This is a genomic window from Sporosarcina sp. FSL K6-1508, assembly GCF_038007465.1.
Taxonomy (GTDB): Bacteria; Bacillota; Bacilli; order Bacillales_A; family Planococcaceae; genus Sporosarcina; species Sporosarcina psychrophila_B.
Genome location: NZ_JBBOXF010000001.1, coordinates 1615001 through 1671556, shown reverse-complemented (window position 1 = coordinate 1671556; position 56556 = coordinate 1615001). Strand labels below are relative to the sequence as shown.

Genomic DNA, 56556 nt, shown 5'->3' with positions numbered 1-56556 from the left:
CTGTCGCAATGTTTTTCCGCAGTCGGCAATACGTGCGTCGACATGAGGATGGAAGCTCCGTTTGCTGTTCTTTCCGTCATCTGCTCCAAAAGAGATTTGATGCCGATAGGATCTAGTCCGACAAATGGTTCATCGATAATATACAAAGAGGGATTCACTAGAAAAGCACACATAATCATTACTTTCTGACGCATTCCTTTCGAAAAGTGAGCAGGGAACCAGTTTAATCGCTTTTCCATCCGGAATTCCCGTAACAACTCATCCGAACGCGCTTCAAATATTTCTTTGTCAAGGCCATACGCCATCGCTGTGAGCTCTAGATGTTCCTTGAGGGTCAATTCTTCATAGAGAATAGGTGTTTCAGGGATGTAGGTGAACGCTTGTCTATATTTTTCGGGATCTTCACTGAATGTTCCCCCGTTGACACGTATTTCTCCGCTATGGGGATTCATCAGTCCGATAATATGTTTAATCGTCGTACTTTTCCCCGCTCCATTCAATCCAATCAGACCCACCAATTCTCCAGGTCCGATGTTAAACGATAAGTCATGCAGGACGGGCTTGCGTGTATAGCCGCCTGAGACATCTTTCAATTCGAGAATTTCCATATCCATCCTCCATTCTTCTATTCATCATTTTAGCAAAAAACGCATCAAAAAGCTTTCTACTTCTTACGACCTTTATAAGTTGAAGTAAGAATTTCCTTACAAATACGCTTGGGTGTTCATTATTTATGAGTAATGTGTTTTTGAGATGTATATGCTGAGATTATAATGTGATTACTAGTTGATACTGTATAAATTGAAATATAGAATTCCATTGAACCCCTACGGCGCTAGGGGATGCCTTCCGCCATAAGTAAGGGTACTGAAAAAGTACGATTTCCTTCAATCTTGTTGATTTCCATTCCGAGCGGACGCTTTCCGCGGGCACGGCTTCAGCCTCCTCGTCACTGCGTTCCTGCGGGGTCTTCAGCTCGCGCTGTTCCCGCTGGAGTCGCCGCTCTCCACTACAATCAACTAGTTCTTACTAAAAAAAAGAACTATTTCAGCGGCTTCCCATAAGCCAAGCAGCTTCGCCGCCAGTCTTATGGGTTCGGCTACCCGGTGTCAGCAACTGGCATCGAATAGGCGCCTTCGCCCAATTTAACACCGGATTCAATAGTTCAACATATATAAATAGATTCAAGAAAGAAACACGCCAGGTTGCAGATTTCATCTCAGCTAACGATATAATCTGTCTCAAACAGACCATCCAGCGAAGACGCGACTTCGTGGTAGCCGGAGCGATAAGAGCAAGGAGGGATGCAGTTCAATCCCTCCCAAGTGATCTTCTTTCCGGCTTATCGCGGGAGGCATCCACAAAGCGCCGAAGCGATATTAGTAGGATTTCTAATTCATTCCTCATGTATTGGACAATTCGTTGATCACATTCAATCGATTTATGGTACTCCAGGTTGCAGGTCCCATCCCCGAAAACGAAATGCGCTATCTCAATCCAGCGAAGGCGCGACTTCGTGGTAGCCGGAGCGATAAGACTAAGGAGGGATGCAGTTCAATCCCTCCCAAGTGCTCTTCTTTCCGGCTTATCGCGGGAGGCATCCACAAAGCGTCGTAGCGGTATTAGCAGGATTTCTAATTCATTCCTCATGTATGGGAACAATTATAAACTTGACTCATATATATTTTAAAATATGCTACACTTGTCCCATTCATGAAAAGGAGTGTTGAAATGACTGCATGTATTTTTTGTAAAATCATTGAAGGGTCTATCCCAAGCGCAACAATCTATGAAGATGAGCACGTGCTCGCTTTCATGGATATTATGCCTGTAACGAAGGGGCATGTCCTTCTCATCCCAAAAAAACATCATGAAAACGTCTATGAGTTAACTGAAGAAGAATCATCACGCCTGTTTTCAGTCGTGCCTAAAATTGCCAATGCATTGAAAGATGAATTCAAACCTGCCGGAATGAATTTACTGCAAAATAATGGTGCTTCTGCAGGGCAAGCTGTGTTCCATTTCCACTTGCATTTCATCCCGCGTTATGATGAAACAGATGGATTCCAGCCGACATTTATAACACAGGAATGGGAATCAAGTGCAGAACGTATTCAAGAAATTGCAGCAGGCATCCGTGTGAAGCTGAAAAATTAAGCTTGCCAACTATCTGAATTCAGTGTAAGATTCGTAATAAGTTTTTCGCTGCCGATCATGAGGATACGTCAGGAGAAACTTAAAATACCAGACGAGCTGAGGAGAGATGAGAATTGAATACGAAAAATCTTGTGTTAATGTCTTTATTAATTGCTGTAGGTGCTGCGTTGTACTTAGTTATTCCCGGATATAACGGTGGAATGAAACCTGATTTCATGTTGACGATGATGTTTATCGGCATATTGCTGTTTCCCCAAGTACGTAATGTATTTTTACTTGCTGGGACAACAGGCATTATATCAGGGATTTTTTCTAGCTTCCCGGGCGGTTTTATTCCGAATGTTATTGATAAATTCATTACTGCATTTGTAATCTATGCTGTTATTATCACATTTAAAAAAGTTGCAGGCAATTTGATTGCCTCTACTGTTATCGCAGGGATTGGAACTGTATTGTCGGGAAGTATCTTCCTTTCAATCGCTATTTTCCTTCTCGGAGCAGATCTACCGTTCACGGGTTTATTCTTGACAGTTGTACTTCCAGCTGTTGCGATGAATGGAATAGCATTTTTCATTATTTATCCGATTGTAACGGGTTTGATCAGACGATCCTCATTTAAAACTGTATTATCCAACTGAAATTATAATCAAAGCTTTCCGTCTACATAAGGAAAGCTTTTTTAATGCCCCGTTTTCAGCGTCTAAACAGGCCGCTTGCGCTTTTCTTTATTGCTCAGATACCTTTAACATGTTTTAATTAAACCAGAGCAAGGAATACTATTGACAACAGGAAGGAGTGCCTTACGCAATGAAAGCATCTACATTTTTCATCGGACTCGCGGCAGGTTCAGTTGCTGCTGCTGTTACGGTATTGTATTCAACTCCCCAATCGGGAAGCCAACTTCGTACATCCGTCAAAAGCGCCTCACGCGACATGAAAGTAATGTTTAAAGACGTGAAAGTGAAAGTTGATGATTTGAAAGAATCCATCTCCCATCTATCAAAAGAAGCAAAAGAAACTGTGCCGACAGCAATCGATGGAATTAAAGGTTCCGTAGAAAAATGGCAACAATCAACGGAATCGAATAAAGAACGGATGGAAAAAGAAATTAGCGCCATCCAAACCGCCCTTGAGGAACTCGAACAGGCTATCGCAGCACAGCAAAAATAAATTTAAGATCCCAACCGATTCACATCAAAGGAACGCAGTCAGATTTCCACAGATAGCCTATATTTTATAGGTTTTCGCACGTGGAAACGACTGTGTTCCTTTTTTCATCTCCCTATTATTCTACAATACCACCTCCAAGTTGAAAGTCTTTTTGCAATTCTTACTTTTTTCTTCTTTGCTTTCCTGCTATAATAAAAGAAGCGGGAAAATAGAGAAAGAAGGTGTGTCCAATGTCAGAACAAAAGTATTCTCCAAAAGAAGCAATGATTTTCAGCCAAAGGGTTGCACAGTTGTCTAAGGCACTTTGGAAGGCTGTAGAAAAAGATTGGCAACAGTGGATAAAACCTTATGACTTAAATATTAATGAGCATCATATTTTATGGATTTCTTACCATCTTCAAGGTGCCACCATTTCTGACATTGCTAAATTTGGTGTCATGCATGTTTCAACCGCTTTCAACTTTTCGAAGAAGCTGGAAGAACGTGAATTTATACAGTTTTATAAAAAAGATGATGACCGACGGAATACATATGTTGCCGTTACTGAAAAAGGAGAAAAACTGTTACTTGAGATGAATGAGAATTACCATAACTCCAAGCATGGCATCCTGGAAGGCTCTCTGCCTATCAAAGATCTTTACGGGAAATTCCCTGAATTCCTTGAAGTTATGTCTGTTGTTCGAAACATTTACGGTGAAGATTTCATGGAGATATTTGAACGCGGTTTTACCAACATCAAAGAATCCTATGACGACCCCTTTGATGAAATGATTCCTGTCAGCCCGAAGAACGATATCGACAAACTTAAAATTCCTGTCTATGCTGCAGAGGAAAAATAATTTCATTTTATTAGGACTTCTGCTATGATTACCTTGGCAAGCTAAAGAGGAGGAATAGACTTGATCCTTGTTATTACAATTCTGTTCTCATTATTCTATTTGTTCCAGATCAATAAAATGACATATGCGCTTTGCGAATCAAGGGAAATTCCTGAAGAGAAGCAGCCAAAAATATACAGGACCGTAAACGTTCTCGTCACAATATTAATTTTGTCATTTTACGTCGAAATTCTGTTAAAAGTATAAGAGCAGCGCGAGTATGCTTCACTCACCAGAGCGGGATGGATCTTAATCCCTCTAAAAGCAAAACAGTAACGGTCAGGCGAACTTTCCGGTTTACTTATGTACCAGTTAGGAAAAAACTTATACTTTTCTATTAAAAAAAGTCCATTAACCCTTTTTCGGGAAAATGGACTTTTTTCATCATTGATACCCTAGGCGCCAAACGCCAGGAGCTTTTCTCTAATTAATACAAGTAGGCTGCACCAACAATGATTAATAGAATAAACAATACAACAATCAACGCAAATCCTGATGAACCTTGGTTATATCCGCTCATAGGAGCACCTCCTCTCTCTATATGTATCCTATGCGCTATGCTTGAGCCCTTTATAGGCAGATTGTCCAAAGGGAACCTTTTTGTTTTAAAAGCGTTTTTATGATATAGTGGTGTCTACTGTTGTACATAAAAGTTAGAGGAGAATCTAAAATGAAAAAAACTGTTTTAGCACTAACAATGGCCGCATCCGTCCTTGCACTCTCAGCGTGCAGTGATAAAAACGCAGCTGACGATGAAATTATTGCAACTTCTAAAAATGGAGATATTACAAAAGCAGATCTATATGATGAAATGAAAGATGCGATCGGCATCCGCGTTGTTGAAAACCTAATTCTTCAGCAAGCGATTGAAAGTGAATATAAAGTTACTGATAAAGAAGTAAAAGAAGCAATTGCAGCACAAAAAGAGCAGTATGGCGAAAGCTTTGACATGTACCTTATGCAACAGGGAATGACAGAAAAGTTTTTCGATAAAAACGTTAAATCACAATTAATCCAACAAAAAATGATTGAGTCATTAAAAGTAACTGATGAGGATATCAATGCTGGTATCGCAAACATGAAAAAAGAAATCAATGCACGTCACATCTTAGTCAAAGATAAGAAAACAGCTAATGAAGTCCTGGCGAAGCTGAAAGAGGGCGGCGATTTCGCGAAACTTGCGAAAGAATATTCCACTGAAGAAATGGCACAAGAATCCGGCGGCGATTTAGGCTGGTTCGGACCTGGCAAAATGGTGCCCGAATTTGAAGAAGCTGCTTTCGCACTGAAAAAAGGTGAAATCAGCGAACCTGTTAAAACAAGCTTCGGTTACCACGTCATCGAACTAATGGATACGCGTGAAGCGAAACTTGAACAGACAGACGAAGAGCTAAAAGCGACAGTCACAGATAACCTCAAGAAAGTTCAATTTGAAGAAAAACTTGTCAAGCTGTTGAAAGCATCTGATATTGACATTAAAGAAGACGAATTCAAAGATGCACTTGAAGGTTATATTCCAACTGAAAAAGACGCAAAAACGGACAAGAAGTAAAATACAGATAACAAGTGCAAGACACTTGGAGCCTAGACGCAAGTAAAAGAAGCTGTCCCCTGTATAAGAGGGACAGCTTCTTTTTGTCTTTACTTTTTCACTGGTGGAGATCACTCAAACGAAGGTTTATAAAACGACCGGTTGTCGAGCGGGAAGATTCTTTCCGTGAATTCACCAGGATTTGTCTTGCCGAGTGCCCGGTCCAGCATATTCATCTTCGCATCAATATTATCGATATAATGAAGAATTTCCGCTTCTTTTAACATTGGTCGTTTTGGGCTTCCCCATTCTTCTTTACCATGGTGGGAAAGAACCATGTGTTGCAACAGCATAACTTCTTCACCAGTGATTTCAAGTTCATCAGCCGCTTTTGAAATTTCAGTGACCATGATTGTAATATGACCAAGGAGGTTCCCTTCGATTGTATATTGGGTGGCAATTGGACCCGAAAGTTCAATTACTTTCCCAACATCATGCAGGATAATTCCCGCATACAATAAATCCTTATTAAGTGATGGATATAGATTTGCCAACGCTTTGCCTAGTTTAAGCATAGAAACGACATGATCAATAAGACCAGATACATAGTCATGATGATTTCTAGTCGCAGCTGGGTATGTCATAAAGGCGTCCTGATGCTTTTTCAATAAATGACGAGTAATCCGTTGTATCTGCGGATTTTCCATTTCAAAGAAATACTGCATCAACTCTTCATACAGCACTTCCTTACTTGTTGCTGATGACGGGACAAGATCGGCAATTGATACGCCTTCATCCTCTTTAACGGGACGTATGCTTTTGATGCGCAGCTGATTTTTTCCGCGGTATTCGTGTACCTCGCCGCCAATTTTCACAATCGATGCTGCCGCATATGTTTTTGCGTGCTCATCTGTTGTATCCCATAGTTTCGCCTCGATATCACTGCTTTTATCTTGCAAAATAAGAGTCATGAACGGTTTTCCCTGTGTCGTAACTCCTTTAGTTGATTGTTTAATCAGTAAAAAAAGGTCTAGCGGCTCTCCAGCATTGTAATCTGCAAGTTTCTTCATCTGACCATCGCTCCCTGTCCGCTTCCGATATCGGAAACGTTTAGTGTTGTTGCATCCTGCCATTTATCTTTCATTCCTTCATGGCATGTAAAATAAATAAACTGGTGCTTGCTTTGTAACTTATCCAGTAGTTCAATCATACGCGAAAGTCGCTCCCCGTCAAAGTGGACGAACGGATCGTCCATTATCAGCGGAAAAGGTGCGGTGCTAAGAATGTTTCCGGCAAGTGCCAATCGAAGGGAAATGTAAGCTTGCTCTTTTGTTGCCTGGCTCAACTCCACTATCGGAAAACGCATGCCATCTCTCGATAAGACCATAAAATGGCCCGTCTCCGCTACGAAAAGCGATTCATAATTCCCGCCAGTCAGTTCAAAGAAAAATTTCTCTGCCACCTCAAGCACTTCCGGTAATTTCTTTTCCTTTAACTCCATCATCGTCCGTCTGATCGCTTCTGCAATCGCTTTTCGTTCGGACCACTTTTTCGCGAGTTCCGCCAGTTCGCCCCGTTTCATTTCGAAAAGCTGTAATTTACGTCCGTAATTTTCATCTATCAAAAGTTTTTCCGTTTTATTGACGAGTGTAGCTTTTTCATTGATATATGCAGTTAGCTCATCGTCCATCAATGAAAGTGTCATACTGTTATCAGCTGCTTTTGTCCGCAGTTCGTCATCTGTAACATCGGCAGGCAATTCCAGAGGACCATACGTTGCCAATTGAGTATTGATATCTTCACGTTGTCCTTTTAAAAGAATCGCTTCTTGGTGAGCGTCGTAAGCGCTGTAAAATGCTTCTTCCGTTTCTGCGCCCGCTTCCGCAAATAACGCCTGCACTTTTTCTTGCAGTGAACGTACAAGCCCTGACGTTTCTTTCAATGCCGTTTCTTTCTGCTCTATGCTGAATGTCAACGACTTGGTTGTTTCCAACTGTTCTTTTAGATGAATGAATTCCCTTCTCAGCATCTCATAAACCACTTCTTGCGATACTGATTTTTGTAATACTGTTTCCGCTTGTGCCACTCGTTCAGCTATGTTTGTGAAGGTTGTTTGTCGCTGTAAGGCGGCATCTTGTAAACTTCTTGAAACCTCTTGAACTTCCCGAATCATGCGGAATAGTTCAGCGATAATACCGGTTGATGGCATTTCATAAAAACCGTACTGTTGTAAAAAACGGCCCAATTCTGACTCAATCTGTTGTCTATTGCTATGGGCATTTTCAAGCTCGGATACCACTCCTTGGTATTTTCGCTCACGCTTCATGAATTCTTCAAGAAGCTCTTCTTTTTTTCTATTATACAGTCCAATTTGTTCTGTAAGTTCTTCCATCTGTCGCTCGTTTCCATCATTTGCGGAGATGAATTTTTCCATCTTCACAAGCTTAGATGCATCTGTCGAGGGGTTTTCTTTGCCGATATAAAAGAAAATACTGGTAACTCCAACGATAATCCCAGCAACGACCACGAACCATTCGCTTTGCATAAAACCGAAAACAACGAAAGCAAATGCAAGCAGCGATAGAATGAGAGGAATCTTGAGTGATTTCTGTTCCCTTGATCCGCCTACCAATGAAACATATGCCTTTGCTTCGGCAAGTTGTTGCCGCATCGTAGGCCACTGTCGCACACGTTCTATGTCATCTATAGAAGGCGCGGAGCGTTCGAGTGCTCCAATTTCAGTTTCCGTCTCAGTCAATTCAGTTTCCAGTTGAACAAGCTGACGATTCATATATCCAATTTGCTGATGACTATCTGTAAGATTTTCAATAATTTTATGCATCAGTTCTTCTTTATGAATTGAAACATCCGCTTGAAAAAGCTTTTCTTCAGCTTCTTCCCCTTTGACGCCAAGTCTGTCGAGCAGTCGTCTTTTTAAACTTGTTAATTGGTGCATGTTATCTTCCGCTGTAGAAATAGTCGTTTGCCATCTATGCCACTCTGTTTCCTTCGCCAATAGGAGTTCAATTTCAGTTAACCGTTCTGTTTCCTGCCATTCGGGTATCCGGCTCATCAGTTCTGTTAACTCTTCGCCGATTCTTTCTCTAGCTGCTAATGCTTCCGTCAACTTTCCCGCAATCGCTTCATAACGCCGAATACCATCTGCCGGAAAGGTCACTGCATTTAAGCTCAACAACCCTGATTCAAGTACATGTCTTTTTTGGTAAAGGGGTAGAAGCTGTCGCATGAGAGAAAGCTTTTGGGACTCCTGCGTGAGTTCTTTTTTTTGTTCTTGTAATTCTGTAAGCCGATCATCGATTGCCTGTATCCGTTCAATAGAAGGCGTATATTCTGCAACTTTTTCTTGTTCATCCTTAAGTTCCAATTCCAATTCACGGAGCTCCGCAATTTTGACATTCATCTCCGGAACTCTTCCTGACTTCTTGAATAAGTCTCCCAACTCTTTTTCCATTTGGTTGCCGAGCTGTAAAAGAGAATCAACGCCAGTCGTTCCTGAAGCGAGGAGTGTCCGGCTCAATTCGTCTTCATCCATTTTCTCGAACCCTTGCAATTGTAGAAGGGAAAACGAAAAGATCGATTCGAATGAAGCCCGGTCGTACTGGTGGAGCAGTGTGTTTAATTCCTCTTCGCCACCCTTTGTTCCATCCTCGAAATAGACAGTGACATCACCAGCAGATTTTCCGCTGACCCGTTCAACGATACATTTCCCGTATGTCTCATCCAAAAGATGCACTTGCCCGCCGTATTTCCCCCCGAATTTCGGCTCGTAACGTAATAGCACATTGTTTTTTGGGGGAAATCCAAATAAGACATGAAGGATGAACTGCTGAATTGTCGTTTTCCCCGCTTCATTCAATCCATACAAGACAGTGATGCCCGGGCCAAAATCCACTATGACATTTTCATGTTTCCCGAATCCATAAATATTCAGTTTTTCGATTTTCATGCCTACACCTCATTCCATTCTAGACATTTCTACCGCCAGCAATGCTGTCGCCCCGTCTTTAACTCCATTGATTTCATCTTCGGTCAAAATATCGAGATATTTGACACCCCGTGCATGTTGATAGACATCCCTTAATACATCTTTCCAGTCATCTATCGTCCAGTCCTCCATCATTGCTGTAACAGATTGCACAAGTGCTCCTGATGCTGCCGACAGATTCAACTGACTGGCAAATGATAGCTTCTGTACCCAGACGAACGGTTCGCTTTCTCCAACAAAGTCTCTCAGTACTTCTAGCCATTCTTCCACTGGCGATTGGCTGAACAGATTTGCAGCTTCACTGTCGACATCAATCATTGAAAGCTCTACAATTCCAGCACCGTACTCGAATTTGAATGATTCAAGCGCTTCCATACACGCTGTCAGCCATTCATTGGCATGGCTTATTCCCGCACAAGATAATTCCAGACGGTCAAAAACAATTGCTGAAGCGGGGACAAAATGAAGTGACGTTTCTGTTTTTGACAACTCGACTTCATAAAACCCCTTTGTCCCCCGCTCATTACGATGACGTCCTTGCAAATTGCCCGGATAAACAATTGGAGGCTCCTCGTGTAATCGTTGTCGGAGGTGAATATGCCCAAGTGCCCAATAATCATAACGCTTTGCAAGCAACTCACCTTTTGTAAATGGTGCATAAACCGCATGCGTTTCATCCCCAGCCAGACTGCCGTGCAACATGCCGATATGGAAAGCCACAGGGTCTTCAGCAACTGGATAACGAGCAATCATTTTGTCACGGACATGCCGCTCCTTATAGCTAAATCCATATATAACTATGTCTTGCTCGTTCACACTGAGCTTCACCGCTTCAACATTCTCATTGAAGATATGAACATTTGGCGGTAAATCAAAACGTGTCCATCTTCCAGCAAGATGATCATGGTTTCCGTGTGAAATAAAAACCGGAATGCCTTCCACATTTAATTTCTGCATTCCTTCACGGAACTTCATCTGCGTACGCAAACTCCGATCTTCCCCATCGTAAATATCACCCGCTATTAAGACGAAATCAGGTTTCGTTTTGACTGCGTGTTCGATCAATTTATTAAACGCGGCAAAGGTACTATCCCGCAAACTGTTCAGCTGATCTGCCGGCAACCCTGTCATACCTTTGAATGGGCTGTCTAAATGCAAATCAGCAGTGTGAATAAATCGGATTGTTGACAAGTGAGCCCCTCCTTCATACGACGAATACTTGTTCTTATTTTACCACAAAGAAAAAGACTCTGCTAATCTATTCAACGGGTTCGGTTGATGGGGAGATAAATACTTAAAAAAATACAAATAGTAAATTAGCGAGTTAAATGGCAAGTAAAAACGCTCAGTTTTCTGAGCGTTTTTGGTTTGCTTTTTTATTATTCTAATTGAACGAAAACCTCCGTTTGTTGAATAATTCTTTTCATTTACCATTACTTTTCTTGTCAGTCTTGGTGGCAAACACAGTCATCAAAACCATGAAAATAGGCAATAAACTCCATAAAAAGAATCCCCAATTGTGTGTCATTAAAGATAATACTAAGAAGAAAGCAAGTGCTGAACTTGAAATATAAACAGTACGTTTTTGATATTTATTCACCTTGTACCCCCTCGTCAAACAATTAAAGTATTTTGCTTTCATTTCAACACATTTTTTCCCGCAATCTGACCCGTTTGTTTTATATAGTTGCCTTTAAGTCATCCTCATCACCTTAAAGTGATCTATTCAATAATCGCACCCGTTTATTGGGTCAAACTAATTCCTTCTCCATTGTCCAGTAGGTATCATACCAGCCAACATGTACATATCCGAATTGTTCGTATAAACGACAAGCTGGATTTCTTGGGTCTACACTTAAACATAACTTCTGATATCCATAGTTTCTTGCTTCCGTTTCGAGCTCACGCATTAAAGCATTCCCAATTCCTTTACTCCGAAATTCTTTATGAATGGCAATTCCGATTTCTGGCGTTTCATCATCACCATATCCTTTGCGTTCTTTATCAAACAAACGCAACCAAATGGCACCAATCGCTTGTTCATCTTTTTCCGCAATCAATCCAATATCACCGCTCTGCTCTCCCCATCTATCCACATATTTTGAGACGGATGGTTCGTCTAGTATTGTTCGTGGGAAAGGTTTTTGTCCTTCTGGTACAAACGCAGACTCATACACCATATCCCGCAAGAAGGAGATATCGTGTCTTTCAAGACTTCTTATTTCGAAGTTCATAGGATTTATCACCTGCCTCTTGTAGTTTGTCCTCAATTGAGATGTGCTACATTCCCTCCTACCAAGATAATTATAAATAAAAGTGCGGACACCATTAAACCAACCTGACCCAGTTAGTTCAATAAAACTTGCTCTATAAAATGGCCCTTATATGGAGTAAGGACCATTATCTTGCTACGCAAACGCGCCTATTTGTGGTAATAATCTCTCAAGCTTTTCTTTCTTGTAGCACCAAAAGTACAATGCCTGCTATTCCTAATAAAACAGCTATTATTAATGGCAAAGTTCCCACTTTTATTAGAGCAGTTCCAAAAATTCCATACTCTGTATTCCAACCTTGACCATTAACACCACCAAGAGTTAAAGAATAAATTGTTGTTGCTATTAAGGCTGAACCATAGATAATTGCGCTCGACAGTAATAAAATCAAACCTATATTTGTATTTTTTATTTCAATCATTCTCCTAACTCCGCTGTAGGCTCCTAAATGGCTCTTATATGTACTACCGGCGCAAATTCTTAATCCAAAATCGCGCCCGATAATGGAATAATTACTTTCAACAGCATTGTGTTATTTTGGTATACCGATTTCTTGCAATGGATAAAATCGAAACTTCACTTCTCCAATAACCGAATCAGTCGATATAAATCCTAACTCTCTGCTATCCTTACTTTTCAATCGATTATCTCCTAAAAAAAACAAATCACCATTTGGAACCTTTTCATTTCCAGTAAGTTCCTTTAGAGTAAAATCACCAGTGATTTTACTGACTTTGTTTTTGTAATTTCTTTTCACATAAGGTTCCTCATATGTCTTGCCGTTAATGTATAACACATCATTTTTCATCTCCACACTATCTCCAGGTAGACCAATTACTCTTTTAATATATTGTTCATCCTTATCTGGCACTTTGAAAACAATTACATCAAATCTCTCTATTTTACTTATTTTACTTACTACAACCTTGTCACTATTTTCGAATGTAGATTCCATAGATTCCCCGTAAACGACCACTGATGTAAATAGAAATTGACGACATATAAAGACAATAAAAACTGCCACAGCAATTGACTTTATCCAAGAATAAACTTCTTTTTCAGTACTTTTTTGCAAGAGGATTTCTCCAATTTAATTTTTGTTATGTTTTAAGATTCTGGCCGATTGCAGCACAACGTTGTAACACAAACGTGGGATAGTGGAATAGTAAATTATAATTCCGAACTACACCACGGACAGTATTCAATACTTATACTTGAAGAGCCACCATCGTGAATTATCAAACCGTAGCCGTTATTTTTATCATTGAAAACTATTAATTTATCAGGACATTCAAATGGATCGCTATGCATATCGCACTTGAAATTCGCGTGGTAGTCCATATCATCACAACAGTGTTTTTTCATATGTTACTCCTTTTAAATGGCCTTATTAAATAATAGACGCAAATCCTTTTTTTAGAAACTAGCCCAATTCTGGCACAGTATTTTTTCTACATCTGTGCTGGATTGCTTTATTGCTCGGTTAAAGTTGCAATGTCTTTTTCAATCTCAAAAATTAAAAAATCCTCGTCTTCTTCAACAACTTCTTTATCGTATCGAAACTCTTTGTCAATTATCATTTCAAAGTAGTTCGTTTCGTTATTCAATTCAAAAACTGGACATTGATCAAATCTGACATCACCAATGAAAATTGCTCTTATTTTTTTCATACTCTTTCCCCTTTCAGTCTATCTTTATTTATCTAGCTATTAAATTTATATGGCTAAGTACTTTCTTTGTAATTGGGCTCGTTAACAGTACAACTTACTTTTAATAATTGAATACACAAACCTACACATAAACCTTGTTCTTTATATCTAATCAGCATTTCAGTTAAATCAATGACTATTCCGTTATCCCGTAGTATTTTATCGAACTGAGAAAATGTTAAGTTTGGATGAACTTTTGCATCTTTTTCAGGAAAAGTCATTTTAAGCGTTTTATTAATTTCATCTAATTTATTGTTACGTTCTTTAGCATTAGATGTAAAAGTCAATATCGTTTCAACAAAATCAATATCGGTATTAGATAATCCCTTATTTCTTAACCAATCACCAGCAGTTTCAATCCTCATACTATTCCCCTCCTATGCCGCAAAATGGCCCGTTTATGAAAATTGAGCGCTGATCTTTCTTCAAGAAATGCACCCAATAGTGGAACTATCCGTTATTTTATAATAATCATTGGATGAGCCATGGATTCACCATTAACCTTAATTTCTATCGTGTCATGATATTGATCCATTGTTAAAGAATATATATATTGTCTTACATCGTTATCCTTCGAATCCACTTCATCCAACTTGACAAGCGCTATCCTATCTACCGATTCCAAGCTGGCTTCAACATCTTTTTGAGATTGAAAAACAATGTAATATATTTTGCCGCTTCTGTTAATCACTTGAAGTTGCTCGTCATGATTTATTGCTTCTGTTACTTTTTCCGGAACGTTATCTACCTCGTCAAAGCTTAACTTTTGCTGTGTACATGCTGATAAGGATAAGGTTGTCAGAACTAAAAACATTGTTAAAACTAACCTTTTCACCTATTTCACTCCCTCGTCTAATTCCCATTAATTAAACAATTTGGGCCAATCACTGAATGGGCACAGATCCTTCATACCAGAATCGCGCCCTTTTCTGGAACACCCTTATCCATTCACTTTGCGTTGACCTCGGATTGTTTTTTATTTATAAGATTAAAAATAAATTCAAATATGAAGGCGCCTAATAGACCACCCCAAAAAATAAAGGCTGGAGAAAATAAACTATTTTCGGTTACTAAATAATAAAAATAGTTTGCCGCTGATATTAGCATATAAATATAAAAACCGAAGAAAGCACCCTTTTTCCAATTGAATGATTCCTTCTCATTCATTGTCTTGAAAAACTTCATCACATCACTTCCCTAACTTCGCATAATGGCCCGATTACGATATAGGCGCAATCGCTTACAAAGCAATCGCGTCCGTTTGTATTAAAATTTATGCTTCTCTTTGCTCTTCCTTAAATCCTTTAACATTAAGATAAACAGCATAAGCTGCACCAATGATTAATAAAATCTGAGCGTACCCAAAAACCAAGTCTAGCCACGTTATCATTAAAATTAAAGAGAATATTGTAATGAGCGTTATAGCTAGAATGTTTTTATTGTATTTATTCATCTTACCCCCCCTAATATTCCATTCCCTAAACGTATTGTAATTTAGCCAATAATCTGTTAAGTTGCATGATTCTGGAATATCGCTATACCGTAATCGCGCCCTATTAGTGAAGAACTAATTTTCTGTCATTCATTTTTTATTAAATAAATGATATTCTCCCGTCTTACAACTTGAAAAGTCAAATCATCATCGGTAGTGAGTACAGAAGCCTGAGTGAACTGGTATCATTTCCGTTTCTAAAATAAATCCCATAACCATTATTTCCTGGATAGCCGTATAAATAACAAACTACTTTTCCGTCTTTCATAAAAACCAATTGATTCATACTTTCACTTAATGTTTCACTAATCCTATTCCACTTATATCCCACAGTTTTGTAAATTGTTTCTTTTGACGTGTACGGGTTGAAAGAATACACCAAATCCCACTTAAATGGAGTGACATCGGATAAACTCCCTGACTCGACAGTACTTCCGATATTCAGTACCTCTTGTTTCATTAGTTCTTCATTAACATCCCATATATCCTTTTTAAATACTCTAATTAGAATAACAGTCAAAGTAATTGCGATAATGGCGATTATAATAGCTTTTCTTCTTGACACTCAGGTATCCCCTTCTCACCTTAAAAGTAGTTGAATTTTACATAAATTTAAACGAATCCCATTTGAGAAGGTTGCAAAACTAATTCATTAAAATGGCCCCATTCTGGTATAACGTTGCACTTCAAAAGTGCCCTATAGCTGAACATGATGTATTAAATTACTTTCATTTGTCATTCTTTTTATTAAATTCATCTTCCCCCCAATTAATAATTTTGCCTTCTTAACTGCCTAGCCCACCCATTAGCACAATGGTCTTCTACCGTTATATGGCCCTTATATGGAATAAGGACTATTATCTATCTTGCTACAAAAACGCGCCCTTTAGTTGAGTAGCGTTAATGAGATAAAACTACTGGTTAGTTAAAAAAATGAAATATTTGATTTTGTGCGAATCTATTTTCACATATAATTGTAGAAATCCTACTAATTCTTTTCTACTCGGTAATAACCTCTACAAAATACTGATTTTTTCGGCTTAATGGCAATTAACAATGAATTTATGATATCAGAGGAAGAAATTAATAAATTTATCCAACTTATAAACAGTAAAATTGATTTAATATTTCCCGATACAAAAAATGAGACAATAACAGGTATTACGGATAATGCAATGAGGGGTAGACTCATAAAAAGCCAAAACCTAGTTTTGGATAAGATTGCATTTGTGTTTATCCAAAAAAATGCTCCATGAAATGTTAAGCTAATATCCCCTTTATTACGTATCACAAGAATATGAATAGATTCGTGAATGATGAAGACAAAGATACCAATTAAAATGAGTAGAAATGTATTAATAGGACTAGCCCATGCATTAAAAAAAACAGATGTTAAAAAGATTAATATCAGGAGTAAATAAACAAAATTCATATAGTTTTTTCGGAACCAATCATTCTTTATGAAAGGAATCCACTTTTTCAAATCCATACTTATTTGCGGTAAGTGTCGAAACCATATTATCATAAACATCCCTCCGTCTTTTTGCCAACTCAGCTTCTTTATATTTGATTAAGTAATAAGAGTAAAAGCTGTAATTAAACAGAATACAATTTTCTAACTTTACATACCCATCTCTTTACGGAAAGTGGTTTACAATCTGGCCCGTTTGTTGAATTAAGATTAATCTCAATTCTTTTACAATCTACATTTAGATTAACATAAAAAATCCATTTTCCTACCAGAAATAAGTTCACGAACTACTTTTAGTATGTCAATTCGTAACGCTTTTAGCGGAAGCGTTAACAACACTGCAAAAGTTTATGTAGTGTCATGAATTAGTCTGTGAATTGATGTGCCAATTAGTTTTTTAAATCCATTAAAGCATTGATATAACAAGAAAAAAGGAGACGCTAATTCATATATGAATCTCGTCTCCAATTACATTGTTATTTAATGTTTTCTCCCCAGCAACCGAACCCGTTAGAATTAATTCAGAGTCTTTTTACATCTTTACTTATTCTTTTCCAAGCTGGATCGCTTTTTTAATATCTTTCAACGAACGGGACGGTCCGTACATGAGAACCCCTCCGCGGTAAACACGGGCACCGAAGAAGCCAAGAATGAAAATCGTCACTAGCATAATCGCAATTGACAACAGTGGCTCCCATAGTGGTAAGTCGAGCATCCCGACTCGCAAGAACATGACGAGCGGTGCGAAGAACGGGAAGAATGAAGCATACTTGAGATATGCCATCTCCGGATTACCGAGTCCAGTTGCAGCAATTAAGAAACCAGCTACGATCAGCAGTGTCATCGGCATGATGATCTGCTGTACATCTTCCGTCCGGCTGACAAGTGAGCCTAAAAGAGCTGCCAGCGTCGCAAAAAGGAAGTACCCCAACAGGAAGAAAATGAGCGCATAGATCAGCGTTCCTACATTCATATTTGAAAAACCGAAGACGGAAAAGAAGCCATCCGCCATTTCAGAACCTGTCGTCTTCAAGGCAATATATCCCGCCAAGCCTAGCAGTGCCATTTGCAACAGACCAAGCGATCCAATGCCAAGTACTTTTGCAAACATATGCTTAACAGGCGACACACTTGAAATAAGAATTTCCATCACGCGAGATGACTTTTCCGCCGCGACTTCTGTTGCAATCATGCTTGAATAGACGATCACTGCAAAGTAGATGAGGAACATGAGTACATAGACAAGACCGCGTGCCTGACTCAATTCTTCTTCAGACTTCGCTGATAGAGATACAGATTGCTGTTCAAATTGAATGGGTGCGAATAATGTCTGTACTTGTTCGCCAGACAATGATAATTCATCTGCTTTCATTTCTGTCTGAATTGACTGAAGCGCCTCTTGCAACATCGTCGGAAGAGTGATTTCCATAGTACTCATTGAGACATAGTTCGCTTGAATTGTATTTGTATCATCAAGTGCAAGCGTTAAGAATGAATCGATTTCTCCTTCTTTCACTTGATTTGTAAGTTCCTTTTCCGATTTACTGGAAGGTTCTACTTTAACATCCGATTCATTCGCCTCGAGTTGCATTTTCAACCGCTCTGCAAGAATACCGCTTTCATCGAGTATCTGCAGCACTTCCTCCGAATCACTATCTCCGCCCGTCGCATTTTTCACGGTATCAATGATTTTCTCCATGTTCGCAAAAAGAAAAACTGCCAAAATCATGATAGATGTCGTTATGATGAACGATTTTGTTTTCCCTTTTGTCATAAATGCCTGTTTAAAAATGATCATGAATTCACGCATGCTGTTTTCCCACCTTTTCGATGAAAATATCTTGCAACGAAGGCTCTTCAATCCCAAAATGGCGAATCGGTCCTGATTTCAACGCCGCTGTCAGTAAATCATTCGCAACTTGTTCAGAATCGACTTGGTAAAGCGCACCTTCAATCGATTTTTGTACAGATGTAACACCTGCAATTGTTTCTAAATGCGCTAAATCATTATCCGAATTTATGCGTACATTCTGCTTGCCAAATGAACGTTTTACATCGCGTAGTGTGCCACTTACAATTTGCTTTCCTTTATCGATGATACTTAGTTGCTCGCATAATTCTTCTACATGATCCATGCGGTGGCTCGAGAACACGATGGTTGCGCCATCATTACGAAATTGAAGAATTGCCTCTTTCAACATCTCAACGTTTACCGGATCCAATCCTGAAAATGGTTCATCTAGAATTAACAGTTGTGGATTATGCATGAGTGATGCAATTACTTGGATTTTCTGCTGATTTCCTTTTGATAATTCTTCAACCTTTTTATTGGCATAATGGGTGATTTCCATTCGTTCCAGCCATTTGTTCATCGCCACTTTTGCATCAAGTTTTTTCATACCGCGCAATTGTGCCAGAAAAACCAGCTGCTCTTCTACTTTCATTTTAGGATACAGACCACGTTCTTCCGGTAAATAGCCAATTTCAGGACTCGTCGCATAGGAAATCTGTTTCCCATTCCAAGTTATACGTCCTTCATTCGCATTTAGAAGACCAAGAATCATTCGGAATGTCGTTGTCTTGCCTGCACCATTCGCTCCAAGAAATCCGTACATGGTGCCTTTATCGACTGACAGCGTCAAATCATCTACCGCCGTGAAGTCTCCAAACCGTTTCGTTACATTTTCAAGTAGCAATGACATTGTATTTCCCCTTTCTTCTTTCCCGTTGTTAACTATACGTATCTCGTACACTGAAGTTTCAAACTAATTCTTTTTATCTGCTATGGCGGATGCAACTCCGTAAGAAACCATGGCAATTATATATAATGCAGTGAAAAGAAAGAAGGAAAGTCCCGGTCCTTCAACAATGATGACAATGGCCCATGCAATAATAATAGCGAACACTGTAACTGCCCAGGATAACGACTTTGCTTGCTCCTGAACCCTCTTATAGCGCTCGTCATATCGTCGTTCCTTTTTCCCTTTTTTCCATACGAAGTACCACACGGTTAATGCTACTGCAAGTCCTGCGGGCAAACCTAGCATGAAAGCCAGTAAATCAAAATCCTCATGCATCTTCATTCCTCCTCCGGTGTAAAGATATCCTCAATGCGACAATTGAACAACTTCGCAAGTTTGAACGCTAAAGTAAGTGATGGGTTATATCTACCTTTTTCAAGTGAGATGATGGTTTGCCTCGAAACTTCTAGCTTCTCCGACAGATCATCTTGAGTTAATCCCATCTCAGTTCGCATTTCTTTGATCAAGTTATTCAGTTCAATACTCCCCCTTTCATATTAAAAGCGCAGGGCGCCCGGAGTCTAAACACCGATAATAGTAAAGGTAGCTTTACGTAAAGGTTACTTTACAACATTCAAGATGTCAAGCAACCTTTACAAATTTCCTTTTCAAGCCGCTCGTAGTATAATGAATGAAATAGAGTGGAAAGGGTGAATTATGTGAGAACATATAAATTGACAGCCTTCGAACCAACAGGGCATTTAATTACAGAAGAAACATTTGCAGCTGAAACAGACGACGCAGCAAAAGAAAAAGGCCAAGCAATGCTTATGGAAAAAAGCCTTCTCGAAAAGACACATCGTGTCGTATCCCCTGCTGGGAAATTAATATTGTTCCATTCATGAGGTAAAGCACATACAGGCGATTCGGACCGCTTGAATGTGCTTTTTCTATCGGAGCAATCATTACTTGCTTCCATCGATTTCATGCGATAATCAATACGAATAGTTATGTTGAATTAAAGAATCTCATTGAATCTGCTGGGGCGCTCAATAATGGGTAAGTTGTAATTCGGGGTGTGGGTTGTAGAACGCTTGGCGCTTTGGGGTTCATTAGAGAGAGAAATGTAATTTTGAGATGTATATGCTGAGATTATAAGGTGATTACTATTTGATACTATATAAATTGACATAAAGGATTCCATTGAACCGCTACGGCGCTAGGGGATGCCTCCCGCCATAAGCCAAGCAGCTTCGCCGCCAGTCTTATGGCTTCGGCTACCCCTGTTAAGGCGCCTTCACTTAGTTTATACACCGGATTCAGTATTTCAACATATATAATTAGATTCAAGAAAGACGCACGCCAGGTTGCAGATTTCATCACAGCTAATGAAATGCGCTTTCTCACATAAGACTATCCAGCGAAGGCGCGTCTTCGTGGTAGCCGGAGCGATAAGACTGAAAGCGATCTCCTTTCTGGCTTATCGCGGGAGGCATCCACAAAGCGGCGAAGCGGTATTAGCAGGATTTCTAATTCACTCCAAATATGGAGACATTCGTTGAACACATTCGATCGATTTATGGCACTCCAGGTTGTAGGCCTCATCCCTGATAACGAAATGAGCTTTCTTAAATAGACCATCCAGCGAAGGCGCGTCTTCGTGGTAGCCGGAGCGATAAGACTGAAAGCGATCTCCTTTCTGGCTTATCGCGGGAGGCATCCACAAAGCGGCGAAGCGGTATTGGTAGTACTTCTAATTCCCACCAAGTATTGGAACTTTTTCAGCGGCCTCCCAAAAGCACTTTTAAAGCGCATACGCTGTATTTATTAGTTCAACAAATATAGTTATCGTACATCCTAAACTAAATGAGGTGTCTAAAATGAAAATCGCATTAATTGCACATGATGAAAAGAAAAATGAAATGGTGAATTTCACGATTGCTTATGAAACTATCTTTTCAAAACATACGTTATTTGCAACGGGGACAACTGGAAAAAGAATTATGGAGGAGACTGAACTATCAATTGAAAGACTTAATTCAGGCCCTTTAGGCGGGGATCAGCAAATTGGTGCTATGATTGCAACTGGCGAGTTGGATTTAATCATCTTTTTCCGTGATCCATTAACTGCTCAACCCCATGAACCGGACGTCAGTGCCTTATTACGTCTTTGCGATGTCTACGGTATCCCTCTTGCCACGAATATTGCAACAGCCGAGCTTTTAGTCCGCGCTGTTGAAGAAGGTTATTTTTCATGGCGTGAAATGATTGATAAATATAAGTAAGAGCGCTTAAAAATAAAATAAAAATAAAAATCACCAAGCACAGACCCGGTTATTCAACGGATGCATGCTTGGTAATTTTTATTTATGTAAGCTGCATTAGACTGGAAACGTTGGATCAAATAGTTGACTTCCATATCAAGCCTGCTTGTTTATTGATTCATAAGCTATTCATCTGTTGTACTCGTTATATATCTACCACACATAATCATTTCTTCTTTCCCCCACATTTTTGGATAAAAGACACCGGTTTAGCAAGATGTGATCAACCTACTTCCTAAATCGGTGTCCATATTATCGTAAAATCATTTCCCCGTAAACTCCGGCTTGCGTTTCCCGACAAATGCTTGAATGCCTTCCAAATGATCTGCCGTTTTCCGCATCGCCACTTGTGCTTCGGTTTCCAGTTCCAACACACTTTCCAATTCCTTTGTTTTCTGCGCGTGCAGAATGTTCTTCGATGCAATCATTGCTGCAATCGGCGAGGCCAGCAGTTTATGAGCGAACAGCTCAGCCCGTTCAGTGCTTTTCCCTTCCCCTACAACTTCATCAATTAGTCCTTTTTCAAGTGCTTCTTGACCATTCATCACTTTTCCAGACCAAATAAGACTTTTCGCTTGGGGTACACCAACGCGCTCTTTCAAGAAGAAGTGACCTGCCCCGTCTGGGATTAGACCGATGCCGATGAAGTTCATCGCAAGTTTACTCTCTTCTTCTGCAATAATGTGATCACAGCCAAGTACGAGACTAAATCCAAGTCCTGCAGCCGCGCCATGGACAACAGCAATCGTGACTTGGGGCAATGTATAAAGTGCTTTTGCAAGACGGCATACGTCTACCATCACTTTTCCAATATCCAATGGGCTATTTGGGTCAACCATTGCTTTTATATCCCCGCCCGCAGAAAATGCACGGCCGGCTCCCTGAATTAGCAGCACTTGCACAGTCATATCGCCTTTTAACTCTTCAAAGACGTCCGCAAGTTCCTTCATCATCACATCGTCCATAGCATTCATTGAAGCTGGTCTATTCAATGTAAGGCGTGCAAGACGACCCTCTTTTTTTAATTCGACAGTTGTATACATAAAAAAACACCCCTTTTAAGAAATGAATTACCATTCACTTCTTAGATTCGGTGTTTTTTCAATAAACCCTTTATTTAAATGATAAGAAAGTATACGTTTTTCAATCTAAAGTATTGTCTAGCTCCAGCGCCTAGCCCCTGGACCCACATGAAGTGGGTCATGCAGCTGTTGCGACAGGAGGACGTGGCGAATTTAGTCGGCCAGCGCTTTTCGGGTCTATCAAGGCGCTTACGCTTTTCTTACTGTCTCTGGAAAAATCGCATCGAGATGAGCGAGTTTCTTCACGATTGAATCTTCATACGTCAGTATATAGGCGGCAGGATCTTTCGGATTATAGAACTGTGTAATTTTCCCAGTTTCAGGATCGATAAACTTACTCGAAGCTCCACATCCAACGCCAATGATTGTTTGTACTTCTTCCATAATAATGATGTTGTAGATACTTTCTTCACCGGGCTTAGCGTAGCCGACGTTTTCCAAGTTTCCTAAAATATTCTTTTGGCGATACAAATAATACGGTTCATAGCCATTCGCAGCGTTCCATTCTTCTCCGAGTTTCATCATTTGCTCGACAGTTTCACGATTTGCCACTTTATATTTGTCTTTATTGCGGGTCATTTCAGATGCCCGTTTGAATGACAACGTATGAACTGTTAGCGATTCAGGTTGCATCTTTTCTGTCTCTGCAAGTGAATGCTTGAATTCATCCATTCCTTCATTCGGTAAACCAATAATGAGATCCATATTAATATTTTTCATGCCCATATTGCGGGACAGCCAAAACTTATCGACAGTTTCTTGAACTGTGTGATGACGTCCGATTGCTTTCAGTGTCTCATCTGTATACGATTGGGGATTGACACTGATCCGGTCGATGCCCCATTTTTTCAGCACATCGATTTTAGCAGGCGTAATTGTGTCAGGACGACCCGCTTCCACCGTTATTTCTCTAACTTTGTCCATGTTTGGGAATGAAGCGTACATCGTTTCATATAATGCATCCATTTCTTCCGCTTCAATTGATGTCGGAGTTCCTCCGCCGAAATAAATTGTTGTAATCGTCATATCACGCTCTGTCAGCCATTTCCCCATTTCACGGATTTCATCATGCAATCCGTCTAAGAATGACTCGACCCGACCGTTTTTTCTATGAATTGCATACGCAGGGAATGTACAATAAGCACATTTCGTTGGACAAAATGGGATACCGATATAAATGCTCACTTCATTTTTCAACTCATGTAAATCAGGTACTGTCCGTAATTGCACATTTGCAATTTTTGCAAGCAACTCACTTTTTTCACTCGAAAGTCGATGACGTTCCATTAGCAGTTGCTGAGCCTCTTCAGAGGTGTGCCCTTCGCGGCGGTATTTGTGGTACAGCTTCATGGGACGAATCCCAGTCAGAATCCCCCATGACTGATGCATCCCCGTTGCCTGTTCAAGTGTTTCAAGAAAGACATGTGAATAAATCCGCTTTAACTGACGGGTAATCACTTTTTCATCGTCAGTTTCTTCTATCTCAGAAAACTTAGCAGAATATTCCTCACCGTCCCACTTCAGAATTGCATTCCCGACAAGTTGTCCATCAGCAGTCCGCTCCAGCGTTAAGTTTGCCTGTATCGCACCCTCTTCGTCCTCCGCGACTATTTTTGATTGTTCGAAGAAAAGGTTTGCAAGATGTGTAAACATCCTGATCCAACCCTGTTCAAAGTTTTCTTTCATGACGATTTTTTGCATTGTGAATACCAACTTTCTATTAATAAAACCAAAATTATTTCTTTAGTAGAACATGAAATCATTATAACAAATTCACACAGTGAATGATGAAGAAAAACCGGCCTAGGCCGGTTTTAGATGGATTCATATAATTGTTGTACGGGCTTCATAAGGACACGGTTTACTTCTTCTATCAAGCCGCTCAGTTTCATTTCCGCTTCGAGCATTTTCATAATTTTAGGATTTTGCTGTGCAAGTTGTGCAGTTTTTTGAGCGTATTCAAGTTCATCAGCGACCGGTTCTTCACCCTGCATCTGTTTTTCTTGAAGGCTTAACTGGATTTTACGGAAGCTCTTAAACAACTCGAGTGCTTCGTTGTCTGCTTTCACTTCTTCCACTGCTTGCTGTACTTCCAAAAATTCTGCTGTATTTCGGAATGTCGTTTCCAATTTGTTCAAATCGTCGTAAATATTCACTGTCATTTAAAATCCCCCTAAGATAAGTTTGTTGCAAAGACAATAAGTCCTTGAATGATTCCAATTAAACCGCCGAGAAATGCACCCAGTACGGTTATCATTTTGAACTCACGCTTTGAAATGCCCAGCACGAGGTCTTCCAGTATCGCCACCGGAAACGTGTCAACTTGCTCTCTAACCATATCATCTAATTTCAGTTTACGGAGCGATATTTCCAATTGTTTTTCTGCCTGATTAAAAGCAAAGCTAGTTAACGACGGTGTCACATTGACAGCTGTCCATTCCACCCCTGCAGGCCAATAATCTTGGATTGTCTTATTTAGACGTTCTTCCAAAACAAGTTCTTTTTTTGCATACGATTTGACTGATTCAAACAGTCCATCCCAATCAAACCCAGAAATCAGCTCCTCGATAGGACGTTTTTGAAGCTTTTCCCACTCATTTAAAATAATTGTATTCACGAGATTGAAAGTACCTGGCGCCGCAACAAACTTTAATGCTTCACGTTGCACTTTGCTGACAAGCGATTCTGATTCTCCAAAAAACATGTTTACCATATTTCCGAGTGTTCCTTTTGTTGCTAGGAAATCATCAATCATTTTGCGGAACATTGCTTTTCCTTCATCTGATTCAAAGTATTGTTCCGACCTGCCTAAAATATAAGTTGTAACATCCGGAATGCGTCCTGCTGCTTCTACCCGCCACTTTTGCGGTAGCACCTCTTCTACCGATCCCGTCGTCAGCTTTGCACGAACGGCGTTAAGCTGGGTATCGAGTACTTCCAACACTTTCCGTTCTGCTTTCCCTGCAACGTTTGTTATGCCGGCCGTATCGAGCCAGTTATTCAACGTTTTATCAGAGAGAAGGATATGTTGTTCAAGTTTGTGCTGAAGGAAATCTTCTGCTTTCTTCTCCATGTCAGGTGTCAGTAGTTTCTTCCGGAACGTTTCCGGCGTCAATAAATAATTTGTTACTGTCTTGCCAAGTTGCATTGCCAGTTCATCGCGCCTTTTTGGGATTAACCCCGGAGTGAAGGGCAACCGCCATTTCCCAATATATTTCGCTTCATGCGGCCTGAACAGCATTTTAATCGCCAGATGATTTGTAAGTCCTCCGATTAATGCTCCGATAAAGGCCATGAATAACAATGTCCATAAAAAACCCAATTTCTTCACCTTTTTCCGTATCGTTAGGTTCTAATTATAACAGAACTAAACAGAACGGAAAAATCCAAAGACTTATCATAGTGCATTGTACATTGTTGACATACGAATTGCATGCTCCATTTCATCGTGCATCGCGATAAAAAGTGGATTATACGCTTGTTGGAATGGAACGGTCAGCAACATCTCCTTATACATTTCAACTGACTCAAGCTCATCTAGCAATGCCCTTTGTACACATTCTTTTAAGTTATAACAAGGCAACGGTTTCTTTGGGTTTTGTACAAATGTTCCCGTCATCATATAATAGAGCTGTTGAAACATTTCATAATGGCTTTTTTCATCTTCATACATATGTTTGAGGAAGTCTTGCCAAAGCGGATCATTCGTCATGCCATGCATGGATTTATAAAAATAATAATCCTTGTACTCGTCTTCGATGGCCTGCTTTAATTTATCAACAAACAAGTCAGCACCCTTTCGCTTTCTTTTCTTGATATTATGCGGTCGGGTAGCGTCTTATGAGAGGAGCTATTATATGCTACAGCATTTCAGTTTTAAACCGATGTTTGACAATACGCAATTACCTGGATGGACATTCTCATTTTTCTTTCGGAACACAAGATATACCGGAGATTATTTACCTGAAGGTACTATCGTTTGGACCGGTGAAACGCCGCCTGAAGAAGAAAATTTAAAAAAGATGATTCATGAACTGATGATTTTCCACGTCTACGATTGAATTGCAATAATGTCGGGAATACTACGCTCCATGACGAAAGAGGAGGCGCAGTATGAGTAAAGAAAAATCCCCTGAAGAGTTGCGTAAGGAAAAAGAACAATTAAAAGTGCAAGATCAGAAAACCGAAAATGTCTTTGAAGATAAGAGCCGAGTACCAGAAGAACAAAATGCTTGGAAAGAAACACAAGCCAGACGTGGTGAATAAGAAAAGCGCAAGCGCCTTGGTAGACCCGAAAGGCATAAGTCGATAAATGAAGGCAGTCTAAGATCGCGACGTCCTGTCGCAACAAGGAGGGATGAAGTTCAATCCCTCCCCACTGCATACCTGCATCCTTGCAGGCACGACGTGGCGGTCTTTGCCACACAGCTGGATTGCTTATGACCTGAGGGGCTAGGTGCTGGAGCTAGACACTGCTCCAGGTTGAAAAACTTATACTTTCCTATTCTTCAACAAAACTCCCTGCATACAATGTGCAGGGAGTTTTGTTATTCATTATTTTTAGTTTCTTCTATACCTATCCTGTGCCTAGTATCTTCATCCAAATATTTGCTGCGGTTTGTGTCATTTGTTCCTCTTGTCATATCGTCATAAGGTGTAAACATATTGCCCGGTTCTTTTTTATCGAAATGCTTCTTATTAAAAACAGTTTTGTAAATTGCAAAACCGATTAACAACATACCTCCGAGTCCCAATGCGATGGCAACAACAGCTATAATGATAACGGTCATCATACACCCCCCTTTACACTCACTATACCACTCGTCTGACTCTTCCGATTAGTTTAGCCCTGTGACAACTTTCTTCTGCCAAAGATAAAATAATAGTAAGTGGACGAAACGATATAGAGACCCGCTGTGATTGTGAATGCGTAGGCATATCCCCAATACGAACCGCTTGCCATAACAAGTCCCGCAGCTATAGGACCCATGGTAGCCCATCCAATATTAAAAACAGTTTGGTTCACAGAGTTGGCAAGCCCTTTGTATTTGTCTGCCACAATTTCCATCGCGATAGCGCTTTGAATCGGATTTCCAGCATTCATAAGCGCCTGACGCATAAGGAATCCAAGTGAAGCAAGCAAAAGTGATGTTGTATAGGCTGTTAATAGTAAAAACGGAATCGATAACATTTGGAATAGGATAAGTGCTTTCACTTTTCCGACCCTTTTAACTAGAGCTGGACCGATGAGCATGGCAACAGCCGTCATCGCCGATCCGAGTGATAAAATCAAACCGATATAAGCGTTCGAAGCATCGAATCGGTTTGAGAAATATAGATTCAAGTACGGGACAACGAGGCCAGAACCGAATCCAATCAACAAACTCGCGAATGAGAAGTGGAAAATCAGAATGATATTTCTCCTAAAGCCGTTGTCGACTGTCTCAATCTCTTCCTCTTCAGGTTCGACGAACGTTTTCTTCTCCTGCAGCATTTCAGGAAGCTTGTTTTGAAGTTTAAATAAGGGAAGCAAACCGATTATGAAAATAGTTGCCCCAGTCAATAACGCCCAGCGAATTGCTGCGGCAGCATCCAGTGATAAGACAACTTCTAGTACGTCTGCAATAACGCCACCCAGCAAACTGCCGATAACATTCGCCACTGTCATTAATGCAAAATGAATACTGAACATGTGAACACGTTCAGCTGGAGCAGAATTTTCTGCAAGGAATGGGACGCCCGAGACTTGAACAAATGCCATGAACAGGCCAGTTAGAAATGCAGCGTAAATAATCGGCGTCTCTGCCACAGCAACACTTCGGTAAAATAATGTCATTCCTCCGAAAACCGCACCGCCGACAATCATCCACTTCCTGCCGAACTTATCACTTAAAAAACCAGCTGGGACGAGCATGATTGCCGACGCCAGCGCCGTCATAGATATGACTTTTCCATTGATCGTTTCCGACATGCCAAGTTCTTTTATATAGAGATTGTACATCACCATAAATACACCCATCCCTATTTGGATGAGCACATTCGCGAGCATGAACAACCTGACATTTTTATTGAATGAAGAAATTTTCGTCTTCCAATCCGCAAACCATTTCCCCATGACATTCCAACTTTCCACAAATAATACTTCGTCACTCTAAATATACGTCTTTCTGAATAGTTTTTCAATAGCCTAAATACTCTGTGTCAGTTGCCAATTAACTAAGAACACACTAAACATTTATAAGGAACATAAAGGCACTAAAGATTCACTTCAAATCCGCTGCGGCGCTTTGTCGATGCCTCCCACTGGTTCTTCCGAGAAATATAGATGGTATATAATTTATCGTTACAAAGTATACAAATTGGCGAAGTGAGTTTAAAAGGATTTCTAATATTTAAGAACCCCCTAGTGAATACTTTAGTGTGACTCACCCTACCCCTGTGTGGTATCAATAACTGGTACACTTTATTGGAAACCATTTACATCCTTGTGTAATTCGAGCGCAGGCGCCTTACAGGGGTCGCCGAAGCGAGTTGAAATGAATCCCTAATGTCCATGAATCTCCGCTGAATACTTTATTGCGAATCACACTAACCGGTGTGTGCTATCAATAACTGACACGCTATATTGGGGATTGGTTTTATATCTAAGCGGAATTTAATCGCAGACGCCTTACAGAGGTAGCCGAAGCGGTTTCGATGAAAATCTATACCTTCACTCTCTATCTAAAATACCATGCTACTGAAAAAGGAACTTCCCACTTTCATGGAAGTCCCTTTCGCCATATTATAGTCATTCACCCTTCGGCACACCCGTAGTTCCCGCCTGTAATTTATACATTTGCGCATACTGCCCGTCAAGTTCAAGCAATTCATCATGTGCACCTTGTTCGACAATCTCTCCGCGGTCTAATACTAAAATACGATCCGCATTTTTAATAGTAGAAAGCCGATGGGCAATAATGAATGTTGTGCGCCCTTTTTTCAGTACATCCATCGCATGCTGTATAATTTCTTCAGTTTCAGTATCAATATTTGAAGTCGCTTCATCCAAAATGAGAATGGCCGGGTCAAACGCAAGCGCACGTGCGAATGAAATAAGTTGGCGCTGTCCAGAAGAGAGTGTGCTCCCTTTCTCTACAACTTCCTCGTCAATTCCTTTAGGCATATGCTTCAAAACTCGTTCTCCACCGACTGCATCAAGCGAATGTTGCACTTTTTCACGTGAAATCCGCGAGTCACCTAAGCTAATATTAGATTCGACTGTTCCGCTAAACAAATATGGGTCTTGCAGGACAATGCCCATATGATCGCGAACTGTCTGGCGCGGCATTTTACTAATGTCCATGCCGTCAATCGTAATCTTACCTTTTGAGGAATCATAAAAACGGAACAGCAAGTTCATAATCGAACTTTTCCCCGATCCTGTATGGCCGACAAGGGCAACCGTCTCTCCCTGTTTCGCTCCAAACGTTAGATCTTTCAAGACATATTCCTCATCATTATAGGCGAACCATACTTTTTCAAAACGGACATTTCCGCTATAACGTGCGATTTTATCATCGCTCACAGGTTCGCCTTCACGATCCAGCAAGTTGAATACGCGCTCCGCTGCAACAAGTGAATGCTCTAGATTGGCAAACTGGTTGACGATACCTGTTACCGGATTGAACAACCGTGTAATGTAGTCAACGAATGCGTAGAGCATCCCTACCGAAATAACACTTGTGGCAGACATCGATGCGCCACCAAAATACCAGATAAAGAAAACGAATGTTAATGATCGAATAACATCAACCAGATTGTGTGACGTCGCCGCCTCCACTTTCAATAACTTGTTCTGATAGCGGAAATGTTCGTCATTCAATTCACGGAATTCCTCTTCCATTTGGTCCTCGCGACGAAATGCTTGAATAATCGTCATCCCATTGATTGATTCGTTGATCATTGCATTCATATCACTAACTTTTCCACGGATGACATGGTTCACCTTTGAAGCAAATTTCCTGTATGTCTTCATCCATACATATAAGATAGGCAGGACAAATAACGTGATTGCTCCCATTTTAGGATCCAAAATAAACATCGCAATGAAAATCCCAATAATATACATCCCACTCACAGCGAACTGCGAAACCACTGTCACATATAAGTTTCGAATTGCTTCCGTGTCATTGGTAATCCGCGCGACAACTTTGCCGGCTGGCAGATTATCGAAATAACGGATTGGCAATGTCTGTATATGTTCATATAAATCGTTTCGCATCTTTTGGATAATACGGTTAGCCGCTTTTTGCATCAATAAATACTGAAAATACCTCATAATTGCAGTAACAATAGCAAGCCCAAAAAAGATGGCTAACAGTTTGGCAATCGGGTTAAAATCAATTCCCCCGCCAGGAGCCCCTGCAATATGATCATCAATGATTTTCTTAGCAATCATCGGTCCCATTAGATCCGCCGCCACAGCAAATCCTAGAAGGATAAGGCCTGTAAGTATCAATTTTTTATAGTCTAATGCGTAGTTCACCAATCGTTTTCCAGTACTCATGATTATTCAACCTCCCCAATCTGTTGGCGGTCGAATTGCTCTTTGTACCAGCCGTTCATTCCAAGCAGATCCTCATGTGTTCCTTCTTCAATCACACTGCCATCGTCAAGAACAATAATCCAGTCCGCATGCTGAATCGCAGACAAACGATGTGTTGTAATAATCGTTGTTTTTCCTGAACGTTCCGCTTGGATGTTTTCTATGATTTTTGCTTCCGTTTTTGCATCGACTGCAGAAAGTGAATCATCTAAAATTAGAATCTCAGGATTTTTAACGAGCGCACGCGCAATTGATATCCGTTGTTTCTGACCTCCCGATAACGCAACACCCTTCTCTCCAACAAGCGTATCTAGTCCTTCAGGAAGCATTTCAAGATCCTTCTCAAAATAAGATAAACGAATCGTTTCCGCAATATCCACTTCAGTTGCATCCGGTCGTCCAAATAAGATATTATCTCTGACCGAACGTGAAAACAGTACATGGTCTTGTGGGACATAACCAATCCATTCTCTAACTTGGTTCTTCGTCATAGACTGCAGAGGAACTCCCGAGAAGACAATTTCTCCTTCTCCTGACGGATATTCACGTAGTAGCTGTTTAACGAAAGTCGTTTTCCCACTGCCCGTTTTCCCTACAATACCGAGCGTATCGCCACGATTCAAATGAAGTTTAATAGCATCCAAATTAACTGAATGTGACAATGGATACGTAAATGTAACGTTTTGGAAACCAACACTATCAGGTTGGTCAACGCTGACAGGCTGCTCAGGATCTTTCACATCTTCTTCATAATCAAGGGTCTCCGTTACACGGTCGAGCGATGCATTCCCACGCTGAAGGACATTGATCAGTTCACCGATTGCAAACATCGGCCAAACAATCATCCCGAGATAGACATTGAAGGTAACGAGATTCCCAAGTGTCATATCCTCTATAGAGACAAGGTAAGCACCGTAACCGAGCCCGATCATATACGTAAGTCCTGTCAATATTTTGGAAATTGGCATGAACAATGCATCAATTTTTTCGACATGCATGTTTTTCTGATAGACGTCTTCTGTCATATCAGCAAACCCTTTTTCAGTCGCGCGTTCCTGTACGTATGCACGAACAACCCGTACACCGGCGACCGCTTCCAAAACATTATCATTTAAATCACCGAACGCTTGCTGTGCTGTCATATATCTTTCGTGAATTTTCTTCCCTAACACTTGCATGATGAACGCCAAAATTGGAAGTGGTAAAATCGCTACAAGCGTTAATTTCCACGACACAAGAAAACCCATCGTCAACACAAGTGTCAGTAAATAGAGCGTCGAATCGACAAGCGTCATAATGCCGAAACCTGCAGTCTCTGATATCGCCCGTAAGTCATTGGTCGACCTAGCCATCAAGTCGCCCGTCTTATTTTTTTCATAAAACGTCGGAGTCATCCTCAAAAAGTGTTTCATGAGCTTTCCCCGTAATTGTCGCTCGATGACATAAGCTCCACCAAACAACTGATATTGCCAAACGTAGTTACTTGCATAATTGAATAGCATGATCAACAACATCGATCCGAGAAAGATGACCAGCAATCTCGCTGTCAACGTCTGCGTATAAATTGAATCTATTGCCTGCCCAATCAGCCATGGTGGAAGAATGACAAGAATATTCGTCACCATTAGCAGAATGAGTGCAACCGTGTACCTTTTACGATTCTCTTTAAAAAACCACTTTAATTTAAATAATACCGAAAACATAATTCAATCAACCTTCTTCCCTATTCTCTTACAGCTATCCGCTTTCGAGAGATTCCTTTTCCAATAGTTTTCTTTGCTGTTTGATGATCAGCATAGCCAACACTCCTTTTCCGACTTATTATGCAACACGCAATGCGTGGAAACACCGACTTTTCTAACAATAAAAAAACAAAAAAGAGCACACGCCTCTTAACATAAGCGTGTGCTCATAAAAAAGGAACGGCATAACGCGCCACTCCGTATTTATTTAGTCAAAAACAACTAGTATGCGGATAGGTACGGTTTCATCATGATTTTTTTTTGAGAAAGAGATGTGTTAACTTTTTTCATGTCCGTACCTCCTTTTCTATTTCGAGTATCTAACTATTAACAGATTACCATTACCATTTTCGATAAGTCAATACTTTTTGAAAACATTCTCAATTCACAATCCAAAGAAATGAAGGGTCGCTCCAATTAATCCCGTTACCATAACAACGAGCCATGGCGACCATTTATAGAAGAAGAGCAAAGTGAATGCAATAATTGCGACTGCAAAATCATATGCGCTGCCAATCGAGTTTATGAATACGGGATTGTATAATGCTGCAAGTAAGATACCAACAACCGCCGCATTCACCCCTTTTAGCATTGCCTGGATTGCTGACTTCGAACGGATTGCCGACCAGAATGGAAGAGTCCCAACAACAAGCAAGAAAGACGGGAAGAACATCGCCAACACCGCAACTGCAGCACCCCACGGTCCATCCATTACCTGTCCTATGTATCCCGCAAGTGTGAATAGCGGACCTGGGACCGCCTGCGCCGCCCCGTACCCTGCTATAAACGTTTCAGTATCCATCCACCCCAGTGGAACGACTTCACGTTCTAGCATCGGCAATACGACATGACCACCACCAAAGACTATCGAACCAACGCGATAAAAAATGTCGAATATCGCAAATAACGTAGATTGCACAAATGGCCTTATAAGCGGAATTCCAATAAGCAACACAAAAAAGATACTCCACGCTATAATTCCAGTCCGTTTTCCAAATGTAAGCGGGATAGGAACCGGTTTTAGAGTTTGTTCTTTTCGGTATATCAGATACCCCGTTAAGCCTGCGCCGACTATGACTGCGATTTGTCCGATTGCGGTCGGGATTATAAGCGTCAAAATTGCAGCAACCATCGCAATCGTAATTCGTTGTCTATCTGGGGTCAGGGACTTCCCCATTCCTATAAGTGCATGGGCGACTACTGCAACCGCCACAATTTTTAGTCCCTTGATCCAACCGCTGTCAAAAGAACCTGTCGATGAGGTAAGCCAAGCAAACCCCATTAGTAATAAGACAGACGGCATTGTAAAACCAATCCACGATAATATTCCGCCAAGCATTCCACCGCGCATTAGGCCAATTGCAATTCCAACTTGGGAACTTGCAGGACCCGGAAGAAATTGACACAGCGCAACGAGATCCGCATACACTTTATCGTCCAACCATTGCCTCTTTTTTACATATTCATCTCTGAAATAACCAATATGCGCCGCGGGTCCGCCGAACGACGTTACCCCCAATTTCATTGATGCTTGAAGAATTTCCACGTACTTTCTCATATCTTTTTCCGTATAGCCTCCTTTACCGTCGTTCCTATCAGCATACAATACACGAGAGTATCTATTTGTTTTTTTCTTGTAAATAAATTATCATAGACTTAACTAACGATTTTACTACTATAGGAGGTGTACACTTTGTTCTCCCCCTCATCTGGGTTAGGAACAAAGTAATTATTTGGAAATTGCCATACGATTGACAGCATTTGCTGTCTTGATCGCCCTCACCGCATTTTTTGTCGCGAGTGAATTTGCAATTGTGAAGATCAGAACAACACGGATTGACCAACTTATCGCGGAAGGTAATCCGCGTGCGGTCGTTGCGAGAAAAGTGGTCGGTAACCTGGACGAGTACTTATCCGCATGCCAATTGGGTATTACCATTACCGCTCTTGGACTCGGGATGCTAGGGGAACCAACTGTTAAACTTATGCTAGCACCTCTTTGGGGAAGTTTAAATATTTCTGCTAGTACTTCAAGCATCATTTCCTACATTATTGCTTTTTCAATCGTCACATTTTTACATGTAGTTGTCGGTGAATTGGCTCCAAAATCGATTGCAATACAAAAAGCGGAAGAAATTACATTGAGTTTTTCGAGACCACTTATTATCTTTTATCGAATCGCTTACCCGATCATTAAAGGAATGAATGGTTCTGCCCAATTACTCATTAAACTTTTCGGATACAAATCAATGTCTGAATCAGAAGTCGCCCATACAGAAGAAGAACTTCGAATGATTTTATCGGACAGTTTAAAAAGCGGTGAAATCAACCAAGCCGAATATAAATACGTGAACAAGATTTTTGAATTTGACGATCGGATCGCCAAGGAAATCATGGCCCCCCGGACAGAAATGATAACCATTGAAAAAGACATGACACTACGTGAAGTGTTCGAAGTGATGGGTGTTGAACAATATACGCGCTACCCTGTCACAGATGGCGATAAAGATCATATCATCGGTCTTGTCAATATGAAAAACCTACTGACAGCGTTCATTAAAGATCCAGATACAGCCGGTTTTCAGCCGGTCACCAACTATATGCAGCCAGTTATACATGTCATTGAGACAATGCCCATCGGTGATCTTCTTCTCAAAATCCAGCGGGAACGAATTCATATGGCTATCCTGATGGATGAATATGGAGGTACTTCTGGTCTTGTAACTATTGAAGATATTTTAGAAGAAATCGTCGGTGACATTCAAGATGAATTCGATATGAATGAAATTCCTGAAATCCAAAACCTCGGTGAAAATCATTATATTTTCGATGCCAAGATGCGAATCGAAAATGTCAATGACATTCTAGGGATATCGATTAACGAAGAAGATATCGATACAATCGGCGGTTGGTTCATGACTCAGCGCTTCGAAGCAATTCAAGGTGAAAAGATTATTGAACAAGGTTTTGAATTCATGGTGAAAGATGTGGACGGTCATCATATCCTTTACCTAGAAGTTGTAAAAAATGAAAAGGAAAATACTGACGATACGTTGGAATTGTCGATATAATCCTACCAAAGAGCAGCCCCTAAAAAAATAGGAGGCTGCTCTTTTTGTCCATTGTGTTGTCTTAGTCGCTCGTTCTATTGTTAACTTCCTATATCGCGTTACTTACCATGAAGCGAGTAATTAGAGTAGGTCGAAAAATCTATATTGACTCTTTTCTCTTATGATGTTATTATTAATTCAACTTACAGAAAGCAGGTGAAGTTTTATGGCTATTATCATTGTACCTATTGTCAACTCGATCGGACCCATACTTTCACCTGCCGTGCTTTTATCCTAAGCATGTTTATTCTGTTATGCGCGTGAAAGCCGTGGTGTCCGATCAGGACTCACGGTTTTTTTTATTATCTAGCTTCAGGCGCCTTGCGCTTTTCTAGTACGCACATAACAGGAGGAATATAAATTGATTAATTTAAATGAGTACGGTTGGAATACATCCCATGAAGCAAATTGGAATAATTTTATAGATGGATTAAAAATGAAGAAGTACATCCCTGGGCGTGTTACGCTGGAACATAAAAAGATGTACCGAGTCGTCACTTCCCAAGGTGAATGGCTATCTGTTTGTTCGGGTACTATGCAATATGAAGCGGATGAACGGCGGGACTTCCCCGCTGTCGGCGATTGGGTGGCAATAGAGAAAATGCCCGGTGAAGAACGAGGAATCATCCATGCCATTTTACCGCGAACTTCCCTATTCTCAAGAAAAACGGCCGGATTGGCAATTGCCGAACAGATTATTGCAGTAAACATTGATATTGTTTTTCTTGTCATGTCTATGAATAAAGATTTTAACGCAAGACGATTAGAACGCTATCTGGTTGCCGCCTATGACTCTGGTGCAAGTCCCGTCGTCGTGTTGACAAAGAAAGATGTATGCGATGATCCTTCCCACTATATTGAAGAAGCTCGGACTATTGCAATGGGTGCTGATGTCTATGCAGTAAGCAACGTCACGGGAGAAGGCATTGACGAACTGACTGCGCTGTTAACAGACGGGAAAACAGCGGCGTTATTAGGTTCTTCGGGTGTAGGGAAATCCTCTCTAACAAACGCCATTTGTGGTGGTGAAACAATGGTTGTGCAAGATATCCGTGATGATGACGATAAAGGCCGCCATACAACGACACACCGTGAACTTGTAAAAATTCCTGGCGGAGGAGTGCTTATCGATACGCCCGGGATGAGAGAGTTTCAACTCTGGGATAACAGCGAAAGCCTAGACTCCGGTTTTAAAGACGTAGAAACATTTGCGGATGCTTGTAAGTTCAATGACTGTCAACATAACAATGAACCGGGCTGTGCAATTCAGGAAGCACTTTCGAGTGGTGCTTTACCTGAAGACCGCTATGCAAGTTATCTGAAACTCCAAAAAGAGTTGGCCTTCCTCGAACGGAAAATGGATTCCGCCGCCAAAGCCCAAGAACGGAATAAGTGGAAAAAGATAACGAAAAGTATGCGGAATCATCCTTCGAAGAAGAAATAAGATGAAAAGCGTTTTATGAGAGGAGCTGTTCCTTTCGTCGATAAACATTCGACTAAAGGAACAGCCCTTTTTTGTTGGCTTATTAATCGTTATCACCGCGTTCGACAAGGTTATCACCGTTATGGTTCACTTTATCACCGTCCTCTACAGGTTTATCACCGCTATGAATCACCTTATCACCAAAATACCATCCATACGGATGGTATTTGTGTTTGATCAAGATTTTACTTTAAACATAAAAGAACTGCCAAGTACACCGGATATCCCGGTATACCTGACAGCTCTCCTCTATCAATCCTTCTTATACTCGATATGGTACACATCATGACGACGATCTTTCAGTTGCTTCACGGTTCCATCCTGTCGTTGGCGACGCAGAATCTCAAGGTCGACGTCTCCGATAAGAACCATTTCCAAGTTAGCATTCGTTTCACCGACAATACCGTCCCTAGCGAATTCAAAATCGGATGGAGCGAATATTGCCGATTGGGCATATTGAATGTCCATATTTTCCGTCTGTGGCAAGTTACCGACCGTGCCAGAAATAACTGTGTAAATTTGATTTTCGACTGCGCGGGCTTGCGCACAATAACGAACGCGTAAATAGCCTTGGCGGTCTTCCGTACAAAACGGTGTGAAGATAATATTGGCACCCGCATCTGTCGCGATACGTGCCAATTCCGGGAATTCAATATCATAGCAAATTTGAATTGCAATTTTCCCACAGTCTGTATCAAACACACGGACTGCATCTCCAGCACTGATCCCCCACCATTTCCGTTCGTTTGGCGTGATATGAATTTTATACTGTTTTTCAATCGAACCATCTCGGCGGAACAAATAGGAGATGTTATAGATTTCTTCATCCTCTTCCTCGACGAAATGGGAACCGCCGATAATATTCACGTTGTAACGCACAGCAAGATTCATGAACAGCTCGATATATTGCGGTGTATATTCGGTCATTTTACGAACTGCCTGGCTCGGTGATATTTCATCCATAAATGACATGAGCTGTGTCGTGAATATTTCCGGGAAGACGACGAAATCAGAGTTAGCATCGGATGCGACGTCAACGAAGTATTCGCACTGATGAGCCATATCTTCGAACGATGAAATTTTGCGCATCAAGTACTGGACGACACAAATTCGTACAGGATAACTTGTCTTGAAATGGCGCTTCGTCACCGGTTTATAATCAACGTTGTTCCATTCCATAAGTGTTGCATATTTCTTCGACGCTTTGTCATCCGGCAGATAGTTTGGATTAACACGCATCAACGTGAAATCATTCATCAGCTGGAATGTTAGTACAGGATCATAGATTTTATGACGCGACACAGAATCTACATATTCACGCGGCGACATTTCTTCGGCGAATTTATGGTAGTTCGGAATCCGTCCGCCAAGGATAATCGACTTCAAATTGAGCTCTCTTGCAAGTTCTTTACGCGCTTCGTACAATCGTTGCCCGACTTTCATGCGTCGGTACTCGGGGTGCACCATCACTTCAATGCCATACATATTATAGCCGTCGGGATTGTGGTTTGTTATATATCCCTCATCCGTTACATCATCCCAGGTATGGCGGTCATCGTACTCATCGAAGTTGATGATGAGACTTGAACATGAACCTATGATTTCCCCGTCCAGCTCTGCAACGAGCTGTCCTTCCGGGAAAATCTCCAAATGACTTTTCAAATGACTCTCTTCCCATGGTTCCATGCCTGGAAAACATAGTTCCTGCATATTTAAAAGTCTCTTTATATCTTCAAATTTCATCTGACGGATGACCATACTTATTTCAAACGTAGACAAATCAAATTCTTCACTCATTTAAAACACCTCTTCCAAACCTGTTTCTCTTCATTATATCCTAGTGTCTCTACAGTTAATAATATTTTACTTGCTTACTGAGAAACCCTATAATCAAGTGTATATGCAGTTTAACAAGCGGGAGTGGATAGTATGCAGAAACGGCTGGAAAACAGTCTCATTGTTATTTGGACAGTTTCATTGGTTGCCACGCTCGGTTCGCTGTACTTTTCAGAAGTGCGCGGATATGAGCCTTGTACGCTTTGTTGGTACCAACGGATTTTGATGTATCCAATCGTTCTCATTTCAGGCATTGCCCTGTTCCAAAAAAACGCACGAATAGCTTTGACTTTAGCTGTTTTCTCTATTGTCGGGGGAAGTATTTCCCTCTATCATTACGGAATCCAAAAAATTAGTTTCTTAAGCGATAGTGCGCCGGCGTGCGGAAATGTATCTTGCACCGGACAGTACATCAACTATCTTGGGTTCATTACCATTCCTTTCTTGGCGCTTACGGCATTTTTAATCATCTTAATCACAAGCCTTTTCATGATGAAATGGCAGAAGGAGTCGAGGTAACTTGAAAAAACTATTGCTAATTGGCGGAGTTATTATCGCCATTTTCATCCTTGTCGTTGTCTTGTCGAAAAAATCGGATGAGGCAAAACTGAAAGACAATCCTTATGGAACAGAAATGCTTGAACAACCGACAATCGATTTGATTGGCAATAAAAACTACAGCAACATTGTTCTGCCAGATGCCCTATTCAAAAAAATCGAGGCCGGTGAATCCGTAACGGCATACTATTTCCACCCAACATGCCAATATTGCATGCAAATGACGCCTGTCATGATGCCAATAGCGAAAGAGATGGGTGTAAATGTACTGCAATACAACATGCTCGAATTTGCTGATAGAGTTGGCGAAAAGACAAAATATGATATTCAAAATTGGCCGGCACTCGTCCACTACGAGAACGGCAAAGAAGTCGGACGGATGGTCGGTGCACAGCCAGAAGAAAATATCCGTAAATTTTTCAATGAATTCGAAGGTAAATAATGAAAAACGTGCGGGAAGGAATGATTTGAATGGCGTTATTTCATTATAAAACACAAGAAGACAATATGACGGTTGAATATCTGCTCAAGGACAAATGGCAGGGCGGCAAAAAGACCGTCCACCTTATGCGGATGGCTAAGAGTGTACTAGGAGCGGATGGAGAACCAATAGACGACTGGCGCCTGCCTCTCGCCAAAGGGACAGAATTAGTATTTACGTTTCCCGATGCAGCATCCACGTATATTGCCGATGAACATACTGACATCCCTGTAATTTTTGAAGACGAGCATATCCTTGCAGTCGTAAAATCGGCTGGCCTCACAACTCATCCTGACGGCCCGAAAGAAACGGGTACGCTGATGAATGCTGTCATGGCTTATGTTCAAAAAAATGGCGGAGACTATGCGGAACATGTACATCGTCTTGATAAAGGGACTTCTGGCGTTGTTCTCGTTGCGAAACATCCGATTGCAAAAGCACTTTTTGACCGTATGATTGAGAATAACGACATCTCACGTAAATACACTGCAGAAGTGGACGGTTACTTGAAAAGGCCAAAAGGTTCCATTAGACTCCCGATTGGAAAAGACCGCCATCATCCAGCCAAACGACTTGTTTCGATGTCTGGTCAAGCAGCGGTAACAAATTTCCGGCTCATTGAACGTAAAGAGGAAACCTCAATCGTAGAAGCTGACCTCGAGACAGGCCGAACACACCAGATTCGCGTACATTTAGCGCATCTTGGACATCCTGTTACAGGTGATACACTATATGACGGCAGTGAAACAGAAGACGGTAATTATCGGCTTACTGCAACTGCAATCTCGTTCATCCATCCATTTACAGATGAACAAACACTTATCGAAATGACAACTATCTAAAAAATGCCCTGGAGGGTTATATCTCCAGGGCATTTCTTTTGAAAAAGTACTATTTTTCAACATGGACCGATGTCCAGCTCCAGTGCCGTTCGCTTTTTTTTATTAAAACGCTAATTGACGAATTCCATTCTCAAGACGCTCGTCTACTTCTTTTGCGTCTTCAATATGTTCCACAATTAGATTATGTGCTTGCGTAAATAGATTTTTCGCACCGTTCAGTTCATATTTCACTTCTTCGGACAACTTCTTCTGTTCTTCAATCATTTCTTGAACAGCACCGATGTCGCCTTGACTTAACTCAATTGTACTTAGGATGCTTTCAATTTTTGATGCAGTTGCCAAACTTACTGCGACTCCTTTTTCAACGAGCTCCGCACTTTTTCTTGTAGCCGCAAGCGCCTGCTCGATTTCATTGCGAAGTGAAGAAGTCAATGTCTGGATGTTAGCCGTACTATCCGACGTGCTTTCTGCAAGTTTTCGTACTTCTTGGGCAACGACCGCGAACCCTTTTCCGGATTCTCCAGCCCGTGCCGCCTCGATTGATGCATTCAATGCAAGCAAATTCGTCTGCGCTGCGATATCTTCAATGACACCGACAATTGACTGAATCTCAACGGATCGAGCGCTTAAGTTCGTCATATTCTGTTCGGAAGCTTGAATTTGGATTCCCAAGTCTTTGATTACATCGGCTGTCGCCTTGACCTCTTTCGTTCCTTCCGACGCCTCTTTGACCATGCTATGGGATTGTTCTTCAAGTGAACGACCTTTTTCGAACAAGTTCTGTGACTTTTCTGACGTTCTTTCGCTTAATTCACCCACATTTTCAAACTTTATCTCAATCTGACTAACTGCATCTCCTAATACATTATGTTGCGCATTTACCTTCTCATGTTGATCGACAGCAGCATTCAGTTCGCTTTTCAAGTCAGTTAAACGCCCTTGATCCTGCTCTTCTTTATTTAAATACGCTAATTTCAAACGTTCAAGTTCTAATTGAAGGCCATCGTCCTGGATAACTTTTTTCTTACTTTTGAACATGGTAATCAATTCCTCCTACATTCTTTTTTTCATCATACCATAAACTACCTCTTTTTGAATGTAGTATTTGTGACAAAAGTTGCAATACTATGAATAGCATTGAGACTTATGTCGCTCATTAGGAATGTTGATAAAATTAAAATGTATCCGGATTTGTTCCCGTCCGCTCATCGCGATTAAGTGCATCAATCGATTCCATCTCTTCATTTGATAGTTCAAAATCGGCAACCTCACTATTTTCTCGGATGCGTTCAGGTGTCACTGATTTTGGAATAACGATAAGATTATTTTGCAAATGCCAACGGATGATTACTTGTGCAGGTGTTTTCCCATATTGTTCGCCTATAGCAAGAAGCGTTGGTTCCGCGAGCAATTTACCGCGTGCAAGCGGTGACCAAGAAGTGACAGCAATGCCATGCTCATTGCAAAACGCACGGAGTGGTTCCTGTGTCAGATACGGGTGAAGTTCAATCTGGTTTACCATTGGTGCTATATTTGCTTTTACAAGGATTTTTTCAAGATGATGGGTATGATGATTGGAGACACCTGTTGTACGGATCAGTTTTTCATCATACAAACGTTCAATCGCTTTATAAGTGTCAACATATTTTCCCGTTATAGGCCAATGTGTCAAATACAAATCCAAATAATCTAACCCCAGTTTATTCAATGAAGCCTCGAACGCGCGGAGTGTCTCGTCATAGCCCTGATCGGTGTTCCAAACTTTCGATGTGATGAACAAATCCTTCCGTGGTACACCAGAGTGACGGACCGCTTCACCTGTTTCTCTTTCATTTTCATAGATAGCCGCCGTATCAATTGCGCGATATCCGTTCTCTATGGCATAGGAAATTGCCTCGACTGTCTGCCCAGGGTCTGTCATCTTATAAACACCCAGTCCTAATTGCGGCATATTCACACCATTCGCAAGCTCAGTTATTCCTTTAAAAAGTTTTGTCATTTTGAATTTCCCCTTTCCTATCTTATACTTTAATTGTACAAGCGTCATACGAATATTACGAATTACCTGATTAGAATTCAGAGTTGAATTTTAGCGTAAAAACGAATATTATTGTAAATGAACTTCATTTCGTTCGTATTTTGAAAGGAGAATTACGTTGTTTCAATTAAAAAAACATGGTACCACGGTAAAAACTGAAGTATTAGCCGGTATGACAACTTTTTTGACAATGGCCTATATTGTTATCGTCAATCCGATTATTCTTGCTGACGCTGGTGTACCATTCGAGCAAGTATTCATCGCGACGATTATCGCTGCTGTTATAGGTACACTTTGGATGGCGCTTTTTGCCAATTATCCCATCGCGATTGCACCCGGTATGGGATTAAATGCTTACTTTACATCAGTTGTTCTCGCTTCTGACGGACAACTCGATTATATGACTGCTTTTTCAGCCGTATTTGTAGCCGGACTATTATTTGTTTTGTTGTCCATGACATCATTCCGAGAAAAGCTAATCGAATCCATTCCTGAGAGTTTGAAACTTGGAATTACCGCAGGAATAGGATTATTCATCGCCTTTATCGGCTTGCGCCTTTCTGGACTCGTTGCTCCACATGAGGCAAATCTTGTGAAGCTTGGCGATCTAACTTCCCCACCCGTTCTGCTAGCTCTATTTGGTCTTCTTGTGACCGTTATTCTTATGACGTTGAATATATATGGCTCTATCTTCATTGGAATGATTCTTACAGGTATTGCCGCAGCCATTACAGGTCAGCTTAAATTTGAGGGCGCTTTATGGAAACTGCCGCAATTACCTGAAGGAATACTTGTCTGGAATCCAGTGACAGCAGTGAGTGACGTCATTTCACATGGCTTATATGGCGTCGTCTTTGCCTTCCTAATTGTCACTTTGTTCGATACGACCGGTACGATGATTGGGGTCGCAAAACAGGCAGGCCTAATGAAAGGAAACAAATTGCCCCGTGCACGTCATGCATTGCTTGCGGATTCTGTTGCAACAACATTCGGATCCATGTTTGGAACAAGTCCGACAACGGCGTATATTGAATCTTCCTCTGGTGTCGCGGTAGGAGGACGGACCGGACTAACATCGTTAACGGTCTCCATTCTCTTTATTGGTGCAGCGTTTTTCGGGCCGTTCGTCAGTACATTGTCAGGCGTCTCTGCAATTACCGCTCCTGCTTTGATTATTGTCGGAAGCCTGATGATTGGGGCAGTTAAAGATGTTGATTGGGATTCATTCGACGAAGCATTCCCGGCCTTTCTTGTAATCCTGACAATGCCACTCACTTCTAGCATTGCGACTGGGATTGCTCTTGGCTTCATCACATATCCGCTATTGAAGGTTGTAAAAGGAAAAGGTAAACAAGTTCCTATTCTCTTATATATTTTCGCGGTGTTGTTCACCTACCAGTTGCTCTATTTACCGCACTAAGAAAAGCGGAAAGCGCGAGTAGTCTAGACATTAATCCATGTAGAAAAAACGTATACTTATCTCTAAAAAAAATGCCCTTCCGTTTTACCTTGGAAGGGCATTTCTGTTACATATTCACTCTGCGTCTAGAAGTGATTGCTGATAGGAAGAGCGCTACTGCGGTAATAAGGTGCATAAACCAGCCAATAAACGGAATCGCACTCACTACGCTTGTCACAAGTCCCAGAATTGATGCTGCTTTGCCTTGCATTTCCCGAATTGAAAGCAATAACGTAATTGCATGCAGTACAAACATAACCCCGAGTACTGAATAGCCAGAGGTTACCACAAATAATCCACCAAGGAGCGGAATCGCAAGAAAACCTTCTGCTAATGCCGTGACCCATTTCATGCCAGTTGAGTAGTTCATATATATCCTGCCTCCATATTATTTAAGTCGTTACATTATATACGGACAAGCGACCTAAAAGTTTCATTTTTCTTTGCTCTGTCACAATTATTCTTGATGATCATTTCAATTCCATTAAAAATAGGGTATACTAAACGAAGCTACTAATGAATTTACAGGAGGTACCTAACATGACAATACTTCTAATTTTAGGTGTTTGCTTTGCATTCCTATCTGCAATTTTCACAGGCGGATATGATGATAAACCTGGCAAGGTAAAGATACCTGGTCAAAGAAAATAATTTGAACAAAACGGGACATGCCTTCTGGCTGTCCCGTTTTTTTATAAGGATAGAAAGATATGCTTTTCGGGTCTCCCCAGGCGCTTGCGCTTTTCATGCTGTCCAGACTCCAGCGCCTAGAGGCTCGGGTCATAAGTCGGTCCGGCTATGCAGCAAAGACCGCTGCTTCGCCAACCCGTCTTATGCCTGTCGCCTATCCCAAGGCGCTTGCGCTTTTCAAATTAATCCCGGATATGACTGCTGTCTGAGTGCTTCGTATATAAGAATCGCTGCCGTATTCGATAAATTAAGCGATCTGATATTGTCATTCATCGGGATGCGCAGACACCGTTCTTTATTCTCTTGTAACACCTCTTCTGGAAGCCCGCTTGTCTCTTTACCAAAGACGAAAAATATATCCGTCGATTCATCGGAATAATCGAATGCGGTATGAGGTCTTTCTCCATGCTTCGTCAAAAAGTAAAATACCGCAGTTGGATTCGCCGCAAAAAGTTCACGAATACCATCATGGTACGTAATATCGACGTGTTCCCAGTAATCGAGCCCAGCCCGTTTCAACATTTTATCATCTGTCGAAAAACCGAGCGGCTTTACTAGATGCAGTTTCGTTCCTGTTCCTGCGCATGTCCGCGCGATATTCCCCGTGTTCGCTGGGATGAGCGGTTCAAATAATGCAACATGTATGGTCATTTCAACACTTCCTCCACTTAAACTTTTTCTATCCGGTTACCCACTGCCTTTTCTAATTCAGCACGCACTTCCGGGTCTTCCTCCTTCAATAACGCTTCCTTAATTGCATTATACCCTTCTTCTAAACCGATTTGACCGAGTGCCCATGCAATAGTCCCACGTATTACAGGTCGCGGGTCTTTATCCAACATGGCTATCAATTCAGGTACTGCTGACTCATCCTTAAAATGTGCAAGAGAGATAATTGCATTTCGCTGAATAGGGTTTTTCCCGCGCCACGATCCGGATACATGCCCAAATTCCTCTTTAAACTCACGATTTGAAAGGCTGAGTACTGGTTGTAGAAGAGGCTTGGCCAATTCTGGATCTGGTTGGAATGCTTGTTGATGTAAATTATGTTTTCCTTTATTTTTCGGACACACCGTCTGACACGTATCACAACCGTATAACCTGTTTCCGATCTTTGCACGAAACTCCTCGGGTATTGGGGTTTTTGTCTGAGTCAAAAATGCAATGCAGCGCTGTGCATTCAATTGTCCGCCTTGAATCAAAGCCCCCGTTGGGCATGCATCAAGGCATAGTGTGCAGTCTCCGCATTCATCCTCCATTGGAACGTCCGGCTCAAATGGTATATTTGTAATCATTTCACCGAGGTACACATACGAACCGAACTCAGGTGTAATAATCGAACAGTTTTTTGCGGACCAGCCAATCCCAGCTCGTTCTGCGACAGCACGGTCGGAAAGTTCCCCCGTGTCCACCATCGAACGCACCTTTGCAGCGGGTGCATGTTCCACTATATACGCCTCAAGTAAACTTAGCTTTTCACGAAGGACCGTATGATAATCCGTCCCCCATGATGCACGGCAGAAAATCCCGCGCCGCTCGCCTTTTTTTCCCTTTGGAGAATTAGCCATTTTGGATGGATACGCTACTGCAATTGCTATGATACTTTCCGCTTGATCGAGCAAAAGGGCGGGTTCTGTCCGCTTAGCTAAGTCTTTTTCTTCAAAACCCGACTGATAGCCAAGTTCTTGCTGTCGTTTCAAGCGGTTTTTCAGCTCCCGAAATGGGGCGGCCGTTGTAAAACCAATCTTGTCGATGCCGATTGACTTCGCATAGTCCCTTACTGACTGTTGTAACTGAACAGCATTCACACTGTATCGCCTCCACTATGCTACTATTGAATTAAAACTATATAAAGGGTGAAGTCATTGAATATCGAAATGGATATGAAACTTTTAGGTGCCGTACCCGGATTAAAATTGGGCATTAATCATTATACCAAAATTACAGTGTCAGAATCGCCTCAAATGCTAAAAGGAAAATTACAATTATTCCAAGAGCAACTTTTCTTTGAACTTGAGAACAAATCCGTCTCCGATTTTCCTGGTATTAAAGAATGGCGCACTGTATGGAAATCACTTGGAGCAGATCCCAACCGGTACCGACATTCTACAGAAGCGCTCATGCGACGTATTAAGAAACAAAACTATATCAATCCCTTCCATAATGCTGTCGACTTGAATAATTTCTTTTCCTTGGAACATGAAATTCCTGCTGGCATCTATGACTTTGAAAAATTGGTCGGCGATGTATTGCTTACTTCTGGTACAGAAGAGGATGGATACGAAGGCTTGAATGGCCGTTTTAACTCATTACAAAACATTCTGCTATTGAAAGATGATTATAGCCCATTCGGCAGTCCATATGTCGATTCCATACGGACCGCCGTGACAGAAGAAACGACGGAAGCGCTACATGTCTTCTTCCTACGTCCTTCTATGGATGTTACTGAAGCATTTGAACTGACAACGGCATGCGGCAACATGTTCACCAGCCTTAGCGGCGGTTACGTCCATTCTTATGTTTTGCATGAGGGACAATCTTCCATTATAGTAGACTGATATAGTTTGTAACTGGGAGGAATGAACAAATGAGCAACATAACACTTGCTGAAGCCGTAAAATTAAAAAGCATCTTGACCAAGCGTATCCATGAGCTAGAACATGAAATGAGACGTGTCGCCTTTACGACTGTAGAAAAAGGAAGTACTCCCGAACAAGGACCACGTCCGCTTCAAGTCGTAGAAACCGAATTGGACGAAGTACGTTTGGACAGCCGCGTGCTAGATCGTCTCATGTATCGCGCAAATGTCGATAACACAATTGAATTCCAAGGACAACAGTTAGCCATTGTCGAAGCGATTGAACTCGCCACACAATTGCGTGCAAAAGCCCGCTTTTACAAAGAACTGTCAATGGCAGAAAAAGAAGAAATTCAATATGGCTATTCTGAAGGTACAATCGTGTACCGCGTCGCTTTATTTGCCCCAGAAGACTATCGGCTCAAATCATTGCAAGCAGAAAAAGATGCACATAAATTATCTAATTCGATTAATGCCAAAAACTATTCTATCGTTTTAGGCTTTGACGATGCGAAATACTTTTAATCCCTCGGAAAGGTGAGACTCCTTTCCGGGGCATAGAGTGGGGACCAATCCAATTTAAATTACAGGCAAACCAATGACCTGTTACCATTTACTTTGTGACCAATCCCCAATGACCATCCAAGGTAACTGCAATGGACAACCCTCTGCTAGTATTACCGAGGTCTCCCTCTATGGAAATCGCTCCTGCCGCGTCTGTGGCAGGAGCGATTTTAATTAGATTTAATTTTTGAACGGCTGTGTTTTCTCCCCATTAATCATTAACTTCCAGATTCCTTTTTCCGGGAATTTTATACTCCCATAATAATAATTATCTTGAGGGGTATTCTGAAAGAAGACATGCTCGGAAATAACTTTCCCTTTATTATTTAATAACTTCACCTCTATTTCTTTCCCGTTTTCTTCTTCACTTACAATTAATGCTTCAGTTGACTCCCCGACTGTAAGTTCCATTGGATGATTAACCAAAGTATAATGTTCGGTTTTCGGAAATGGGGGAAGGACCTCAATTGTAAATTCCTCAAATAATTGATCTTCCACATAGAAGGAAAGTTGCCATTTACCTTCTTTCGGAAATGGTGTGAAACTAGTTAATACCTGTTGGACATCTTCTTCAAATAGAAAACCATCAAAAACCCCTTCAGACATTATTATTTTTTTATCGTAAGCATCCCTAGCTTCTACTGTGTAACTTTTACCTGCGAGTTCTGACGCACCTATCCAAAAGTAGAGCATCATTTTCGCCCCTTTTCTTGCATCTTCCGCTACAAATTGTTCGTTAAATAGCATTCCCACCTTCCCCTCAATTCCAGTCACTTCTTGATTACTTTGTGAAAAGTTAAAGATTTCCCCCAGCTGCGCGGTCAATTCTACCTGAGGTCGAAACGACTGCTTCAGTTCATTAAGCCAATTATTACTCTCACTATCACTTGATAAGACAAGAACAAATACTACCGCACATATTAAAGTAAGTGCCGTGAGAGATTTAACAAACTTCACTCTCTTTCTAGATTTCGTCCCCTTCTTCATAGCTAAAATAATTTTTTCTTTCTGTTCATCATCCAATGTATATTTAGGTAGTTTTTTCAGACTTTCTTGTAAGTTCTCCACTCTCTTCATAAGTAAATCCCTCCTCTACAAGTAGTTCTCTTAGTCTCATTAACGCCCGATGAAACATGACATTCACATGATTCACATTGCTTTTCAATACTTCACTAACTTCTTTTGGCGTTAGCTCTAAAATACTTCTAAGAATAACTACCTCTTTATAGCGGGGAGAAAGTTGATGAATCGCTTTGTATAATTGGATGATTTCCTGATTTAGAATTGTTTGCTCTTCCAATTCATTTGACTCTTTGGGGTCGCGGATAATTAAATGCTTGATCTTTTCCCATACTCTCCGTTTGCGATAATCATCGATAACCTTATTTCTCGCAATAGAAATCAGCCATGTTTTGGGATGAGATTGCCCGTTGAACCCAGCCATTTTCTTCATAGCTATCATAAAAGTTTCTTGGACTAGATCCTCGACATCTAACGAGCCCGTATAGTAAGTTAGAAAACTGGTGATATCCCTTTCATACAGCTGAAACCACTCCTCGATTGTATGGTTCGTCACACGCTCTCCCCTCCTTTAGTTATTAGACGATTCACTACATGAAATATTACAGGCAAATTAGAAATTATGTAACTTCAAGGGAAACCAAAAGAATTTTCCTGATTTCATTCCAAAATAAAAACTCCTTTTAAGTTGGTAAAAGGAGTTTTGTAAAAGAATCTATTTCAGCAGAAGATACAATCAATATTTATTTATCAAGTCATCTTTTCTTAATGAACCACCTGCTGCTCACTTTCCGCAATCTGCTTCAGAGCCTTTGCACGGCTCACAATAAAGTTCTTCATATAGCTTTGCAAAAACAGCTTATCCGCAATAACTCCAATCGGTCCAAAAGGGGATTTATAACGAAAGCGATCAATCATTAGCGTGCCATTATCCTTTTCAATAAACTCGTGTACATGCGTAAATGAGTGAAAGGCACCTTTGACCATTATATCTTCAAAGAGATAGGGTTCATTCATTATTGTAACTTTAGCCGTCAGTCTTTGCCTTATACCGAAATGGACTGCCTCCCATGTAACAACATCCCCCGCCAGCAATAAACCTGTCGTAACCCCACCAACGGCTTTCTCTTTCGTACCCTTTGTTGTTTGAGTATGAATATCCACATCGCGCGCGAGATCAAAGCAGCGTTCTACTGAGGCTTTAATGAATTCCTGATGTTCGATTAATGGCATAACAGCCCCTCCACTCAATATTCTTTCTTTCACTGTAGCACAATAAGTTCTAAGTTGAAATTGAGCGGAACAAAAGCGGATACGCGACCCCAGCCGCCAAGTCTACAGCACGACCGACCATATATCATCCTCAACCGATCATTAGCGCTACGCAACCGATCATATATCACTGGGGACCGATCATAACGCGGCGCAACCGACCATATACCTCCGCCAACCGATCATTAGCAACCCACGACCGATCATATATATTGCTCTCCAGCATCCAAACATTTGGTGCTCACTGCCTGAATCTCGCATATCCGCTTTCACGGGCTATCTATAGGCCCAGACATTTATAAATTTATTAGACATGAAAAAAAGACACAACCGAAGTTGTGTCTTTTCCATCTGATACCCGAGGCCGGACTTGAACCGGCACGCCTCGCGGCATCGCATTTTGAGTGCGACGTGTCTGCCATTCCACCACTCGGGCATAACAATATTCATTTCACTTCCAACAATAAACAAGAAAATTGGAGGCGGCAACCGGAATCGAACCGGTGATAAGGGTGTTGCAGACCCATGCCTTACCGCTTGGCTATGCCGCCGCAGAAAATGGAGCGGAAGACGGGATTCGAACCCGCGACCCCGACCTTGGCAAGGTCGTATTCTACCACTGAACTACTTCCGCGAAACTGGGGTAGCTGGATTCGAACCAACGAGTGACGGAGTCAAAGTCCGTTGCCTTACCGCTTGGCTATACCCCAATAAGATAAATGGGGCGGCTGAAGGGAATCGAACCCTCGAGTGTCGGAACCACAATCCGATGTGTTAACCACTTCACCACAACCGCCATGATATCTAGTTTGATTTAATTAGATATACAAATGGGGCGACTGAAGGGAATCGAACCCTCGAGTGTCGGAACCACAATCCGATGTGTTAACCACTTCACCACAATCGCCACGATATCTAGTTTGATTTAATTGGATAAATAAATGGGGCGACTGAAGGGAATCGAACCCTCGAGTGTCGGAACCACAATCCGATGTGTTAACCACTTCACCACAATCGCCATAATATTAGGTTAAATTAAAAAAAGTGGCAGGGGCAGTAGGAATCGAACCCACATCAAAGGTTTTGGAGACCTCTATTCTACCGTTAAACTATGCCCCTACGTGGAAGTCTTTTCAACACATGGTTCGTGTTAAAAAAATGGTGGTGGGGGGCGGATTCGAACCGCCGAACCCGTAGGGAGCGGATTTACAGTCCGCCGCGTTTAGCCACTTCGCTACCCCACCATATAGGTCTAGATGGTGCCGGAGAAAGGACTTGAACCCTCAACCTACTGATTACAAGTCAGTTGCTCTACCAGTTGAGCTACTCCGGCACAAATATTAAAATGGTGGCTCAGGACGGAATCGAACCGCCGACACAAGGATTTTCAGTCCTTTGCTCTACCGACTGAGCTACTGAGCCACATATTTGGTCTACTCTAAGCTATGTATTTCTTTGTCAGTTTGCTTATTTTAAACCTTATTATAATAAAAATGGCGGTCCCGACCGGGATCGAACCGGCGATCTCCTGCGTGACAGGCAGGCATGTTAACCGCTACACCACGGGACCATTTGGTTGCGGGGACAGGATTTGAACCTGTGACCTTCGGGTTATGAGCCCGACGAGATACCACTTCTCCACCCCGCGACAACAATATATAGTATTAATTTGATAATTCGCATGAATTTCTGACTTATAAGTCAGATGTGTAACCCGATGCATTGTGATAAAATTTGGTTGCGGGGGCAGGATTTGAACCTGCGACCTTCGGGTTATGAGCCCGACGAGATACCACTTCTCCACCCCGCGACAATGTTAATTGTTTGTATAAATATAATGGTGGAGGATGACGGGCTCGAACCGCCGACCCCCTGCTTGTAAGGCAGGTGCTCTCCCAGCTGAGCTAATCCTCCTGGGTAAAAAAAATTTTTATTCATTCCACATAATGTGTCTTGTATGGAATAAGTTTTATTGGTGACCCCTACGGGATTCGAACCCGTGATACCGCCGTGAAAGGGCGGTGTCTTAACCGCTTGACCAAGGGGCCATTATTATTTATGTAAATCTGGCGGAGAGCAAGGGATTTGAACCCTTGAGACAGCGTTAACCGTCTACACGATTTCCAATCGTGCTCCTTCGGCCACTCGGACAGCTCTCCTAAATGGCTCCGCAGGTAGGACTCGAACCTACGACCGATCGGTTAACAGCCGATTGCTCTACCACTGAGCTACTGCGGAATAATATCATAATACTTACAAAGAGCATGCTCTTTAGGAATAACAGACCAGCGACGTCCTACTCTCACAGGGGGGAACCCCCAACTACCATCGGCGCTGAAGAGCTTAACTTCCGTGTTCGGGATGGGAACGGGTGTGACCTCTTCGCAATCGTCACTGGACTATTTTCCACAAGACAATACTTATTATATCATGTCTTGATGGATGTTGCAAGCGTTTTTTATAAAATAATTACTTTTGTTCGCTCAAAACTGAATAAAACAGACATTGTGCTACACGAATCAGGGTAATCAAGCCCTTTTTCAAAATTGGTTAAGTCCTCGATCGATTAGTATCCGTCAGCTCCACACGTCGCCGTGCTTCCACCCCAGACCTATCAACCTCATCTTCTTTGAGGGATCTTACTTACTTGCGTAATGGGAAATCTCATCTCGAGGGGGGCTTCATGCTTAGATGCTTTCAGCATTTATCCCGTCCATACATAGCTACCCAGCGATGCCTTTGGCAAGACAACTGGTACACCAGAGGTATGTCCATCCCGGTCCTCTCGTACTAAGGACAGCTCCTCTCAAATTTCCTGCGCCCGCGACGGATAGGGACCGAACTGTCTCACGACGTTCTGAACCCAGCTCGCGTACCGCTTTAATGGGCGAACAGCCCAACCCTTGGGACCGACTACAGCCCCAGGATGCGATGAGCCGACATCGAGGTGCCAAACCTCCCCGTCGATGTGGACTCTTGGGGGAGATAAGCCTGTTATCCCCGGGGTAGCTTTTATCCGTTGAGCGATGGCCCTTCCATGCGGAACCACCGGATCACTAAGCCCGTCTTTCGACCCTGCTCGACTTGTAGGTCTCGCAGTCAAGCTCCCTTATGCCTTTGCACTCTGCGAATGATGTCCAACCATTCTGAGGGAACCTTTGGGCGCCTCCGTTACTCTTTAGGAGGCGACCGCCCCAGTCAAACTGCCCGCCTGACACTGTCTCCTGCCCCGATAAGGGGCATGGGTTAGAAGTCCAATACAGCCAGGGTAGTATCCCACCAACGCCTCATCCGAAGCTAGCGCTCCGGAATCCAAGGCTCCTACCTATCCTGTACAGGCTGCACCGGAATTCAATATCAGGTTACAGTAAAGCTCCACGGGGTCTTTCCGTCCTGTCGCGGGTAACCTGCATCTTCACAGGTATTATAATTTCACCGAGTCTCTCGTTGAGACAGTGCCCAGATCGTTACGCCTTTCGTGCGGGTCGGAACTTACCCGACAAGGAATTTCGCTACCTTAGGACCGTTATAGTTACGGCCGCCGTTTACTGGGGCTTCAATTCGAAGCTTCGCTTGCGCTGACCTCTCCTCTTAACCTTCCAGCACCGGGCAGGCGTCAGCCCCTATACTTCACCTTGCGGTTTTGCAGAGACCTGTGTTTTTGCTAAACAGTCGCCTGGGCCTATTCACTGCGGCTCTCTCGGGCTTTAACACCCTACCAGAGCACCCCTTCTCCCGAAGTTACGGGGTCATTTTGCCGAGTTCCTTAACGAGAGTTCTCTCGATCACCTTAGGATTCTCTCCTCGCCTACCTGTGTCGGTTTGCGGTACAGGCACCTCCCGCCTCGCTAGAGGCTTTTCTTGGCAGCGTGAAATCAGGGACTCCGGGGAATACTCCCCTTGCCATCACAGCTCAATGTTATAGGAACGGGATTTGCCTCATTCCACACCTCACTGCTTAGACGCGCATAACCAACAGCGCGCTCACCCTATCCTACTGCGTCCCCCCATTACTCAAACGGCGGGGAGGTGGTACAGGAATATCAACCTGTTGTCCATCGTCTACGCCTTTCGGCCTCAACTTAGGTCCTGACTAACCCTGAGCGGACGAGCCTTCCTCAGGAAACCTTGGGCATTCGGTGGAAGGGATTCTCACCCTTCTTTCGCTACTCATACCGGCATTCTCACTTCCAAGCGCTCCACCAGTCCTTACGGTCTAGCTTCGACGCCCTTGGAACGCTCTCCTACCACTGACATCTAAGATGTCAATCCACAGTTTCGGTGATTCGTTTAGCCCCGGTACATTTTCGGCGCAGCGCCACTCGACCAGTGAGCTATTACGCACTCTTTAAATGATGGCTGCTTCTAAGCCAACATCCTGGTTGTCTGGGCAACGCCACATCCTTTTCCACTTAACGAATACTTGGGGACCTTAACTGGTGGTCTGGGCTGTTTCCCTCTCGACTACGGATCTTATCACCCGCAGTCTGACTCCCAAACATAAATCATCGGCATTCGGAGTTTGTCTGAATTCGGTAACCCGGGATGGGCCCCTAGTCCAAACAGTGCTCTACCTCCGAGATTCTTAAGTTTGAGGCTAGCCCTAAAGCTATTTCGGAGAGAACCAGCTATCTCCAGGTTCGATTGGAATTTCACCGCTACCCACACCTCATCCCCGCACTTTTCAACGTACGTGGGTTCGGGCCTCCAGTAAGTGTTACCTTACCTTCACCCTGGACATGGGTAGATCACCTGGTTTCGGGTCTACGACCCCATACTCTGACGCCCTATTCAGACTCGCTTTCGCTGCGGCTCCGCATTCACTGCTTAACCTTGCATGGAATCGTAACTCGCCGGTTCATTCTACAAAAGGCACGCCATCACCCATTAACGGGCTCTGACAACTTGTAGGCACATGGTTTCAGGATCTATTTCACTCCCCTTCCGGGGTGCTTTTCACCTTTCCCTCACGGTACTGGTTCACTATCGGTCACTAGGGAGTATTTAGCCTTGGGAGATGGTCCTCCCGGATTCCGACGGAATTTCACGTGTTCCGCCGTACTCAGGATACACTCTGGAGAGAATGGACTTTCGACTACGGGGCTTTTACCCGCTGCGGCGGACCTTTCCAGGTCGCTTCGTCTAATCCATTCCTTTGTAACTCCGTATAGAGTGTCCTACAACCCCAGGAAGCAAGCTTCCTGGTTTGGGCTCTTCCCGTTTCGCTCGCCGCTACTCAGGGAATCGATTTTTCTTTCTCTTCCTCCGGATACTTAGATGTTTCAGTTCTCCGGGTGTGCCTCGTTTACGCTATGTATTCACGTAAACGTACTGTCCCATTATGGACAGTGGGTTTCCCCATTCGGAAATCTCCGGATCAAAGCTTACTTACAGCTCCCCGGAGCATATCGGTGTTAGTGCCGTCCTTCTTAGGCTCCTAGTGCCAAGGCATCCGCCATGCG

General features: G+C 41.9%; 60 protein-coding genes, 18 tRNA genes and 2 rRNA genes (2 of these 80 only partly in view). 18 read left to right on the top strand and 62 right to left on the bottom strand.

Annotation, left to right across the window (positions count from 1 at the left end; translation table 11 throughout):
- On the bottom strand, positions 1 to 608 hold the 5' portion of the coding sequence (locus MKZ11_RS08300) for an ABC transporter ATP-binding protein (protein ID WP_340793734.1). The gene continues 142 nt to the left of window position 1, outside the view; only the first 608 of its 750 coding nucleotides appear in the window; its start codon is at positions 606 to 608; its stop codon lies off the left edge, out of view.
- Positions 609 to 1047: 439 nt separating this feature from the next.
- Entirely contained in the window at positions 1048 to 1245 is a 198-nt protein-coding gene (locus MKZ11_RS08295) for a hypothetical protein (RefSeq protein WP_340793732.1), read from the bottom strand.
- Between the two features lie 486 nt (positions 1246 to 1731).
- On the opposite strand from MKZ11_RS08295, the gene MKZ11_RS08290 reads away from it, so the two are divergent.
- From MKZ11_RS08290 to MKZ11_RS08270, 5 genes are all read left to right on the top strand, one after another.
- Positions 1732 to 2157, top strand: a complete 426-nt coding sequence (locus MKZ11_RS08290; protein WP_340793730.1) for an HIT family protein — start codon at positions 1732 to 1734, stop codon at positions 2155 to 2157.
- 113 nt (positions 2158 to 2270) lie between these two features.
- Positions 2271 to 2795 carry a tryptophan transporter gene (locus MKZ11_RS08285; protein ID WP_340793728.1) on the top strand — a complete coding sequence of 175 codons (525 nt, stop codon included), beginning with the start codon at positions 2271 to 2273 and terminating at the stop codon, positions 2793 to 2795.
- Positions 2796 to 2964: 169 nt separating this feature from the next.
- Positions 2965 to 3327: a YtxH domain-containing protein gene (locus MKZ11_RS08280; protein WP_340793726.1), complete on the top strand. Its 363-nt coding sequence runs from the start codon at positions 2965 to 2967 to the stop codon at positions 3325 to 3327.
- A gap of 230 nt (positions 3328 to 3557) precedes the next feature.
- Positions 3558 to 4166: an HTH-type transcriptional regulator Hpr gene (locus tag MKZ11_RS08275; protein WP_340793724.1), complete on the top strand. Its 609-nt coding sequence runs from the start codon at positions 3558 to 3560 to the stop codon at positions 4164 to 4166.
- 60 nt (positions 4167 to 4226) lie between these two features.
- Positions 4227 to 4412 (top strand): hypothetical protein, encoded by a 186-nt coding sequence (locus MKZ11_RS08270; protein ID WP_340793722.1) that lies wholly within the window; start codon positions 4227 to 4229, stop codon positions 4410 to 4412.
- A gap of 220 nt (positions 4413 to 4632) precedes the next feature.
- Here the strand turns inward: MKZ11_RS08270 and MKZ11_RS08265 are convergent, their stop codons facing one another.
- Positions 4633 to 4725, bottom strand: a complete 93-nt coding sequence (locus MKZ11_RS08265; RefSeq protein WP_084212358.1) for a YjcZ family sporulation protein — start codon at positions 4723 to 4725, stop codon at positions 4633 to 4635.
- A gap of 150 nt (positions 4726 to 4875) precedes the next feature.
- Between MKZ11_RS08265 and MKZ11_RS08260 the strand changes: the two genes are divergently transcribed.
- Positions 4876 to 5757, top strand: a complete 882-nt coding sequence (locus tag MKZ11_RS08260; RefSeq protein WP_340793720.1) for a peptidylprolyl isomerase — start codon at positions 4876 to 4878, stop codon at positions 5755 to 5757.
- Between the two features lie 110 nt (positions 5758 to 5867).
- Here MKZ11_RS08260 and yhaM read toward each other — a convergent pair whose 3' ends face one another.
- The 19 genes from yhaM to MKZ11_RS08170 all read right to left on the bottom strand — a co-directional run bounded on the left by yhaM (position 5868) and on the right by MKZ11_RS08170 (position 19964).
- Positions 5868 to 6806 (bottom strand): 3'-5' exoribonuclease YhaM, encoded by a 939-nt coding sequence (gene yhaM, locus MKZ11_RS08255; protein WP_340793717.1) that lies wholly within the window; start codon positions 6804 to 6806, stop codon positions 5868 to 5870.
- Positions 6803 to 9703 (bottom strand): ATP-binding protein, encoded by a 2901-nt coding sequence (locus MKZ11_RS08250; protein ID WP_340793716.1) that lies wholly within the window; start codon positions 9701 to 9703, stop codon positions 6803 to 6805. The genes yhaM and MKZ11_RS08250 overlap by 4 nt, the downstream gene beginning before the upstream one ends.
- Positions 9704 to 9712: 9 nt before the next feature.
- Complete coding sequence (locus tag MKZ11_RS08245) at positions 9713 to 10933, bottom strand: metallophosphoesterase family protein (RefSeq protein ID WP_340793713.1); 1221 nt, start codon at positions 10931 to 10933, stop codon at positions 9713 to 9715.
- A gap of 232 nt (positions 10934 to 11165) precedes the next feature.
- Positions 11166 to 11342 (bottom strand): hypothetical protein, encoded by a 177-nt coding sequence (locus tag MKZ11_RS08240; protein ID WP_340793711.1) that lies wholly within the window; start codon positions 11340 to 11342, stop codon positions 11166 to 11168.
- Positions 11343 to 11493: 151 nt separating this feature from the next.
- Positions 11494 to 11976 carry a GNAT family N-acetyltransferase gene (locus tag MKZ11_RS08235; RefSeq protein ID WP_340793709.1) on the bottom strand — a complete coding sequence of 161 codons (483 nt, stop codon included), beginning with the start codon at positions 11974 to 11976 and terminating at the stop codon, positions 11494 to 11496.
- 208 nt (positions 11977 to 12184) lie between these two features.
- A complete protein-coding gene (locus MKZ11_RS08230) occupies positions 12185 to 12436 on the bottom strand; it encodes a phosphatase (protein ID WP_340793707.1) in 252 nt (83 codons plus the stop codon).
- Between the two features lie 111 nt (positions 12437 to 12547).
- Entirely contained in the window at positions 12548 to 13090 is a 543-nt protein-coding gene (lepB, locus tag MKZ11_RS08225) for a signal peptidase I (protein ID WP_340793706.1), read from the bottom strand.
- Positions 13091 to 13185: 95 nt separating this feature from the next.
- Positions 13186 to 13380: a DUF6980 family protein gene (locus MKZ11_RS25045; RefSeq protein WP_445326986.1), complete on the bottom strand. Its 195-nt coding sequence runs from the start codon at positions 13378 to 13380 to the stop codon at positions 13186 to 13188.
- A gap of 107 nt (positions 13381 to 13487) precedes the next feature.
- Positions 13488 to 13685, bottom strand: coding sequence for a hypothetical protein (locus MKZ11_RS08220; protein ID WP_340793705.1), 198 nt, complete (start codon positions 13683 to 13685; stop codon positions 13488 to 13490).
- A gap of 53 nt (positions 13686 to 13738) precedes the next feature.
- Positions 13739 to 14089 carry a hypothetical protein gene (locus tag MKZ11_RS08215; RefSeq protein ID WP_340793703.1) on the bottom strand — a complete coding sequence of 117 codons (351 nt, stop codon included), beginning with the start codon at positions 14087 to 14089 and terminating at the stop codon, positions 13739 to 13741.
- 92 nt (positions 14090 to 14181) lie between these two features.
- A complete protein-coding gene (locus tag MKZ11_RS08210; protein WP_340793701.1) occupies positions 14182 to 14559 on the bottom strand; it encodes a peptidylprolyl isomerase in 378 nt (125 codons plus the stop codon).
- 113 nt (positions 14560 to 14672) lie between these two features.
- Positions 14673 to 14891: a hypothetical protein gene (locus tag MKZ11_RS08205; protein ID WP_340793698.1), complete on the bottom strand. Its 219-nt coding sequence runs from the start codon at positions 14889 to 14891 to the stop codon at positions 14673 to 14675.
- 106 nt (positions 14892 to 14997) lie between these two features.
- Positions 14998 to 15177: a hypothetical protein gene (locus tag MKZ11_RS08200; protein ID WP_340793696.1), complete on the bottom strand. Its 180-nt coding sequence runs from the start codon at positions 15175 to 15177 to the stop codon at positions 14998 to 15000.
- A gap of 178 nt (positions 15178 to 15355) precedes the next feature.
- Positions 15356 to 15781 (bottom strand): hypothetical protein, encoded by a 426-nt coding sequence (locus MKZ11_RS08195; protein ID WP_340793694.1) that lies wholly within the window; start codon positions 15779 to 15781, stop codon positions 15356 to 15358.
- Between the two features lie 423 nt (positions 15782 to 16204).
- The gene (locus MKZ11_RS08190; RefSeq protein ID WP_340793691.1) at positions 16205 to 16747 is read right to left on the bottom strand and encodes a DUF3267 domain-containing protein; all 543 of its coding nucleotides are present in this window, start codon (positions 16745 to 16747) and stop codon (positions 16205 to 16207) included.
- Between the two features lie 484 nt (positions 16748 to 17231).
- The gene (locus MKZ11_RS08185) at positions 17232 to 18497 is read right to left on the bottom strand and encodes an ABC transporter permease (protein WP_340793689.1); all 1266 of its coding nucleotides are present in this window, start codon (positions 18495 to 18497) and stop codon (positions 17232 to 17234) included.
- Entirely contained in the window at positions 18490 to 19389 is a 900-nt protein-coding gene (locus MKZ11_RS08180; RefSeq protein ID WP_340793687.1) for an ABC transporter ATP-binding protein, read from the bottom strand. Before MKZ11_RS08180 ends, MKZ11_RS08185 begins: the two co-directional genes overlap by 8 nt.
- A 63-nt stretch (positions 19390 to 19452) precedes the next feature.
- Positions 19453 to 19764 carry a DUF3796 domain-containing protein gene (locus tag MKZ11_RS08175; protein ID WP_340793685.1) on the bottom strand — a complete coding sequence of 104 codons (312 nt, stop codon included), beginning with the start codon at positions 19762 to 19764 and terminating at the stop codon, positions 19453 to 19455.
- 2 nt (positions 19765 to 19766) lie between these two features.
- Entirely contained in the window at positions 19767 to 19964 is a 198-nt protein-coding gene (locus tag MKZ11_RS08170; protein WP_318616716.1) for a helix-turn-helix transcriptional regulator, read from the bottom strand.
- A 183-nt stretch (positions 19965 to 20147) separates the two neighbouring features.
- Between MKZ11_RS08170 and MKZ11_RS08165 the strand changes: the two genes are divergently transcribed.
- On the top strand, positions 20148 to 20333 hold the full coding sequence (locus MKZ11_RS08165; RefSeq protein WP_340793683.1) for a YhzD family protein: 186 nt from the start codon (positions 20148 to 20150) through the stop codon (positions 20331 to 20333).
- Positions 20334 to 21308: 975 nt separating this feature from the next.
- Positions 21309 to 21713 carry a methylglyoxal synthase gene (mgsA, locus tag MKZ11_RS08160; RefSeq protein ID WP_340793681.1) on the top strand — a complete coding sequence of 135 codons (405 nt, stop codon included), beginning with the start codon at positions 21309 to 21311 and terminating at the stop codon, positions 21711 to 21713.
- A gap of 302 nt (positions 21714 to 22015) precedes the next feature.
- Here mgsA and MKZ11_RS08155 read toward each other — a convergent pair whose 3' ends face one another.
- The 5 genes from MKZ11_RS08155 to MKZ11_RS08135 form a co-directional block, all read right to left on the bottom strand.
- Positions 22016 to 22795: an enoyl-CoA hydratase gene (locus MKZ11_RS08155; RefSeq protein ID WP_340793678.1), complete on the bottom strand. Its 780-nt coding sequence runs from the start codon at positions 22793 to 22795 to the stop codon at positions 22016 to 22018.
- A gap of 228 nt (positions 22796 to 23023) precedes the next feature.
- A complete protein-coding gene (locus tag MKZ11_RS08150) occupies positions 23024 to 24535 on the bottom strand; it encodes a coproporphyrinogen III oxidase (RefSeq protein WP_340793676.1) in 1512 nt (503 codons plus the stop codon).
- Between the two features lie 113 nt (positions 24536 to 24648).
- Positions 24649 to 24996: a YlbF family regulator gene (locus MKZ11_RS08145; protein ID WP_340793674.1), complete on the bottom strand. Its 348-nt coding sequence runs from the start codon at positions 24994 to 24996 to the stop codon at positions 24649 to 24651.
- Between the two features lie 11 nt (positions 24997 to 25007).
- Positions 25008 to 26129, bottom strand: coding sequence for a DUF445 domain-containing protein (locus MKZ11_RS08140; protein ID WP_340793672.1), 1122 nt, complete (start codon positions 26127 to 26129; stop codon positions 25008 to 25010).
- A 102-nt stretch (positions 26130 to 26231) separates the two neighbouring features.
- Positions 26232 to 26621 (bottom strand): ferritin-like domain-containing protein, encoded by a 390-nt coding sequence (locus MKZ11_RS08135; protein WP_340793670.1) that lies wholly within the window; start codon positions 26619 to 26621, stop codon positions 26232 to 26234.
- Positions 26622 to 26691: 70 nt separating this feature from the next.
- Here MKZ11_RS08135 and MKZ11_RS08130 point away from each other — a divergent pair, with 70 nt between their 5' ends.
- A complete protein-coding gene (locus MKZ11_RS08130) occupies positions 26692 to 26895 on the top strand; it encodes a YheE family protein (protein WP_340793669.1) in 204 nt (67 codons plus the stop codon).
- A gap of 52 nt (positions 26896 to 26947) precedes the next feature.
- On the top strand, positions 26948 to 27100 hold the full coding sequence (locus tag MKZ11_RS08125) for a hypothetical protein (protein ID WP_340793667.1): 153 nt from the start codon (positions 26948 to 26950) through the stop codon (positions 27098 to 27100).
- A 281-nt stretch (positions 27101 to 27381) separates the two neighbouring features.
- Here the strand turns inward: MKZ11_RS08125 and MKZ11_RS08120 are convergent, their stop codons facing one another.
- The 5 genes from MKZ11_RS08120 to chrA form a co-directional block, all read right to left on the bottom strand.
- Positions 27382 to 27624 carry a hypothetical protein gene (locus MKZ11_RS08120; RefSeq protein WP_340793665.1) on the bottom strand — a complete coding sequence of 81 codons (243 nt, stop codon included), beginning with the start codon at positions 27622 to 27624 and terminating at the stop codon, positions 27382 to 27384.
- A 53-nt stretch (positions 27625 to 27677) separates the two neighbouring features.
- Positions 27678 to 28949 (bottom strand): MFS transporter, encoded by a 1272-nt coding sequence (locus MKZ11_RS08115; protein WP_445327034.1) that lies wholly within the window; start codon positions 28947 to 28949, stop codon positions 27678 to 27680.
- 675 nt (positions 28950 to 29624) lie between these two features.
- Positions 29625 to 31382 carry an ABC transporter ATP-binding protein gene (locus MKZ11_RS08110; RefSeq protein WP_340793661.1) on the bottom strand — a complete coding sequence of 586 codons (1758 nt, stop codon included), beginning with the start codon at positions 31380 to 31382 and terminating at the stop codon, positions 29625 to 29627.
- 2 nt (positions 31383 to 31384) lie between these two features.
- Entirely contained in the window at positions 31385 to 33124 is a 1740-nt protein-coding gene (locus tag MKZ11_RS08105) for an ABC transporter ATP-binding protein (protein ID WP_340793659.1), read from the bottom strand.
- A 424-nt stretch (positions 33125 to 33548) separates the two neighbouring features.
- Positions 33549 to 34721: a chromate efflux transporter gene (gene chrA / locus MKZ11_RS08100; protein ID WP_340796949.1), complete on the bottom strand. Its 1173-nt coding sequence runs from the start codon at positions 34719 to 34721 to the stop codon at positions 33549 to 33551.
- A 193-nt stretch (positions 34722 to 34914) separates the two neighbouring features.
- Between chrA and MKZ11_RS08095 the strand changes: the two genes are divergently transcribed.
- Positions 34915 to 36234, top strand: a complete 1320-nt coding sequence (locus MKZ11_RS08095) for a hemolysin family protein (RefSeq protein ID WP_340793656.1) — start codon at positions 34915 to 34917, stop codon at positions 36232 to 36234.
- A gap of 403 nt (positions 36235 to 36637) precedes the next feature.
- Positions 36638 to 37717 carry a ribosome small subunit-dependent GTPase A gene (rsgA, locus tag MKZ11_RS08090; protein WP_445327033.1) on the top strand — a complete coding sequence of 360 codons (1080 nt, stop codon included), beginning with the start codon at positions 36638 to 36640 and terminating at the stop codon, positions 37715 to 37717.
- Positions 37718 to 37799: 82 nt separating this feature from the next.
- Here rsgA and MKZ11_RS08085 read toward each other — a convergent pair whose 3' ends face one another.
- Entirely contained in the window at positions 37800 to 37937 is a 138-nt protein-coding gene (locus MKZ11_RS08085; protein ID WP_340793652.1) for a hypothetical protein, read from the bottom strand.
- A gap of 71 nt (positions 37938 to 38008) precedes the next feature.
- Positions 38009 to 39553, bottom strand: coding sequence for a bifunctional GNAT family N-acetyltransferase/carbon-nitrogen hydrolase family protein (locus MKZ11_RS08080; RefSeq protein WP_340793649.1), 1545 nt, complete (start codon positions 39551 to 39553; stop codon positions 38009 to 38011).
- Between the two features lie 132 nt (positions 39554 to 39685).
- Here MKZ11_RS08080 and MKZ11_RS08075 point away from each other — a divergent pair, with 132 nt between their 5' ends.
- The 3 genes from MKZ11_RS08075 to MKZ11_RS08065 are packed head-to-tail and all read left to right on the top strand — an operon-like array spanning position 39686 to position 41473.
- A complete protein-coding gene (locus tag MKZ11_RS08075) occupies positions 39686 to 40111 on the top strand; it encodes a disulfide oxidoreductase (protein WP_340793647.1) in 426 nt (141 codons plus the stop codon).
- A 1-nt stretch (position 40112) separates the two neighbouring features.
- Entirely contained in the window at positions 40113 to 40592 is a 480-nt protein-coding gene (locus MKZ11_RS08070; protein WP_340793645.1) for a thioredoxin family protein, read from the top strand.
- Between the two features lie 29 nt (positions 40593 to 40621).
- A complete protein-coding gene (locus MKZ11_RS08065; RefSeq protein WP_340793643.1) occupies positions 40622 to 41473 on the top strand; it encodes an RluA family pseudouridine synthase in 852 nt (283 codons plus the stop codon).
- A gap of 102 nt (positions 41474 to 41575) precedes the next feature.
- Here the strand turns inward: MKZ11_RS08065 and MKZ11_RS08060 are convergent, their stop codons facing one another.
- Together MKZ11_RS08060 and MKZ11_RS08055 are read right to left on the bottom strand one after the other, a co-directional pair.
- Complete coding sequence (locus tag MKZ11_RS08060) at positions 41576 to 42511, bottom strand: methyl-accepting chemotaxis protein (protein ID WP_445326985.1); 936 nt, start codon at positions 42509 to 42511, stop codon at positions 41576 to 41578.
- A 136-nt stretch (positions 42512 to 42647) separates the two neighbouring features.
- Positions 42648 to 43472 (bottom strand): aldo/keto reductase, encoded by an 825-nt coding sequence (locus MKZ11_RS08055; RefSeq protein WP_340793641.1) that lies wholly within the window; start codon positions 43470 to 43472, stop codon positions 42648 to 42650.
- Positions 43473 to 43629: 157 nt separating this feature from the next.
- On the opposite strand from MKZ11_RS08055, the gene MKZ11_RS08050 reads away from it, so the two are divergent.
- Positions 43630 to 44931 (top strand): NCS2 family permease, encoded by a 1302-nt coding sequence (locus MKZ11_RS08050; RefSeq protein WP_340793639.1) that lies wholly within the window; start codon positions 43630 to 43632, stop codon positions 44929 to 44931.
- A gap of 106 nt (positions 44932 to 45037) precedes the next feature.
- On the opposite strand, the gene MKZ11_RS08045 is transcribed toward MKZ11_RS08050, so the two are convergent.
- From MKZ11_RS08045 to queG, 3 genes are all read right to left on the bottom strand, one after another.
- Complete coding sequence (locus MKZ11_RS08045; protein WP_340793637.1) at positions 45038 to 45340, bottom strand: hypothetical protein; 303 nt, start codon at positions 45338 to 45340, stop codon at positions 45038 to 45040.
- A 497-nt stretch (positions 45341 to 45837) separates the two neighbouring features.
- On the bottom strand, positions 45838 to 46311 hold the full coding sequence (gene trmL / locus MKZ11_RS08040) for a tRNA (uridine(34)/cytosine(34)/5-carboxymethylaminomethyluridine(34)-2'-O)-methyltransferase TrmL (protein ID WP_340793635.1): 474 nt from the start codon (positions 46309 to 46311) through the stop codon (positions 45838 to 45840).
- 17 nt (positions 46312 to 46328) lie between these two features.
- Positions 46329 to 47468: a tRNA epoxyqueuosine(34) reductase QueG gene (gene queG, locus MKZ11_RS08035; protein ID WP_340793633.1), complete on the bottom strand. Its 1140-nt coding sequence runs from the start codon at positions 47466 to 47468 to the stop codon at positions 46329 to 46331.
- A gap of 57 nt (positions 47469 to 47525) precedes the next feature.
- On the opposite strand from queG, the gene MKZ11_RS08030 reads away from it, so the two are divergent.
- Both MKZ11_RS08030 and MKZ11_RS08025 read left to right on the top strand, forming a co-directional pair.
- On the top strand, positions 47526 to 48218 hold the full coding sequence (locus MKZ11_RS08030) for a B3/B4 domain-containing protein (RefSeq protein WP_445326984.1): 693 nt from the start codon (positions 47526 to 47528) through the stop codon (positions 48216 to 48218).
- A gap of 29 nt (positions 48219 to 48247) precedes the next feature.
- Positions 48248 to 48763 (top strand): hypothetical protein, encoded by a 516-nt coding sequence (locus MKZ11_RS08025; protein WP_340793630.1) that lies wholly within the window; start codon positions 48248 to 48250, stop codon positions 48761 to 48763.
- A gap of 219 nt (positions 48764 to 48982) precedes the next feature.
- Here the strand turns inward: MKZ11_RS08025 and MKZ11_RS08020 are convergent, their stop codons facing one another.
- The 23 genes from MKZ11_RS08020 to MKZ11_RS07910 all read right to left on the bottom strand — a co-directional run.
- Positions 48983 to 49879, bottom strand: a complete 897-nt coding sequence (locus MKZ11_RS08020; protein WP_340793629.1) for a hypothetical protein — start codon at positions 49877 to 49879, stop codon at positions 48983 to 48985.
- Positions 49833 to 50378: an RNA polymerase sigma factor gene (locus tag MKZ11_RS08015; RefSeq protein ID WP_340793627.1), complete on the bottom strand. Its 546-nt coding sequence runs from the start codon at positions 50376 to 50378 to the stop codon at positions 49833 to 49835. Before MKZ11_RS08015 ends, MKZ11_RS08020 begins: the two co-directional genes overlap by 47 nt.
- 209 nt (positions 50379 to 50587) lie before the next feature.
- A complete protein-coding gene (locus tag MKZ11_RS08010; protein WP_340793625.1) occupies positions 50588 to 51055 on the bottom strand; it encodes an SRPBCC family protein in 468 nt (155 codons plus the stop codon).
- Positions 51056 to 51449: 394 nt separating this feature from the next.
- Positions 51450 to 51530, bottom strand: a tRNA-Leu gene (locus tag MKZ11_RS08005).
- Positions 51531 to 51571: 41 nt separating this feature from the next.
- A tRNA-Cys gene (locus tag MKZ11_RS08000) sits at positions 51572 to 51645 on the bottom strand.
- Positions 51646 to 51653: 8 nt separating this feature from the next.
- A tRNA-Gly gene (locus MKZ11_RS07995) sits at positions 51654 to 51728 on the bottom strand.
- Between the two features lie 4 nt (positions 51729 to 51732).
- A tRNA-Gln gene (locus tag MKZ11_RS07990) sits at positions 51733 to 51804 on the bottom strand.
- Positions 51805 to 51814: 10 nt separating this feature from the next.
- A tRNA-His gene (locus MKZ11_RS07985) sits at positions 51815 to 51890 on the bottom strand.
- A 35-nt stretch (positions 51891 to 51925) separates the two neighbouring features.
- Positions 51926 to 52001, bottom strand: a tRNA-His gene (locus tag MKZ11_RS07980).
- Positions 52002 to 52036: 35 nt separating this feature from the next.
- A tRNA-His gene (locus MKZ11_RS07975) sits at positions 52037 to 52112 on the bottom strand.
- Positions 52113 to 52139: 27 nt separating this feature from the next.
- Positions 52140 to 52213: transfer RNA gene (locus tag MKZ11_RS07970), tRNA-Trp, on the bottom strand.
- 40 nt (positions 52214 to 52253) lie between these two features.
- Positions 52254 to 52338 (bottom strand) — tRNA-Tyr (locus MKZ11_RS07965).
- A gap of 13 nt (positions 52339 to 52351) precedes the next feature.
- A tRNA-Thr gene (locus MKZ11_RS07960) sits at positions 52352 to 52427 on the bottom strand.
- Between the two features lie 13 nt (positions 52428 to 52440).
- Positions 52441 to 52516 (bottom strand) — tRNA-Phe (locus MKZ11_RS07955).
- Positions 52517 to 52588: 72 nt separating this feature from the next.
- A tRNA-Asp gene (locus MKZ11_RS07950) sits at positions 52589 to 52664 on the bottom strand.
- Positions 52665 to 52667: 3 nt separating this feature from the next.
- Positions 52668 to 52742: transfer RNA gene (locus MKZ11_RS07945), tRNA-Met, on the bottom strand.
- An 87-nt stretch (positions 52743 to 52829) separates the two neighbouring features.
- Positions 52830 to 52904: transfer RNA gene (locus MKZ11_RS07940), tRNA-Met, on the bottom strand.
- A gap of 28 nt (positions 52905 to 52932) precedes the next feature.
- Positions 52933 to 53008 (bottom strand) — tRNA-Val (locus tag MKZ11_RS07935).
- A 59-nt stretch (positions 53009 to 53067) separates the two neighbouring features.
- Positions 53068 to 53142, bottom strand: a tRNA-Glu gene (locus tag MKZ11_RS07930).
- A 19-nt stretch (positions 53143 to 53161) separates the two neighbouring features.
- Positions 53162 to 53253, bottom strand: a tRNA-Ser gene (locus tag MKZ11_RS07925).
- Positions 53254 to 53257: 4 nt separating this feature from the next.
- Positions 53258 to 53332, bottom strand: a tRNA-Asn gene (locus tag MKZ11_RS07920).
- 45 nt (positions 53333 to 53377) lie between these two features.
- Positions 53378 to 53493 (bottom strand): 5S ribosomal RNA (gene rrf, locus MKZ11_RS07915).
- 147 nt (positions 53494 to 53640) lie between these two features.
- Positions 53641 to 56556: ribosomal RNA gene (locus tag MKZ11_RS07910) — 23S ribosomal RNA — on the bottom strand (it continues 17 nt past the right edge of the window).

What these genes read in the sequence shown, in the direction of transcription:
- MKZ11_RS08080 (WP_340793649.1), bottom strand. Translation starts at nt 39,553, where the DNA reads ATGAGTGAAGAATTTGATTTGTCTACGTTTGAAATAAGTATGGTCATC.
- MKZ11_RS08200 (WP_340793696.1), bottom strand. Translation starts at nt 15,177, where the DNA reads ATGAATAAATACAATAAAAACATTCTAGCTATAACGCTCATTACAATA.
- MKZ11_RS08235 (WP_340793709.1), bottom strand. Translation starts at nt 11,976, where the DNA reads ATGAACTTCGAAATAAGAAGTCTTGAAAGACACGATATCTCCTTCTTG.
- MKZ11_RS08120 (WP_340793665.1), bottom strand. Translation starts at nt 27,624, where the DNA reads ATGACCGTTATCATTATAGCTGTTGTTGCCATCGCATTGGGACTCGGA.
- MKZ11_RS08105 (WP_340793659.1), bottom strand. Translation starts at nt 33,124, where the DNA reads ATGTTTTCGGTATTATTTAAATTAAAGTGGTTTTTTAAAGAGAATCGT.
- MKZ11_RS08180 (WP_340793687.1), bottom strand. Translation starts at nt 19,389, where the DNA reads ATGTCATTGCTACTTGAAAATGTAACGAAACGGTTTGGAGACTTCACG.
- chrA (WP_340796949.1), bottom strand. Translation starts at nt 34,721, where the DNA reads ATGAGAAAGTACGTGGAAATTCTTCAAGCATCAATGAAATTGGGGGTA.
- MKZ11_RS08220 (WP_340793705.1), bottom strand. Translation starts at nt 13,685, where the DNA reads ATGAAAAAAATAAGAGCAATTTTCATTGGTGATGTCAGATTTGATCAA.
- MKZ11_RS08060 (WP_445326985.1), bottom strand. Translation starts at nt 42,511, where the DNA reads ATGTTCAAAAGTAAGAAAAAAGTTATCCAGGACGATGGCCTTCAATTA.
- MKZ11_RS08190 (WP_340793691.1), bottom strand. Translation starts at nt 16,747, where the DNA reads ATGTTTATGATAATATGGTTTCGACACTTACCGCAAATAAGTATGGAT.
- MKZ11_RS08140 (WP_340793672.1), bottom strand. Translation starts at nt 26,129, where the DNA reads ATGGCCTTTATCGGAGCATTAATCGGAGGACTTACAAATCATCTGGCG.
- MKZ11_RS08175 (WP_340793685.1), bottom strand. Translation starts at nt 19,764, where the DNA reads ATGCATGAGGATTTTGATTTACTGGCTTTCATGCTAGGTTTGCCCGCA.
- MKZ11_RS08065 (WP_340793643.1), top strand. Translation starts at nt 40,622, where the DNA reads ATGGCGTTATTTCATTATAAAACACAAGAAGACAATATGACGGTTGAA.
- MKZ11_RS08250 (WP_340793716.1), bottom strand. Translation starts at nt 9,703, where the DNA reads ATGAAAATCGAAAAACTGAATATTTATGGATTCGGGAAACATGAAAAT.
- MKZ11_RS08125 (WP_340793667.1), top strand. Translation starts at nt 26,948, where the DNA reads ATGAGTAAAGAAAAATCCCCTGAAGAGTTGCGTAAGGAAAAAGAACAA.
- trmL (WP_340793635.1), bottom strand. Translation starts at nt 46,311, where the DNA reads ATGACCATACATGTTGCATTATTTGAACCGCTCATCCCAGCGAACACG.
- MKZ11_RS08155 (WP_340793678.1), bottom strand. Translation starts at nt 22,795, where the DNA reads ATGTATACAACTGTCGAATTAAAAAAAGAGGGTCGTCTTGCACGCCTT.
- MKZ11_RS08150 (WP_340793676.1), bottom strand. Translation starts at nt 24,535, where the DNA reads ATGCAAAAAATCGTCATGAAAGAAAACTTTGAACAGGGTTGGATCAGG.
- MKZ11_RS08230 (WP_340793707.1), bottom strand. Translation starts at nt 12,436, where the DNA reads ATGATTGAAATAAAAAATACAAATATAGGTTTGATTTTATTACTGTCG.
- MKZ11_RS08185 (WP_340793689.1), bottom strand. Translation starts at nt 18,497, where the DNA reads ATGCGTGAATTCATGATCATTTTTAAACAGGCATTTATGACAAAAGGG.
- MKZ11_RS08275 (WP_340793724.1), top strand. Translation starts at nt 3,558, where the DNA reads ATGTCAGAACAAAAGTATTCTCCAAAAGAAGCAATGATTTTCAGCCAA.
- MKZ11_RS08130 (WP_340793669.1), top strand. Translation starts at nt 26,692, where the DNA reads ATGCTACAGCATTTCAGTTTTAAACCGATGTTTGACAATACGCAATTA.
- MKZ11_RS08020 (WP_340793629.1), bottom strand. Translation starts at nt 49,879, where the DNA reads ATGAAGAGAGTGGAGAACTTACAAGAAAGTCTGAAAAAACTACCTAAA.
- MKZ11_RS08025 (WP_340793630.1), top strand. Translation starts at nt 48,248, where the DNA reads ATGAGCAACATAACACTTGCTGAAGCCGTAAAATTAAAAAGCATCTTG.
- MKZ11_RS08145 (WP_340793674.1), bottom strand. Translation starts at nt 24,996, where the DNA reads ATGACAGTGAATATTTACGACGATTTGAACAAATTGGAAACGACATTC.
- MKZ11_RS08265 (WP_084212358.1), bottom strand. Translation starts at nt 4,725, where the DNA reads ATGAGCGGATATAACCAAGGTTCATCAGGATTTGCGTTGATTGTTGTA.
- mgsA (WP_340793681.1), top strand. Translation starts at nt 21,309, where the DNA reads ATGAAAATCGCATTAATTGCACATGATGAAAAGAAAAATGAAATGGTG.
- MKZ11_RS08075 (WP_340793647.1), top strand. Translation starts at nt 39,686, where the DNA reads ATGCAGAAACGGCTGGAAAACAGTCTCATTGTTATTTGGACAGTTTCA.
- MKZ11_RS08055 (WP_340793641.1), bottom strand. Translation starts at nt 43,472, where the DNA reads ATGACAAAACTTTTTAAAGGAATAACTGAGCTTGCGAATGGTGTGAAT.
- MKZ11_RS08290 (WP_340793730.1), top strand. Translation starts at nt 1,732, where the DNA reads ATGACTGCATGTATTTTTTGTAAAATCATTGAAGGGTCTATCCCAAGC.
- MKZ11_RS08280 (WP_340793726.1), top strand. Translation starts at nt 2,965, where the DNA reads ATGAAAGCATCTACATTTTTCATCGGACTCGCGGCAGGTTCAGTTGCT.
- MKZ11_RS08115 (WP_445327034.1), bottom strand. Translation starts at nt 28,949, where the DNA reads ATGGGGAAATGGTTTGCGGATTGGAAGACGAAAATTTCTTCATTCAAT.
- MKZ11_RS25045 (WP_445326986.1), bottom strand. Translation starts at nt 13,380, where the DNA reads ATGAAAAAACACTGTTGTGATGATATGGACTACCACGCGAATTTCAAG.
- MKZ11_RS08205 (WP_340793698.1), bottom strand. Translation starts at nt 14,891, where the DNA reads ATGAATGAGAAGGAATCATTCAATTGGAAAAAGGGTGCTTTCTTCGGT.
- MKZ11_RS08215 (WP_340793703.1), bottom strand. Translation starts at nt 14,089, where the DNA reads ATGAGGATTGAAACTGCTGGTGATTGGTTAAGAAATAAGGGATTATCT.
- MKZ11_RS08045 (WP_340793637.1), bottom strand. Translation starts at nt 45,340, where the DNA reads ATGAACTACTCAACTGGCATGAAATGGGTCACGGCATTAGCAGAAGGT.
- MKZ11_RS08110 (WP_340793661.1), bottom strand. Translation starts at nt 31,382, where the DNA reads ATGAGTACTGGAAAACGATTGGTGAACTACGCATTAGACTATAAAAAA.
- yhaM (WP_340793717.1), bottom strand. Translation starts at nt 6,806, where the DNA reads ATGAAGAAACTTGCAGATTACAATGCTGGAGAGCCGCTAGACCTTTTT.
- MKZ11_RS08260 (WP_340793720.1), top strand. Translation starts at nt 4,876, where the DNA reads ATGAAAAAAACTGTTTTAGCACTAACAATGGCCGCATCCGTCCTTGCA.
- MKZ11_RS08010 (WP_340793625.1), bottom strand. Translation starts at nt 51,055, where the DNA reads ATGCCATTAATCGAACATCAGGAATTCATTAAAGCCTCAGTAGAACGC.